42 protein-coding genes, 1 rRNA gene and 1 riboswitch (1 of these 44 running past the window's edge) are annotated in these 51,964 nt (G+C 45.7%); of the genes, 16 read left to right on the forward strand and 27 right to left on the reverse strand.

Going from position 1 to position 51,964, the window contains the following annotated elements; translation table 11 throughout:
- The 10 genes from BSHG_RS05075 to BSHG_RS05030 form a co-directional block, all read left to right on the forward strand.
- Window positions 1–1,113 carry the 3' portion of a TonB-dependent receptor gene (locus tag BSHG_RS05075; protein WP_008660619.1) on the forward strand. 1,032 nt of this gene lie to the left of the window's left edge, so the window shows 1,113 of its 2,145 coding nt (coding positions 1,033–2,145); its start codon lies beyond the left edge, outside the window; its stop codon occupies window positions 1,111–1,113.
- 84 nt (window positions 1,114–1,197) lie between these two features.
- On the forward strand, window positions 1,198–5,517 hold the full coding sequence (locus BSHG_RS05070; RefSeq protein ID WP_008660621.1) for a cobaltochelatase subunit CobN: 4,320 nt from the start codon (window positions 1,198–1,200) through the stop codon (window positions 5,515–5,517).
- Window positions 5,518–5,525: 8 nt separating this feature from the next.
- On the forward strand, window positions 5,526–6,209 hold the full coding sequence (locus BSHG_RS05065; RefSeq protein ID WP_005788365.1) for a hypothetical protein: 684 nt from the start codon (window positions 5,526–5,528) through the stop codon (window positions 6,207–6,209).
- Between the two features lie 44 nt (window positions 6,210–6,253).
- Window positions 6,254–6,856, forward strand: a complete 603-nt coding sequence (locus BSHG_RS05060) for a MotA/TolQ/ExbB proton channel family protein (RefSeq protein WP_008660624.1) — start codon at window positions 6,254–6,256, stop codon at window positions 6,854–6,856.
- Complete coding sequence (locus BSHG_RS05055) at window positions 6,853–7,179, forward strand: DUF2149 domain-containing protein (RefSeq protein WP_005778408.1); 327 nt, start codon at window positions 6,853–6,855, stop codon at window positions 7,177–7,179. Before BSHG_RS05060 ends, BSHG_RS05055 begins: the two co-directional genes overlap by 4 nt.
- Window positions 7,180–7,351: 172 nt before the next feature.
- Window positions 7,352–7,574: riboswitch (cobalamin riboswitch) on the forward strand.
- A 64-nt stretch (window positions 7,575–7,638) separates the two neighbouring features.
- Window positions 7,639–10,158, forward strand: coding sequence for a ribonucleoside-diphosphate reductase subunit alpha (locus BSHG_RS05050; protein WP_008660628.1), 2,520 nt, complete (start codon window positions 7,639–7,641; stop codon window positions 10,156–10,158).
- A gap of 25 nt (window positions 10,159–10,183) precedes the next feature.
- Entirely contained in the window at window positions 10,184–11,233 is a 1,050-nt protein-coding gene (locus BSHG_RS05045; protein WP_005788370.1) for a ribonucleotide-diphosphate reductase subunit beta, read from the forward strand.
- Window positions 11,234–11,661: 428 nt separating this feature from the next.
- A complete protein-coding gene (locus BSHG_RS05040) occupies window positions 11,662–11,910 on the forward strand; it encodes a hypothetical protein (protein ID WP_005788372.1) in 249 nt (82 codons plus the stop codon).
- Between the two features lie 9 nt (window positions 11,911–11,919).
- The gene (locus tag BSHG_RS05035) at window positions 11,920–12,693 is read left to right on the forward strand and encodes a threonine/serine exporter family protein (protein ID WP_005788374.1); all 774 of its coding nucleotides are present in this window, start codon (window positions 11,920–11,922) and stop codon (window positions 12,691–12,693) included.
- The gene (locus BSHG_RS05030) at window positions 12,690–13,214 is read left to right on the forward strand and encodes a threonine/serine exporter family protein (protein ID WP_005788377.1); all 525 of its coding nucleotides are present in this window, start codon (window positions 12,690–12,692) and stop codon (window positions 13,212–13,214) included. Before BSHG_RS05035 ends, BSHG_RS05030 begins: the two co-directional genes overlap by 4 nt.
- Window positions 13,215–13,292: 78 nt before the next feature.
- Here BSHG_RS05030 and BSHG_RS05025 read toward each other — a convergent pair whose 3' ends face one another.
- Both BSHG_RS05025 and BSHG_RS05020 read right to left on the reverse strand, forming a co-directional pair.
- Window positions 13,293–13,961 carry a bifunctional 4-hydroxy-2-oxoglutarate aldolase/2-dehydro-3-deoxy-phosphogluconate aldolase gene (locus BSHG_RS05025; RefSeq protein WP_005793316.1) on the reverse strand — a complete coding sequence of 223 codons (669 nt, stop codon included), beginning with the start codon at window positions 13,959–13,961 and terminating at the stop codon, window positions 13,293–13,295.
- A 46-nt stretch (window positions 13,962–14,007) separates the two neighbouring features.
- A complete protein-coding gene (locus tag BSHG_RS05020) occupies window positions 14,008–15,033 on the reverse strand; it encodes a sugar kinase (protein WP_005803808.1) in 1,026 nt (341 codons plus the stop codon).
- Between the two features lie 253 nt (window positions 15,034–15,286).
- Between BSHG_RS05020 and BSHG_RS05015 the strand changes: the two genes are divergently transcribed.
- Window positions 15,287–16,351, forward strand: coding sequence for a substrate-binding domain-containing protein (locus tag BSHG_RS05015; protein ID WP_005788383.1), 1,065 nt, complete (start codon window positions 15,287–15,289; stop codon window positions 16,349–16,351).
- Window positions 16,352–16,414: 63 nt separating this feature from the next.
- Here BSHG_RS05015 and BSHG_RS05010 read toward each other — a convergent pair whose 3' ends face one another.
- Both BSHG_RS05010 and BSHG_RS05005 read right to left on the reverse strand, forming a co-directional pair.
- Entirely contained in the window at window positions 16,415–16,861 is a 447-nt protein-coding gene (locus BSHG_RS05010; protein WP_008660640.1) for a GNAT family N-acetyltransferase, read from the reverse strand.
- Window positions 16,858–17,214, reverse strand: coding sequence for a winged helix-turn-helix transcriptional regulator (locus tag BSHG_RS05005; RefSeq protein ID WP_005788387.1), 357 nt, complete (start codon window positions 17,212–17,214; stop codon window positions 16,858–16,860). Before BSHG_RS05005 ends, BSHG_RS05010 begins: the two co-directional genes overlap by 4 nt.
- Before the next feature lie 348 nt (window positions 17,215–17,562).
- Here BSHG_RS05005 and BSHG_RS05000 point away from each other — a divergent pair, with 348 nt between their 5' ends.
- A complete protein-coding gene (locus BSHG_RS05000; protein WP_008660645.1) occupies window positions 17,563–20,724 on the forward strand; it encodes an ATP-binding protein in 3,162 nt (1,053 codons plus the stop codon).
- 435 nt (window positions 20,725–21,159) lie between these two features.
- Here BSHG_RS05000 and BSHG_RS04995 read toward each other — a convergent pair whose 3' ends face one another.
- From BSHG_RS04995 to BSHG_RS04980, 4 genes are read right to left on the reverse strand one after another with little or no spacing between them, the layout of a single operon-like run.
- On the reverse strand, window positions 21,160–22,272 hold the full coding sequence (locus BSHG_RS04995; protein ID WP_005788391.1) for an AAA family ATPase: 1,113 nt from the start codon (window positions 22,270–22,272) through the stop codon (window positions 21,160–21,162).
- Window positions 22,269–22,982, reverse strand: a complete 714-nt coding sequence (locus BSHG_RS04990) for an RNA ligase family protein (protein ID WP_008660650.1) — start codon at window positions 22,980–22,982, stop codon at window positions 22,269–22,271. Before BSHG_RS04990 ends, BSHG_RS04995 begins: the two co-directional genes overlap by 4 nt.
- A 25-nt stretch (window positions 22,983–23,007) precedes the next feature.
- The gene (gene prfH / locus BSHG_RS04985) at window positions 23,008–23,628 is read right to left on the reverse strand and encodes a peptide chain release factor H (RefSeq protein WP_005788396.1); all 621 of its coding nucleotides are present in this window, start codon (window positions 23,626–23,628) and stop codon (window positions 23,008–23,010) included.
- Window positions 23,629–23,632: 4 nt separating this feature from the next.
- Window positions 23,633–25,030: an RtcB family protein gene (locus BSHG_RS04980; RefSeq protein WP_008660654.1), complete on the reverse strand. Its 1,398-nt coding sequence runs from the start codon at window positions 25,028–25,030 to the stop codon at window positions 23,633–23,635.
- 599 nt (window positions 25,031–25,629) lie between these two features.
- Between BSHG_RS04980 and BSHG_RS04975 the strand changes: the two genes are divergently transcribed.
- Window positions 25,630–26,931 (forward strand): Na+/H+ antiporter NhaC family protein, encoded by a 1,302-nt coding sequence (locus tag BSHG_RS04975; RefSeq protein WP_005815375.1) that lies wholly within the window; start codon window positions 25,630–25,632, stop codon window positions 26,929–26,931.
- Window positions 26,932–26,943: 12 nt separating this feature from the next.
- Here the strand turns inward: BSHG_RS04975 and BSHG_RS04970 are convergent, their stop codons facing one another.
- A complete protein-coding gene (locus BSHG_RS04970) occupies window positions 26,944–28,800 on the reverse strand; it encodes a transcriptional regulator (protein ID WP_005788403.1) in 1,857 nt (618 codons plus the stop codon).
- Between the two features lie 314 nt (window positions 28,801–29,114).
- Between BSHG_RS04970 and BSHG_RS04965 the strand changes: the two genes are divergently transcribed.
- Both BSHG_RS04965 and BSHG_RS04960 read left to right on the forward strand, forming a co-directional pair.
- On the forward strand, window positions 29,115–29,477 hold the full coding sequence (locus tag BSHG_RS04965; RefSeq protein WP_005788404.1) for a DUF4469 domain-containing protein: 363 nt from the start codon (window positions 29,115–29,117) through the stop codon (window positions 29,475–29,477).
- Between the two features lie 152 nt (window positions 29,478–29,629).
- Complete coding sequence (locus BSHG_RS04960) at window positions 29,630–30,175, forward strand: 30S ribosomal protein S16 (protein WP_005788406.1); 546 nt, start codon at window positions 29,630–29,632, stop codon at window positions 30,173–30,175.
- Window positions 30,176–30,289: 114 nt separating this feature from the next.
- On the opposite strand, the gene BSHG_RS04955 is transcribed toward BSHG_RS04960, so the two are convergent.
- The 7 genes from BSHG_RS04955 to potA all read right to left on the reverse strand — a co-directional run bounded on the left by BSHG_RS04955 (window position 30,290) and on the right by potA (window position 37,193).
- Complete coding sequence (locus BSHG_RS04955; RefSeq protein WP_005793288.1) at window positions 30,290–30,685, reverse strand: DUF4891 domain-containing protein; 396 nt, start codon at window positions 30,683–30,685, stop codon at window positions 30,290–30,292.
- The gene (locus BSHG_RS04950; protein ID WP_005788411.1) at window positions 30,685–31,920 is read right to left on the reverse strand and encodes a 6-bladed beta-propeller; all 1,236 of its coding nucleotides are present in this window, start codon (window positions 31,918–31,920) and stop codon (window positions 30,685–30,687) included. Before BSHG_RS04950 ends, BSHG_RS04955 begins: the two co-directional genes overlap by 1 nt.
- A 204-nt stretch (window positions 31,921–32,124) precedes the next feature.
- A complete protein-coding gene (locus tag BSHG_RS04945) occupies window positions 32,125–32,493 on the reverse strand; it encodes an RNA recognition motif domain-containing protein (protein ID WP_008660659.1) in 369 nt (122 codons plus the stop codon).
- Between the two features lie 215 nt (window positions 32,494–32,708).
- Window positions 32,709–34,043, reverse strand: a complete 1,335-nt coding sequence (locus BSHG_RS04940) for an ABC transporter substrate-binding protein (RefSeq protein ID WP_005788414.1) — start codon at window positions 34,041–34,043, stop codon at window positions 32,709–32,711.
- Window positions 34,044–34,211: 168 nt separating this feature from the next.
- Window positions 34,212–35,000 carry an ABC transporter permease gene (locus tag BSHG_RS04935; protein ID WP_005788416.1) on the reverse strand — a complete coding sequence of 263 codons (789 nt, stop codon included), beginning with the start codon at window positions 34,998–35,000 and terminating at the stop codon, window positions 34,212–34,214.
- Window positions 34,994–35,782, reverse strand: coding sequence for an ABC transporter permease (locus tag BSHG_RS04930; protein ID WP_085938399.1), 789 nt, complete (start codon window positions 35,780–35,782; stop codon window positions 34,994–34,996). The genes BSHG_RS04935 and BSHG_RS04930 overlap by 7 nt, the downstream gene beginning before the upstream one ends.
- Window positions 35,783–35,807: 25 nt before the next feature.
- Window positions 35,808–37,193 carry a polyamine ABC transporter ATP-binding protein gene (potA, locus tag BSHG_RS04925; protein ID WP_008769055.1) on the reverse strand — a complete coding sequence of 462 codons (1,386 nt, stop codon included), beginning with the start codon at window positions 37,191–37,193 and terminating at the stop codon, window positions 35,808–35,810.
- Between the two features lie 137 nt (window positions 37,194–37,330).
- Between potA and BSHG_RS04920 the strand changes: the two genes are divergently transcribed.
- On the forward strand, window positions 37,331–38,434 hold the full coding sequence (locus BSHG_RS04920) for a TlpA disulfide reductase family protein (protein WP_005815367.1): 1,104 nt from the start codon (window positions 37,331–37,333) through the stop codon (window positions 38,432–38,434).
- Window positions 38,435–38,575: 141 nt separating this feature from the next.
- Here BSHG_RS04920 and BSHG_RS04915 read toward each other — a convergent pair whose 3' ends face one another.
- The 11 genes from BSHG_RS04915 to rrf all read right to left on the reverse strand — a co-directional run bounded on the left by BSHG_RS04915 (window position 38,576) and on the right by rrf (window position 51,838).
- Window positions 38,576–39,226, reverse strand: coding sequence for a hypothetical protein (locus tag BSHG_RS04915; protein WP_008660664.1), 651 nt, complete (start codon window positions 39,224–39,226; stop codon window positions 38,576–38,578).
- Between the two features lie 100 nt (window positions 39,227–39,326).
- Window positions 39,327–41,891 carry a glycosyltransferase family 1 protein gene (locus tag BSHG_RS04910; protein WP_005803825.1) on the reverse strand — a complete coding sequence of 855 codons (2,565 nt, stop codon included), beginning with the start codon at window positions 41,889–41,891 and terminating at the stop codon, window positions 39,327–39,329.
- A 33-nt stretch (window positions 41,892–41,924) separates the two neighbouring features.
- Window positions 41,925–43,586: a glycosyltransferase gene (locus tag BSHG_RS04905; RefSeq protein WP_005793275.1), complete on the reverse strand. Its 1,662-nt coding sequence runs from the start codon at window positions 43,584–43,586 to the stop codon at window positions 41,925–41,927.
- A gap of 229 nt (window positions 43,587–43,815) precedes the next feature.
- Window positions 43,816–44,277 (reverse strand): V-type ATP synthase subunit K, encoded by a 462-nt coding sequence (locus BSHG_RS04900; RefSeq protein WP_002562679.1) that lies wholly within the window; start codon window positions 44,275–44,277, stop codon window positions 43,816–43,818.
- 44 nt (window positions 44,278–44,321) lie between these two features.
- Window positions 44,322–46,139 (reverse strand): V-type ATP synthase subunit I, encoded by a 1,818-nt coding sequence (locus tag BSHG_RS04895; RefSeq protein ID WP_008660668.1) that lies wholly within the window; start codon window positions 46,137–46,139, stop codon window positions 44,322–44,324.
- Window positions 46,136–46,741, reverse strand: coding sequence for a V-type ATP synthase subunit D (locus tag BSHG_RS04890; protein WP_005788431.1), 606 nt, complete (start codon window positions 46,739–46,741; stop codon window positions 46,136–46,138). The genes BSHG_RS04895 and BSHG_RS04890 overlap by 4 nt, the downstream gene beginning before the upstream one ends.
- Window positions 46,742–46,753: 12 nt before the next feature.
- Entirely contained in the window at window positions 46,754–48,073 is a 1,320-nt protein-coding gene (locus BSHG_RS04885; protein ID WP_005788433.1) for a V-type ATP synthase subunit B, read from the reverse strand.
- Window positions 48,074–48,102: 29 nt separating this feature from the next.
- A complete protein-coding gene (locus BSHG_RS04880; protein WP_005788434.1) occupies window positions 48,103–49,860 on the reverse strand; it encodes a V-type ATP synthase subunit A in 1,758 nt (585 codons plus the stop codon).
- 36 nt (window positions 49,861–49,896) lie between these two features.
- Window positions 49,897–50,736: a DUF2764 domain-containing protein gene (locus tag BSHG_RS04875; protein WP_008660673.1), complete on the reverse strand. Its 840-nt coding sequence runs from the start codon at window positions 50,734–50,736 to the stop codon at window positions 49,897–49,899.
- Between the two features lie 11 nt (window positions 50,737–50,747).
- Entirely contained in the window at window positions 50,748–51,338 is a 591-nt protein-coding gene (locus BSHG_RS04870) for a V-type ATP synthase subunit E family protein (RefSeq protein WP_005788438.1), read from the reverse strand.
- 389 nt (window positions 51,339–51,727) lie between these two features.
- Window positions 51,728–51,838: ribosomal RNA gene (gene rrf, locus BSHG_RS04865) — 5S ribosomal RNA — on the reverse strand.
- Between the last annotated feature and the right edge of the window lie 126 nt (window positions 51,839–51,964).

Genomic DNA, 51,964 nt, shown 5'->3' on the forward strand with positions numbered 1-51,964 from the left:
TTCAACACGAAAAGTAACCTGGAACTGGCCTACACATTCGACCAGTACGACAAAAGTGACTATCTGGTATCATATAAGAATGATATCCGCGACTACAGTAATGTGCAACACAGTGTACGCGCGCTTTACAATTATACGTTCAACGATAAGAACACGCTCACCGTCGGAGGAGACTATCTACGAGATTATCTGATGTCGTATCAGTTCAAAGAAAACGCCGATTATACCATGCATTCCGCCGATGCTTTCGGACAGTTCGACTGGAATCCCACGGAACACTTCAACGTGATTGCCGGATTGAGGTTCGACTACTTCTCCGAATCGAACGTGCGCCATTTCTCACCGCATCTGGGATTGATGTACAAGATAGGAAACTGCTCGCTGAGGGGCTCTTATGCGCAGGGGTTCCGTTCGCCCACCTTGAAAGAGATGCACATGAACTTCTATATGGCAAACACCATGATGATTTATGGTAACCCGGATCTGGAGCCGGAAACCAGTCACAACTTCTCGCTCTCCGGAGAATATACCAAAAACCGTTATAATTTTACGCTGACAGGATATTATAACCTGGTGCACGACCGCATCGAGTATACCTCTTTCAGAGATACCGACGGAATGATCGCACAAAAATATATCAATACCCCACGGGTAGACATTGCCGGAATCGATGCCAATGCCTCTGCCAAATATCCTTGCGGTATAGGTGCACGTATCTCGTATACGTACATCCACGAGTTCATGCGTGACGGACAGACCAAACTCAGCTCTACCCGCCCCCATTCGGCTACGGTACGGTTGGAGTATGGCAAGACATGGGATCATTATGACTTCAATCTGTCACTCGACGGACGGGCCTTGTCACAGGTGAAAACCAATCAATATACTTCCAATGACCCGAATGCGGGAACGGAAAAGGTAACTTATCCGGGATATACCATGTGGAACCTGACGCTCACACAAAGAGTATGGAAGGGGATCAATGTGAATATGGCCGTCAATAACCTGTTCAACTACCGACCTGACTATTATTATGCCAATTCACCCTATACGACGGGAACCAACTTCTCCGTAGGGCTGTCGCTGGACATTGACCAAATGTTCAGAAAATAGCGGAAAAGGCTAAGCCAGCGGATATCTCCGATCGTCCGGCCGGCATTTAGTAAGAACGAAATAAACCAAAGAACAAAAAACAATATGAAAAAGAAACAAATCATCACCACTTGTTGTGTGGCTGCGGCAATACTCGTCGGGGTATTCGTCTGGCAAGCCTACTTCAGTGCCACGAAGATTGCCTTTGTCAATTTCCAGACCATCAACCTGGGAAATATTTCGAAGGCGAACGACAATTCATTTGTCAAACTAAGGGAGGTCTCTACCGATCACCTGGACGAACTGACGGGCTATGATATGGTGTTCGTCAACGGTATGGGATTGCGCATCGTCGAAGAACAACGCCAACAGATACAACGGGCGGCCGACAAAGGTATACCGGTGTACACCTCCATGGCTACCAATCCCGCAAACAATATCTGCAATCTCGATTCGGTACAGATGAGTCAAATACGTCAATACCTGACTAATGCGGGAAAAGTAAATTACCGGAATCTGCTTTCGTATGTCCGCAAAGAGATTGATGGTAAGCTGATCTCCGCCCCCGTACCGGAAGCACCGGTAGAAAAGCCGACCGACATTCTTTACCACGCCGGAGTGAAGAACCCGGATGATGAAATGGAATTTCTCAACGTAACCGATTATGAAAAGTTCCTTCGTGAAAACGGACTCTATCATGAAGGTGCCCGCAAGGTTGTGATCACCGGGCAGATGGCGGATGCCACAGGACTAATCCTGGCACTCGAAAAAGCCGGACACAATGTATATCCGATCTCTTCTTTCACCCGTTTCATGGAGTTCGTCCGTGAAATACGACCGGATGCTGTTATCAATATGGCACACGGACGCATGGGCGACGATATGGTGGAATATCTAAAAGAACGCAATATCCCTCTCTTTGCACCACTCACAGTCAACAGCCTGGTAGAAGAGTGGGAAAACGATCCGATGGGTATGTCGGGAGGATTTCTTTCGCAAAGCGTAGTGACACCGGAAATTGACGGTGCCATCCGTCCTTTCGCCCTCTTTGCCCAATACAAGGACGATGAAGGACTGCAACACTCTTTCGCCGTTCCGGAACGGTTGGAGACATTTGTCAACACAGTGAACAATTATCTCACCTTGAAAACAAAACCCAACAGCGAAAAGCATATAGCCATCGTCTACTACAAAGGCCCCGGACAAAATGCCCTCACAGCAAGCGGAATGGAAGTAGGCCCGTCACTCTACAACCTGCTGCTGAGAATGAAGAAAGAAGGCTACCGGGTAGAAAACCTTCCGGAGAGCGCCAAAGAGCTGGAAAAGATGATCCAGGCACAGGGAGCCGTATTCGGAATGTATGCAGAAGGCGCATTTGATGAATTTATGAAAACAGGGAATCCCGAACTGGTGACTAAAGAACAATACGAGAGCTGGGTAAAAGCATCGCTACGCCCCGGAAAATATGCTGAAGTGGTAGCCGCCAACGGTGAATTCCCCGGCCAATACATGACTACGCCGGACGGACGCCTGGGCATCGCACGATTGCAGTTTGGCAATGTGGTACTGATGCCGCAGATGGCAGCCGGTAGCGGAGACAACGCCTTTCAAGTGGTGCATGGAACCAACGCCGCACCTCCCCACACTTATATCGCTTCGTATCTTTGGTTGCAGCATGGTTTTAAGGCAGACGCAATGATCCACTTCGGTACGCACGGAAGCCTTGAGTTCACTCCGCGAAAACAGGTAGCGTTGTGTAGCGATGACTGGCCCGACCGCCTTGTAGGAGCTCTTCCACACCTTTATATATATTCTATCGGCAACGTGGGGGAAGGCATGATAGCCAAACGACGTTCGTATGCTACCTTGCAATCTTACCTTACACCTCCTTTCCTCGAAAGCAGTGTACGGGGCATCTACCGTGACCTGATGGAGAAAATCAAGATTTACAATAACACCACAGGAGCGAAAGAAAAGCAGTCGCTTGCCGTAAAAGCACTCACCGTGAAACTGGGCATCCATCGTGAACTGGGGCTGGACAGCTTGCCGCCCCGCCCATACAGCGAGGACGAAGTGGCACGTGTAGAGAACTTCGCTGAAGAACTGGCCACGGAAAAAATCACCGGACAGCTTTATACCATGGGGGTTCCCTATGAACCGGAGCGTATCACCTCTTCCGTACTTGCCATGACAACCGAACCGATCGCTTACAGCCTCTTGTCACTCGACAAACAACGTGGCAAAGCAACAGCCGATGTAGAAAAGCATCGCTCTCTCTTCACCCAACGCTATCTGAATCCGGCCCGTGCCTTAGTAGAGAAACTGATAGCCAACCCTGCTTTGGCAACAGACGAACTGATCTGCCGCACTGCCGGTGTCAGTCCCGAAGAACTGGCAAAAGCACGAGAAATAGAGACCTCACGCAATGCTCCGAAAGGAATGATGGCGATGATGATGGCTGCCGCCGCCAAAAACAAGACCGGGGATAAAACCGGCAAAACAGCCGATAAGATGCCGGAAGCCATGAAGAAGAAAATGAAAGAAATGGGCGCACATATGGATTCATCCAAAGCCATGGAAATGGCAAAAAAAATGGGTGCCGATCCGGAAGCCCTGAAGAAAATGGAAGCAAAAATGAATGCCTCAAAGGGAGATAAGCCGGAAGCGGATAAAGCTAAAGGCATGTCGGACATGATGGCCGCCATGGGGAAAAAAACGGCTCAAAAGGAATACAGCAAAGAAGAAATCAACTTTGCCCTTGCACTGACGGAGGTGGAACGCACCATCCGCAATGTAGGCAACTACCAAACGGAACTGACTGCCAGCCCAGAGAAAGAGCTTGCCAGCCTTGTCAATGCCCTCAATGGAGGATACACCGCACCTTCACCGGGTGGTGATCCGATTGCCAATCCCAACACCCTACCCACAGGACGCAACATGTATGCCATCAATGCAGAAGCCACTCCGTCAGAATCGGCCTGGGAAAAAGGAGTTGCACTTGCCAAGCAAACCATTGAAACTTACCAACGCCGCCATAATGACAGTATCCCGCGTAAGGTCAGTTACACGCTCTGGTCCGGCGAGTTTATTGAAACGGGAGGAGCTACCATCGCACAAGTATTGTATATGCTCGGTGTAGAGCCGGTTCGTGATGCATTCGGACGTGTCAGCGATCTGAAGCTGATCCCTTCTGCCGAATTAGGCCGCCCACGCATCGACGTAGTAGTACAGACATCGGGGCAACTACGCGACATTGCGGCTTCCCGCCTTTTTCTGATCAATCGTGCGGTAGAGATGGCTGCAGCTGCCAAAGACGACAAATATGAAAATCTGGTAGCGGCAAGCGTAGTAGAAGCCGAAAAGACACTGACCGAGAAAGGGGTAAGTCCGAAAGATGCCCGTGAAATGGCTGCATTCCGTGTGTTCGGCGGTGCCAACGGAATGTATGGTACGGGCATTCAGGAGATGGTTGAATCCGGTGACCGCTGGGAAGATGAATCAGAGATAGCTGCCACCTATCTTAATAACATGGGTGCTTACTATGGCAGTGAAAAGAACTGGGAAGCCTTCCGGAAATATGCCTTCGAAGCCGCACTGACCCGCACGGACGTAGTGGTTCAGCCTCGTCAAAGCAATACATGGGGCGCGTTGAGCCTCGACCATGTCTACGAGTTTATGGGAGGTATGAACCTGGCCGTACGCAACGTGACCGGCAAAGATCCCGATGCTTACCTGAGCGATTATCGCAACCGTAACCACATGCGCATGCAAGAAGTCAAAGAGGCTGTCGGTGTAGAAAGCCGTACCACCATCCTCAACCCCGCTTACATCAAAGAGAAGATGAAAGGCGGCTCTTCCTCTGCTGCGGAATTTGCCGAGACAGTCACCAATACATATGGCTGGAACGTAATGAAACCTGCCGCCATCGACAAAGAGCTTTGGGACAACATTTACAATGTATACGTAAAAGACGAATACAACCTGAACGTGAAAGAATTTTTCGAAACACAAAGTCCCGCAGCGCTTGAAGAAATGACTGCCATCATGCTCGAAAGTGCCCGTAAAGGTTTGTGGAAAGCAAGTGCCGAACAGGTTGCCGAACTGGCAAAACTGCATACGGAGACGGTAAATAAGTATCGTCCGTCGTGCTCGGGCTTTGTATGTGACAACGCCAAACTGCGCGAATACATCGCGTCCAAGTCAGACGCTCCGGCTGCCGCACAGTACAAAGAAAATATCTCTAAAATACGCGAAGCGAAAGTTTCGGGCGATGCCAAAGGAATGGTGATGAAGAAAGAAGAGATAAACCGGACACCGGAAGAGCAAAAGACAACCCTGAGCAACATTGCCGTGGGTGCAGCCGTTGTAGTGGTAATACTGGCACTCGTACTCTTTGTCCGTAAACGTCGTAAAACATCAGAATAATCAGAAGTATGGATACAGTCGTACTTGTATTAATGCTGTTAATAGCATTCAACTTTCTGCTGAAACAGACTTTCTGGAAAACGGTTGCAGTCGGCATCATAGCCACTGTTGCCGCCCTGTTTGCAGGACTGATGTGGCCGTATGCCATCGAGCAATCGAAAACACAGATTGCCGACTGGCTGGGTAACACAGCCCTGATGCTGGACACTTCCGTTTTGCTGACCATCGAAGTCAGCCTCCAGATGGCCTATGCCATGCTGGCGGTACATGTTGCCAGTGCCTATCCGGTAAAACCGCGTACACTGCTCACCTACCGCTTCCTGAGATGGTTTCCGGGACTGCTCATCTTTCCGGTACTATTCAGCGGGCTGGTCTATCTTATCTTTGCCTTCCCGGGGACACCATTCACCACCGTGGCATGGATGTATGCCGCTTGCGTGCTGATAGCCATTCCCGTAGGACGTTGGTTACTGCTTTACCTCCTTCCGGAGAAGGAGTTGCGGCTGGAACTCTTCTTCCTCACTAACGCATTGGTGGCCATTCTGGGAATTGTCGCTACCGTAAACGGACGGACCTCCGTAGCCGGAGTCAGTGAAGTAAATTGGGGAGCACTGGCCGGCGTCGGTGGAATAACCATCATCGGCAGTGCCATCGGACTCGTTTGGCGAAGGGTGAAGAAAAGAATCAATTAATCACAAAAATAATAAGTAAATCAACTCATTAAAACAGATCAACAATGAATATTATATCAGACATTTTATATTGGATTTCTACAGGACTACTCGTTCCTGACATCGTATTGCTTATCGTATTATTCGGCCGTGCACTTCTGCTGGTCGGCAGTTTCTACGGACAATATCTCTCAATACGCAAAACCGAGGTACTACTCCGTAACGAACTGAATGCACTCACTCCTGCCACCGTTATGGAACTGGCAGACAAGCTTCCGGAAAAATCATCATCATTAGTCATATCGTACATACGCCAGGTGCTCCAGGCACATGAAAGCCCGGCACAGATACAGAGACTGCTTGCCAACTTTGAGATAGCCGCCGATAAAGATCTGGCTATCTCTAAAACTCTGACAAAGCTCGGACCTATCCTCGGTTTGATGGGTACGCTTATCCCGATGGGACCTGCCCTTGCCGGACTGGCAAGCGGCGACATTGCTTCAATGGCCTATAACATGCAGATTGCTTTTGCCACGACCGTTGTCGGACTGGTAGCAGGCGCCGTAGGTTTCTTGACCCAGCAGGTGAAACAACGCTGGTATCTTCAGGACATGACCAACCTGGAATTCCTTTCTGAATTGTTGAACGAAAAACGTGCGGCCCGATGAAACGAAACCTACTCAGAAAAGAAGAAGATGCTGACCCGATCAGCGTTGTATCGAACCTGTTCGATGTAGCCATGGTTTTTGCCGTAGCCCTGATGGTAGCTCTTGTCAGCCGCTACAATATGACCGAAGTTTTCTCTCAGGAAGACTACACGATGGTGAAAAATCCGGGAAAAGAAAACATGGAAATTATTACCAAAGAGGGACAGAAAATCAACCGTTATACTCCTTCGGAAGACCAGCAGAAAAGCGGTAAAAAAGGAAAGAAAGTAGGTATCGCCTATGAACTCGATAATGGGGAAATCATCTACGTTCCGGAAGAATAATAAAGAATAGATTATCCTTAAAATGCAGACAAACGCATCTTTCATCCGCCCATCCGGCAACGAAAGATGTATTTGTCTGCATCTCTTTTACAAGTCAACAATACACCCGCTCTTTTATGAATAGTTGTTGTTTTTTAAAACACACTCTCTGCACAACCATTCCAAATTCTATTATCTTTGCTCCCTGATCGGTTCCGAATAGTCATTCCTCTATCCGGATTAAAAGGGAATCGGGTGTAAATCCCGGACAGTCCCGCTGCTGTGAAGCTCCGTCTGAATTTCCGATAACAACTGTTGCCACTGGGATACCTTTTTGTAAATAGATAAGGAGTCACCGGGAAGGCGTCGGAAACAAGGAGTCAGTCAGAAGACCTGCCGCTTATCAAAGGCTGTTTCCACTCGTGGGATTAGGGAAACGGTACGAAAAGATTCTATAAATATTTAGTTAGAACATAACTCATGGAAATAACCAAGAGGAACGGAACGACGGAACCCTATGACAGGGAGAAAATTGCCGTCGCCATACGAAAAAGTTTTGCCAGTACAGGGCAGGAAGTAAGTAACGAAATCATCTATTCGGTGGTAGAAGAGGTGGAGAATTTTGTCGGGAAAGATACCGCAAACCGTAGTGTCGAACAGATACAGGACAAAGTGGAGCAAAGCCTGATGGAACACGGCTTTTATGCCGAGGCCAAAAATTACATACTCTACCGCTGGCAACGGACTGAACGCAGAAAAGCACTCAACAGCATAATAAATGAATTAGGAGACGGAACTGTGATGGATGTCCTGAAAGAGATTCAGAAAGACTTCACCACCCACGAATACAGTCTCGTTGTACTCTATGAAAAATTTTCAGGGTTTTGCAAACAGGAAATGCCACATTCCGAACGTTTGGCAGCATTGATTAAGGCTGCCGTGGAACTGACCACTCAGGAAGCACCTGACTGGGAGTTTATCGCGGCCCGTCTACTCAATTTCCAACTATCGAAGAAACTGGAAAAGCAGGCGGCATCGGCAGGCATCCGTTCGTTTTACGACAAACTGCGCTATCTGACGGAAGAAGGACTATACGGTAGTTACATACTGGCGGCCTACTCGCAACAGGAGATTGAAGAAGCAGCCGGATTTATCTGCCCTGACAGGGACAAACTATTTAATTATTCCGGACTGGATCTGCTTGTCAAACGCTACTTGATCCGTACCCGACTCCATGAACCGGCAGAGTCCGTACAAGAAATGTATCTGGGTATCGCCCTCCATCTGGCTATGCCCGAACAGAAAGAACGGATGACTTGGGTGAAAAAATTCTACGACTTACTAAGTCGTTTGGAGGTGACAATGGCCACTCCTACCCTCTCGAATGCCCGGAAACCTTATCATCAACTTTCAAGTTGTTTCATCGATACGGTACCCGACAGTTTAGAAGGTATCTACCGCAGTATCGATAACTTTGCCATGGTAAGCAAATTTGGTGGCGGCATGGGAATGTACTTTGGCAAAGTACGTGCGGCAGGAGGAAATATACGGGGTTTTAAAGGTGTAGCAGGAGGAGTAATTCGATGGATGAAGCTTGTGAACGATACGGCTGTAGCTGTTGATCAGTTGGGTATGCGTCAAGGTGCCGTCGCTGTCTATCTGGATGTATGGCACAAAGACCTGCCGGAATTCTTACAATTGCGGACCAACAACGGAGATGACCGGATGAAAGCTCACGATATTTTTCCTTCGGTATGTTATCCGGACCTATTTTGGAAAATGGTTAAGGAAGACCTTAACCAACCATGGTACTTATTCTGCCCTAACGAGATTATGACAATCAAAGGGTATTGCCTGGAAGACTATTACGGAGAAGAATGGGAAAAGAGATACCATGACTGTGTAAACGATACCCGACTTTCCAAAAGAAGTATAAGCATTAAAGACATTGTCAGATTGGTGTTGCGATCGGCAGTCGAAACAGGTACTCCCTTCACCTTCAACCGTGACACAGTGAACCGGGCCAACCCCAATGCTCACCGGGGCATCATTTACTGTTCGAATCTTTGTACGGAAATAGCACAAAATATGGCAGCTATCGAAACGGTATCCACCGAGATACGTACGGAAGAGGGTGACACAGTAGTGGTGAAGACGGTACGGCCCGGCGACTTTGTAGTTTGCAATCTTGCCAGCCTCTCGCTGGGGCATCTCCCATTGGAGGACGAAGAACAGATAAAGGAGAAAGTAAGCACCGTAGTGCGTGCTCTCGACAATGTTATCGACCTGAATTTCTATCCACTCCCTTTTGCGCAAATCACCAACCAGCGTTACCGCAGTATCGGACTGGGAGTAAGCGGTTATCACCACGCACTTGCCATACGCAATATCCGCTGGGAAAGCGAAGAACATCTCCGGTTTGTAGACCGAGTATTCGAACAGATTAATTATGCAGCCATCGAAGCCAGTGCCGACCTGGCAAAAGAAAAAGGACGCTATGAATACTTCGAAGGAAGCGACTGGCAAACGGGAGCATACTTTGGCAAACGGGGATATACTTCCCCCGAATGGAATCGGCTGGCAGCCAGAGTAGCGGAAAACGGTATGCGAAACGCCTATCTTCTCGCTATCGCACCGACCAGTAGTACCAGTATCATCGCGGGAACCACTGCCGGTACCGATCCTGTAATGAAACGTTTCTTCCTTGAAGAGAAAAAAGGGGCCATGCTGCCACGTGTGGCACCGGCACTGTCAGACAAAACCTTCTGGTTATATAAAGATGCCTATACACTCGACCAAAAATGGAGTATCCGTGCGGCAGGCACCCGGCAGTTGCACATCGACCAGTCTCAAAGCCTGAACCTGTATATCACCAATGAATTTACCATGCGACAAGTACTCGATCTCTACTTACTGGCATGGGAATGCGGAGTAAAAACGGTATATTACGTTCGCAGTAAATCATTGGAAGTGGAAGAATGCGAAAGCTGTGCATCTTAAATAAACGAATAAACAAGAAAACGATATGGAAACAAAAAAATTAAAGAAAAATGCCCTCTTCAATCCCGAAGGTGATACAGAAACCCGTCTCAGAAAGATGATCGGAGGCAATACAACCAATCTGAATGATTTCAATAACATGCGATACAAATGGGTAAGCGACTGGTATCGTCAGGCCATGAATAACTTCTGGATACCTGAAGAAATCAATCTGACACAAGATACCAAGGACTATCCCCATCTGACCCCGGCCGAACGAACAGCGTATGATAAAATTCTGAGCTTCCTCGTCTTCCTGGATTCTTTGCAGAGTAACAATCTCCCGACACTCAGCGAATACATCACGGCAAACGAAGTCAACCTCTGCCTGCATATTCAAGCATTTCAAGAGTGTGTACACAGCCAGAGCTACAGCTATATGCTCGACTCTATCTGTAGTCCGGAGGAACGCAATGACATTTTGTATCAATGGAAAACAGACGAACATCTGCTAAGGAGAAATACGTTTATCGGCAATTGCTACAATGAATTCCAGGAAAATCGTGACGGATTTGCCTTGATGAAGACCCTAATTGCCAATTACATCCTTGAAGGTATTTACTTCTACAGCGGTTTTATGTTTTTCTACAATCTGAGCCGTAACGGAAAGATGTCCGGATCGGCTCAGGAAATCCGTTACATCAACCGGGATGAAAACACCCATCTCTGGCTATTTCGCAACATCATTCTGGAGTTGAAGAAGGAAGAACCGGAACTGTTTACGCCTGACAAGGTGAAAGTGTATGAAGAGATGATGCGTGAAGGAGTAAAACAGGAAATCGCATGGGGGCAATATGTAATAGGCGACCAAATCCAGGGGCTCAACCGACAGATGATCTCTGACTATATCCACTTTCTGGGTAATCTCCGTTGGAGTAGCCTGGGTTACACTCCTCTGTACGAAGACAACCGGAAGGAACCGGAAAGCATGCATTGGGTATCGCAATATTCAAACGCCAACATGGTAAAAACGGACTTCTTCGAAGCGAAAAGTACGGCGTATGCCAAAAGTACTGCGCTGGAAGATGATTTATAAATAGTCTATGTTTCCGGGCAATCAACGATAAACAATGGATCATTCATGTGAATCAGTTCTTGAGAGACCTATGCGGTATGAAATTCAATTACTGATTCACATTATCAATGAATACCCGAACAATGGGATATATACATGACCACATTAAAAAAATATTCATCAGCAATGGTTCCTCATCCATCATCAATCATTCAAATCCTTTCTTCATTCAAAAAACTTTTGACCCCTGATTTTTTTAATTACCTTTGTACCCCGAAAAGACGCAATTCAAGGGTGTGTCATTATTCACACATCCTCTTCCCCCACTCAAAACCTGAACCGAAATCGAAACACTGTACTGACACATTAACCACATTTCCTCCCATACGCCGGAAATGCGGAAAAGCAACATGTATGTATCACACAGATTTAAGAAAAAGTAAAAAGAAATGTTAGTAACCAACACCATGGAAGCTACAGCTTCCACTACCGACAGTTGCCAGGTCAGTGAACCTGTAACGGCAACACAGGAAACTCCCAGGACCATCGCCACTTACACCGCCACAACACCGGCCATGCACCGGAAATCATTTAAAGAGCAAGAACCGGCTATTTTTTCCATTATCGGATTCGCCGTTGCCTATATTGCTGCCCTGATTATCAACCGCATCATCAAGACGAGAAAAACTCACCATTAACCCAACCTTATGGACATCCACCAAGAACTAAAAGAACTATCTAAATTCCTGTCTGAATATTCGACCAGTCTGATGGCCGTAGGTGTACAGACATCACGAATCGTACGAAATACATCACGAATTGCTGAATCTTTCGGCTTCTTCTGTGACATGACAATCTTTCAGAAAACCATCATCATGACATTACGCGATGCCGACAATTCGCATTCATACAGTACGGTAAACAAGATCAAGCCCATGGGACTGAACTTCGCCATTAATTCAGCACTCAGCACGCTGAGTTGGGAAGCATATGACGAACATTTGTCTCTCAGCGAGCTCCAACGTCGCTATCACGAAATTGTCAGCAAACCACGTGAAAGTAAATGGCTTGTATTGATTCTGGTTGCCTTTGCCAACGCATCTTTCTGCCGCCTGTTCCAAGGTGACTTTATTTCCATGGGAATCGTATTTGTAGCCACCTTGGCCGGATTCTTTGTCCGTACCGAACTGATGGGACGTCACTGGAATCATCTGGCAATATTCATCATTTCGTCGTTCATTGCTTCCATGATCGGTAGTACGGGCTATCTGATGCACTGGGGTGACACTCCGGATATGGCTTTAGGTACCAGCGTACTTTATCTGATTCCGGGTGTACCGCTGATCAACGCCATCATGGACATCATCGACGGACATGTATTGGCCGGAACATCGAGATTTATTAACGCCTGTCTGCTTATCATCTGTATAGCGATCGGCCTTTCAATGACCCTTTTAATCACCGGAATCAGCACCTTATGATGAATATAGATTTTATAACAGCCACCGTACTCGACGGTGCATTCGCTGCCGTAGCCGCTATCGGATTTGCTATTATATCGAATCCACCACGAAAAGCCATATTGATCTCTGCTTTCCTGGCGGCTGTAGGTCACGGATTACGTTACTTTCTGATGCATGCACATCTGTTTACGATGGACATTGCTACGGCTTCATTTTTTGCAGCTGTTTCCATCGGTTTATTAGCCATCCCTTTTGCCAAAGCGATTCACTGCCCGGCAGAGGTTTTCTCGTTTCCGTCTCTCTTGCCCATGATTCCGGGAATGTTTGCTTATAAAAGTATCCTTGCACTGACAAAGTTCATGCAGACTAAAGATGAAACCGATTCACTGCGATACCTGGTAGATTTTTGCCACAATGGCAGTACCACCATCTTCGTTTTATTTGCCTTGGTCGTAGGGGCAGCCGTACCGGTATTCATCTTCCACCGCCAATCATTCACAGCTACCCGTTTACTGAAAAAGTTGGTAAAAAAAGGATGACGGTATTCATATTATAGATAAATATCTAAAATGGCGAATAGGGATCTGTTTTTACAACGTCCCTATTCGCCATTTTAATTACTTTCTTGCCTCGGCAATGTATTCTAAGGCTTCGGTACATTTCTTGGTAACATATCCCCAATCTTCGGCTGCGACCTTATCTTTCGGAAATAATTTAGATCCCATACCGACACAGAATGCACCCGCTCCAAACCATCCTGTCAGGTTCTCCCGGGTAGGCTCTACCCCACCGGTCACCATTAATTTGGACCAAGGCATCGGAGCCATCAAGCCTTTCACAAAATTTGGTCCGTACACATCTCCGGGAAATATCTTACAAAGATCACAACCGGCTTCCTGTGCAAAGCCCACTTCCGAAACCGAGCCACACCCCGGTGTATAAGCGATCAGCCGGCGATTGCATATCTTAGCAATCTCCGGATTAAACAAGGGACCTACCACAAAGTCAGCCCCCGATTGTATATACAGAGCTGCAGTAGCCGGATCAACCACTGATCCGACTCCCATAGCCATCTCCGGGCATTCACGGACAGCAAATTTTACAAGCCCGGCAAATACTTCCTGGGCAAAGTCCCCCCGATTGGTAAACTCAAAAGCACGAACTCCACCTTCATAACAAGCTTTTACCACTTTCTTCGCTATTTCCACATCTTCGTGATAAAATACAGGAACCATACCTGTCGAACCTATTTTGTTCAAGACAGCTATTTTATCAAATTTAGCCATAAGAATATATACGATTTAAAGATTGACAACCCACTATCACCCACGATTATCTTTGTACACGTCCGCTCGCATCTCCTCCGACAAGCGCTTCGACCTCCGCCACAGAAACAAGATTGAAGTCACCATTAATGGTATGCTTCAATGCCGATGCTGCCACTGCAAATTCAAGAGCCTCACCCTGGGTTCGCTTTGTAAGCAGGCCGTGTATGACACCGCCGGAGAAAGAATCCCCCCCTCCCACACGGTCAATAATCGGATCAATATCGTAATGTCTGGAAACATAGAATTCCTCACCATTATAAATCATGGCTTTCCAACCATTATGTGATGCTGAGAAAGATTCTCGCAACGTCGAGATCACATAGCTGAACCCAAACTCATCCATCATCTGCCGAAAAATTCCCTTATAGCCCTCTGCATCTGTATGTCCGCCTTCCACATCCGCATCAGGTTTAAATCCCAGACAGAGTTCCGCATCCTCTTCATTACCAATACATACGTCTACATACTTCATCAAAGGTTTCATGATGGACTGCGCCTTCTCCTTCGTCCATAGTTTTTTACGAAAGTTCAGGTCGACCGACACCGTCACTCCATGACGCTTGGCAGCCTCACAAGCAAGCCGGGTCAATTCGGCTGCTTTGTCTGAGATGGCAGGAGTAATACCAGACCAATGGAACCAGTCGGCCCCCTCCATGATCTTGTCAAAATCAAAGTCCGCTGCAACGGCCTCGGCAATGGCAGAATGGGCACGATCGTAAATCACTTTACTGGGACGCATAGCTGCACCGGTTTCCAAATAATAGATCCCTACACGTTCGCCTCCCCGCGCAATATAGTCTGTCTTTACACCGTATTTACGGAGTGCATTTACTGCCGACTGCCCGATTTCATGTTCAGGCAGTTTGGTTATAAAATAAGCGTCGTGACCATAATTGGCACAGCTCACCGCCACGTTAGCCTCACCTCCACCATATACCACATCAAAAGAGTCCGACTGGACAAAGCGGGTATTTCCCGGAGGAGACAACCGAAGCATGATTTCGCCTAATGTAACGACTTTCTTTCCCATAATTTAATATTTTAATGAAACGAGCAATTTAGATTATTCAGTTATAATTTATCGTCACCCCCTATTTTTAGCGATAATAAACTGGTAATAGGAGAAATAACAACTCATAAAACTTACACCGAACAAGTTCCGTGTGCGGACACAAAGATACGTAAATTTTCAGGATTACAAAAATTGTTATATATTTGTGTCCATAGAAATAAAACTATTAGTGTGTCCGGGCACAAAACCTCACACAAATAAAGGTGAACGCATGAATAAATTGCCAGAAAGAATCAGAATTAAGGATATTGCCCGCTTGGCAAATGTATCTGTAGGAACTGTAGACCGGGTGCTCCATGGCCGTAGCGGAGTGTCGGAAGCAAGCCGTAAGCGTGTAGAAGAAATCTTAAAGCAACTCGACTATCAGCCTAATATGTATGCCAGCGCGTTGGCTTCCAATAAGAAATATACTTTTGCCTGTCTGCTACCCAAACATCTGGAAGGCGAATATTGGACAGATGTGCAAAAAGGGATTCGGGAAGCGGTTACCACATACTCCGACTTCAATATTTCGGCAAATATCACCCATTATGACCCCTACGATTACAATTCGTTTGTGACAACCAGTCAGGCCGTTATCGAAGAACAACCGGACGGAGTAATGTTTGCTCCCACTGTACCACAATATACCAAAGGATTTACCGATGCACTAAATGAACTGGGTATACCATATATATATATTGATTCACAAATCAAAGATGCCCCTCCACTTGCCTTCTTCGGTCAAAACTCACATCAGAGCGGATACTTTGCAGCACGCATGCTGATGTTACTCGCCGTAAATGACCGGGAAATCGTAATTTTCCGCAAAATACACGAAGGAGTGATCGGCTCGAACCAGCAGGAAAGCCGCGAAATCGGATTTCGCCAATATATGCAAGAGCATCATCCCACCTGTAACATCCTTGAACTCAACCTGCACGCCGACCTGAATATTGAAGATAGCCGGATGCTGGATGACTTCTTCTGCGAACATCCGGATGTCAAGCATGGCATCACGTTCAATTCAAAAGTATACATCATCGGTGAATACCTGCAACAACGCAGGAAAAGTGATTTCAGCCTGATCGGTTACGACTTGCTCGAGCGAAACGTAACGTGCCTGAAGGAAGGCACTGTCTCTTTCCTGATTGCACAGCAACCGGAATTACAAGGATTCAATAGTATCAAAACTTTGTGTGATCATCTGATATTCAGGAAAGAAGTGACTTGTACCAACTATATGCCCATCGATCTCCTGACCAAAGAAAATATCGACTATTATCACAGTAAGTAATGTAAACACTGAAAAGAATTCAGGCTGCAAAGAAAAAAACAACATTCTTGCAGTCTGGGCTCCTTATTTTTCCTTCTTCAAATAAACCATATCCCTGAGCCGGATGCCATTCTCATAAATAGGATGATCATAATGGTCGGTGAAAAAATTCTTAATACGATGGGAAGGAACAAATCCGCAGGATTGATAGAATAAAAGCGTATGTGGAGTATCTCCGGTTCCCACAAACATGACCGAGCATCGGTCCGAATAATGGTGAAACAGATATTCAATCAGGCTTTTACCATATCCCTTACGCTGGCTATCCGGACAAGTTGCGATATTCTTTAATTCGTAAATTCCTTTCCCCTCGTTAGTAACCACACAAACCGCCCTGAGCTTGTCTTCATCATATAGAGCGAACATATCTCCACGTTCCAGATACCGGTCTATCATATCTTCCTGCTCATCTGCCAGCAAGAGCAAATCGAGGAAACGCTTCCTGTCTGAAAATACCTGTTCGACTTTCATAACCCTTTCTGTTGTTCTCTATGTTCAAAAATCATTGTCATATGATCCAGTGCCCATCCAACCAATGCTTCGACGTGTGGAATCAAACTATGTCCCATTTCCGTCAGGCAATATTCCACTCTCGGTGGTACTTCCGCATATGCTTTCCGTTCCACCAACCCGTCGGCCTCCAACGTACGGAGAGTGACAGTCAGCATCCGTTGCGAAATATCGTCTATTGTTTTATGAATGTCACCAAAGCGCATCGTTCCGTTCGCATTCAGCGTCACCAGCACCAGCATCGACCACTTGTCGCCCAGCCGGCATAATACGTCCCTGATGGGACAAGTTCCCGTAGGATGGAAGTTCTTCATTCTCTAATCGTTTCTGTCATATTAAAAACCTGCAAAGTTAATTTGATCCCCTGATATTAAGCCACATTCACATCTATCAGCACAGAATAATACACCTTTGCAGGCACAAAGATAATAAACTTACGAAAGAGAACTATTGTTTTATTTAATCAATTCACAGTCGATGTACTTGCAGAGGACGCAAAGATATTATTTGATTCATAAAAATAATCAAAGAGGGTATGTCATAACTCACCACAGATTTTACCGGATAAACTTTAAATTTAGTCTAAACAAGAGGTACAATCCATTTATTATTAATACTTTTGTACACGATCAAACAAACATAAATACTTTTTCATCAAAGATATGACCCTCTTCACAAACATCAAATCCTTCGACAAATCATTTTTGTTGAAGTTATGGCTATCTCTTATTCTCTACCAGTTGTCCGTATGCCCCGTATCTGCACAAAAAGACACGATGGATATCAAAGACTACATCTTAATCATTAATACATATACCGAATCATTCCCTTGGAGTAACCGCTTGATCTCAACAGCAACCAACTTCGTAAAAGACGACCCCAAACTGGCTGTATACACCGAACATATGAACATGATAATGATAGATAATGACAGCATTCTGGACCAATTCAAAGACAGTCTTTTCGACAGATACGGTTCCCACCGCCCACGTATGCTGCTGTTATTAGGCAACTCTTCTCTCATATTGAAAGATGATCTTAGAAAAATGTGGGGTGACATTCCAATGGTTCTCTGTGCCGGGAAAGACTATACCGGGCCTGAGCACTATTATCTGACGAAACAACCCATTCCTCTTTCCGAACGTGTACCATTGGCAGAATTGTCCCAATCCTGCAATCTCACCTACCTCTATGCCAATCTCTATATCCACGAGAATGTAGAAATGATGTTCCGTACACTCCCCCGGATGAAAAGATTCATCTACGTGGGCGACGAACGCTTTGTCAACCAAGTCAACAGTCAGGAGATTCAAGAAATTCTACGGACCAAACATCCGGATGTACACTATACCTTCCTGTCTTCCCGTGACATAAAGAAAACCAACCAACTGATTGATTCACTCAACTTTGTCGATCCCCGGACCACGGGTATTCTGTTTTCCAGCTGGTTCCACAAACGGCAGTTTGCCGGCAACATGATGTTGACAATGATCCTGCCTGAAATCGTTTCCACCGTATCCCCTCCAATATTCGCTCTCAATATGATTGAACTGAATGACAAAGAGAGTGGAATGGTGGGTGGTTACACCTACGACCAGAATCACTTCAATGAAAAGCTGTCCAACATGTTTTCGGAAATCCTCAGCGGGAAATCTCCACGGGATCTTCCACATTATCTGCCCACAGACGGTACACCACTCATCAACTATCAGGTATTGGTCCGCAAAGGTTTGTCTCCCGACGAGTGGCCCGCTCACACCCGTTTTCTGAACAAACCTATCACCTTTTGGGACAAATATAAATATTTCCTGCCGGGAACAACCGTTTGCATCGCCCTGCTCGTCTGGTTTTTCCTCTATCGTATCCGTACGCTCACGCATCTCAGACAGATCCAGTTGAAAGAAATCGAGGCTATGGCTAATTATAAAAATCTGATCGATAACATGCCTTTGCTCTACATGCAGGAGAAACTAATCGTAAACGAACAAGGTGTAGCCGACGACTTGATCTACCTGAACGTAAATCCCCATTTCGAAAAACATTTTTTCCGTAGAGAGGATGTCGTCGGTAAGCGGGCCAGTGAACTGTTTCCTGAATCTCTACCTGAATTTCTACACTTCATCCAGATCTCCCTGAAGGAGAACCGTGCCATCACATTCCCTTATTACTTCAAAAAGATAGACAGATTCTACGACATCGTATTAAAAGGTGCACATCAGGAGAATGTCATCGACATCTTCTGCGTAGACAGCACTGAACTTCATCGTGCACAGCAGAAGTTGAACGCCACAAACCATAAACTATCTATGGCGCTGGAAGTAGCCGACATCATTCCCTGGAAATGGGACTTACTCAGCAAAACCATTCTTTGCGACATCAATAAGCCCATTGAACTCAGTGCACAAGGTAATAACGTAAGCGAAGAACAGTTGGCTGTACCCGACTCACAATACTTCTCGAAAATATATAAGGAGGACCGCATACGAGTGGAACAAGCTTATAAAGACCTGATAGAAGGGCGCTTGGAAAAAGTAAAAGAAGAGTATCGGGTGATCAACATCCGGAATCACACTCACAAAATAGAGTGGGTAGAAGCCCAAGCTGCAGTGGAAACCCGCGACGAAAACGGAATTCCGGTGACACTGGTCGGTTCTTCACAGGTAATCACCGGACGTAAAAAGATGGAAATGGAACTGACTTCGGCCAAAGACCGGGCCGAAGAATCCAATCGTCTTAAATCTGCCTTTCTTGCCAACATGAGTCACGAAATCCGTACTCCGCTCAATGCCATCGTCGGATTTTCGGGAATACTGGCATCCACCGAGGAAGAAGAGGAGAAACAAGAATACGTCAGCATCATTGAAAACAACAATGCATTATTGTTACAACTCATCAGTGACATCCTCGATCTGTCGAAAATAGAAGCCGGTACACTCGAGTTCCAGTACTCCGACATCGAACTCAACACCGAGCTTAAAAAACTGGAAAGCACCCTAAAACTGAAATTAAAGTCGGACGACGTACAACTGGAATTTGTTCCCGGCCTCCCTGTGTGCCCGGTGTGTACCGAAAAGAACCGGCTCTCACAACTGATCATCAATTTGGTGACCAATGCCATCAAGTTCACTTCCCGGGGAAGTATCCGCTTCGGTTACGAACACCGTGGCAAAGAACTCTATTTCTATGTCACCGATACCGGATGTGGCATCCCTAAGGACAAACAGGAAAGCATCTTCGGACGTTTTGTCAAACTGAACAGTTTCGCACAGGGAACAGGCCTGGGACTCTCCATCTGCCGTACCCTCGTCGAGCACATGGGCGGACATATCGGTGTAGATTCGGAACAAGGCAAAGGTTCCACGTTCTGGTTCTCCCTCCCTTATAAAGCGGCAAGCACTTCCGCCGGAACAATGCAAAAAACCGAGATTCAGCCCATCTCAGTAGAAAAAGACAAACTGACTATCCTAATCGCTGAAGACAATGAAAGCAACTACCGCCTCTTCGAATCGATCCTCGGGCACGACTATCATCTGATTCATGCCTGGGACGGACGCGAAGCCGTCGAAAGATTCAAAAGAGAAAATCCACAGATTATTTTGATGGATATCAATATGCCGGTTATGGACGGATACGAAGCCACGCAGGAAATCCGTAAATACTCAGCCAAAGTTCCTATCATAGCAGTTACGGCCTTTGCCTACACTTCGGACGAGCAACGGGTGATGGAAAACGGATTCGACGGATATATGCCCAAACCGATCAATGCACGGCAATTAAAAGCACAAATCACGGAGATTATGCAAAAACGGATCATTTTGTTATGACAACAGCGCGATATACCGCCCCATTATGACAGTTTCACTCCATATTCACCTTGATGCAAACCTCCTCAATCTGTTTGCGATCAACTTATACCACAAGGGGGCGAGGCGATCGATATACAATGACGAAAACCTGAGGATGGCATTCATGTCGGATATACAAGAGATTGTAGAGATTGAAGTGCATCGAACACGGATATTGCGACCTGACTCATTTTATCAAAAGCTTCAAACGATTTACCGGAAAAGTACCGTTGCAATATTACAAACAGAATATAGGTAATGATCGAAAATAACCGGTATGTATATATCCAAAAGTTCCACAGATTACACCGAATCACACAGATTAAAAGTAAATATCCAGCTATTTATCGAAGTTTCTGTGCAAACCCGGGTAATCTGCGGTGAACCATATCCGGTCGAGATACAAATTTTCCATTATTCCTCTACGACATAAACCACCTCGTGGGCTTCTGTCAACTGAGGAACTTCCAACCTACCTAACATCTTATCCAGAACCGTTTCCGGAACTTCATATTCGCGTGTACTGTTCTGTCGCCGCCAGACTGAATAAGGTTTCTCTATATAGACAATTTTAACCCGTGCCCCATACGTAATGAACAAGTCGATCAACTGAGTACGCCTTTGACGGCTCACGTTGGTAGCATTCCAAATGAAGTCCTGTCCCTTTCGAAGATAGATCCGGGCCTGTTCTTTAGCAGTTTGTGCCACCCAGCCATTGGCCGCTTTGTCAGTGGGACTAAACTTATGTTTACACCGGATGGCATCCAAACTGACAACCGGCATATCGGCACATCGAGATTCGATATAATAGTCTTTTCCCATACCGGGCAGACCTACAAGCAATGTTACCTCACATTTAAAATCATCGTGGGGAACATAATCGATATAGGATCGGGGTGTATGAAAGTAGTGAAAACGGGCTGTGCCATTGGCAAATTCCCGTGCCTTTCCCCAACATTGCTGCTCCCGACAGAACATCTCAAAAAATTCGGTAGCCTCCAGCAACACTTCTTTGTCTGTACTGATACGTCCGCAAATATCGGCAACAGTCAATTGTTTCAGCAACGAGGTGTCCAGCCTCAGCGAAGCCTCACAAGCACGCTTTAAAGGATCTTCGCGTTCCATCAACCAAATAGGCAGACCATGATGGCGTACCAGTGAAGCTATATGCTCGCGTATATTGAAAGGAGCAGGTATATCTCTATAAAGAAGAGTACGGACAGTAGTCTCCCCACGTTTAGCATGGTTCTTAGAGGTAACCTGTCCATTACCCTCATCGACTGAAGTCGAACGTTTTTCCACATCGTGAAGTAAAGCGGCTGCCCAAAGTATTTCCCGTTCCTGTTCCGGAAGCATCAGATAGGCAGGTTGTCGCAGCAATGCTTCGAGCACCATGCGAGTATGTACAGCCACACTTCCTTCGGCATGATGCACCGTATGCTGAGGAACTTGGTTCATATCCCGTACCCACCCAAACTGTTGTTCCAACGAGTTCCAGTCTTTCCGTTCGCTCAATTTCCAAATCATCGATTACCTCCTTTCTCTTGTTTCAACTCCCATACCAGACGGGCACGTTTCCAATGACGTGTCCAATGCTCCCCTGTTTGTACATGACCTTTACGGACATACTTAAACACATTGTGAGCAAAATCGGCAGTAGCATATTCACCGATATTCCGGGTAACCACTCCTTCCCGGGTACAGTCCAGACCGGTCTGTGCATCACAGGAGCCGAAGACACTCGGCTCCTGCGCCAAACAGACAACATGCTGTTCCAAAGATGCTACTGTTAATCCGTCCACGCACTCCGTGCACAATTCAGGCACGGTTGGCAAATCGAACAGTGCAGCATAAAATTTCACTTCATCCCATGACAGCCATTTGTCCAGGCAACGGACAGCAAATACATAAAAATGTGTTTCCAGCCGCTTATACTCAATGGAATGAACGGCATACAGATTTTCACCGAACAGTTCAATATCTCCCAGATCGTTTTTCAGCAACTCCCAGCGTTGACGCAACTGGCTTGTCCATGGCGAAGTGGTAGGTGCGACATGCGAACGGGCAAAGACTCCATATCTGCTCAAACAATTATTCTCTCCATCCAGCTTTTCGGTATGCACCAAGGTGCTTATCTGCCGGATATCTTCCCAATATGTATGATTGATCCGGTCGTCACTCGTCGTCCCGGGAGAGAACGGATAGTGATAGGTACGACCATATTTTTCTGATAACATAGTTTTTTCTTTTAATCGTTAATACTTAAAACCGGAGTTCTTCCTGAATGATCTTCACCGGGTTTCCCCTTTGAAGGCTGTTGTGATTGCTCCAATTGGTCTGTGCCTGAATCATCGCTTGCTCTATGTTCCAAGCGGTCAGCTTGACCAACAATCGTTCAGTAGCCAGTTTTTTATTCTGCCATTGCGAACGCTGGTCGGATGCCACTACACTGATTCCGCTGGGGATATGAACAGCTCTTACGGCAGATTCTGTCTTGTTGACATGTTGCCCTCCGGGTCCGGACGCCCGTAAGGTTTCATACCGGATATCATCTTCGGTAGCCTCACGACTTTCGGACAGGAGGAAAGTCTGCACACCGACAAACCAGTTCTTCCGCCTGTGATGAATCCGATACGGGCTACGGGCAATCCACAGCACAGTCCCTTCCCATTCGTCAGCCAATACATCGCAACCTGCACCTTCGAGTGCAACGACTACCGACAACAAAGTGCGATTGACAGGACCAGTCTCTTTTTCCAGGATTTCTACTCTCAATTTCCGTTTCTGTGCTTCTCTCAATATTTTTTCGAGTACTAAAGCCACTACACGGCAACACTCTACAGGACCACGCCCTGAAGTGATTTGTAAATACGTCTTTTCCATTATCCTATTCTTTATTCATTCGTACGATGCAGGGCATGAAGGTACCTTGGACTTCAACCAGTTCCTCCTGGGTCTTCATCACCCGGTCAATATCCTTGTAAGCCAACGGCATTTCTTCGACACTGCCACCAATCAGCGTGACTCCGGCCTGAGAAAGATACTTTCTCAATGCCGACCGGGTAAAGTTGTCTTTTGCCTTTTGGCGGGACATAGCTCGTCCCGCTCCATGCGAGGCAGAACAAAGGGCCTCACTTATCCCTTTACCACATACCAAATAACCGGGCGTTGCCATACTTCCGGGGATCAGTCCCGGTTGGCCTTTCTGTGCAGGTGTTGCTCCTTTACGATGCACAATGGCTGTCTGTCCGGGAGCGATTTCCTCTTTCCATGCAAAATTGTGGTGATTGTTCACATTGGCCAAAGGTTTCAGCCCCAAAGCTTTTGACAAATTCAGATGAATCCGCTCATGGCAGGCACGAGCATAATCACCCGCTAAATTCATACTAAGCCAGTATTCCTGTCCTTCTTCCGTATCCAACCCCAGCCAGGCAAAGTGCTGAGCCTCGCGAGGCAGGCGGCAGAGGTCGCGTGCCAGCAGACTATAGTGTTTGGCAATGGCAGCACCCAAACCACGCGAACCGGAATGGGACAGCAAAGCCACGTAGTTTCCTTCCGGAACGCCCAAGACATTACCGGCCTGTAAGCTCATCTTACCAAATTCCACAAAATGATTTCCACCACCGGAGCTACCTAATTGCCGTACCGCCTTGCCATGAAGTCCTCTCAACAATTCGGTCATTCGGAACTCTTCTCTGTCAAGCACCTCATGCTCTTGTGCAAAAGACAATCCGCCATCCATGCCAAAATGAGTAAACTCCTTCAGCGCTTCTTTAATATGGTGCGAATAGCGTTTCAGAAAATCCTCCCCGGCATCAAACAGGGTGAGATTCATCCGACAACCGATATCAACCCCCACAGCATACGGGATAACCGCATGATCTGTAGCCAATACTCCCCCTATCGGTAACCCGTAACCGGCATGTGCATCGGGCATCAATGCTCCGGCAAGAGTAATCGGCAGCCGCATGGCGAGATTCATCTGCTGTTTGGCTAATGTTTCAATGTACTTGCTTCCATATGTTTTATAACCCAAGGGCTCATCAAGTAAATCATACGGCGTCAATCTTTTTTCGATAAATACAGGAGAAAGATGTTCGGCCAGTTTACTCCATATCTCACTGTTTTTATATACCTCGGGATTCTTGAGAATATCGCCCAAGGCGGCTAATATCTGCTCTTTTGTTTCGTGTTTACAATATTTGCCAACGAGAGCAACAGCCAGACTACGAGCTACATTATCTCTATATCCCAGTTTACTTAAATCTTTTAAACGTATTCCCATACTGTTGTTTCCATTCGCATACAAGGCACCGGTTGCCTGCCATTGGACAGACAAAGGACAATATGCGAGATACCAATACTTTAGAAAAGGATATAACCACTCCTCTTCACAGCATTGAGGTGAATAATAAATAAATTAAATGTGATTGTGGAACTAATCAACTTGCATCGCCAGCAGCAGAATTGCGACGCATACTAAAAGATATAGTTATAAAGACCCATCCTCCCGATGGGGCAACTTAGTTCCGATACTGAAGATATTATTTCTCTGACATAATTAAAAAACCCTTTCCATATTTAAAGGGTGAATACTCTGTTTATCGGCGGCAAAAGTAATGGTTCTTTTGATTTTCACAAAACGAAAAGACATTTTTTTTCAGGCACAGTAGTGATATTTATAGAAAAACGGCACGAATCACTTCGCACCGCTCCTATTGCTAACTCGCGCCAAAGGTTCCCGCCTCACAGCGTCCGCCTCCGGAGATTTATTTTTAAATGCATGAAGCGGTTAGCGTTAATCTTTATATTGTCGATGCAAAATTACCGTTTTTCTCCCTATCATTCACTATCTTTGCACCTCAAAATTTTAAGAACTATTCAATGATAAACGAAGAAAAGATACATAAAAGCACTTCCGGATGGTGGGCACTCAGCCCTTTATTTGTATTCTTGTGTCTCTATTTGGTCACTTCTATCCTGGTGAACGATTTCTACAAAGTACCTATAACGGTAGCCTTCCTGATTTCATCATGCTACGCCATTGCCATCACGCGGGGACTGAATCTGGAACAACGGGTCTATCAATTTTCAGTAGGAGCTTCCAATAAAAACATCATGCTGATGGTGTGGATATTCATCCTGGCAGGAGCCTTTGCACAAAGTGCCAAGCAAATGGGAGCCATTGACGCTACGGTAAACCTGACACTCCATATTTTGCCGGATAATCTTTTATTGGCAGGCATCTTTCTGGCCTCTTGCTTCATTTCGCTATCCATCGGTACCAGTGTAGGCACTATCGTGGCTCTGACTCCTGTCGCTATCGGGTTGGCAGAGAAAACCGGAATCGATCTGCCCTTCATGGTAGCAGTGGTAGTGGGCGGCTCCTTTTTCGGTGACAATCTATCGTTTATCTCCGATACAACCATTGCTTCGACCAAGACTCAAGGATGCGTCATGCGCGATAAGTTTCGGGTCAACTCCATGATTGTGGTACCTGCCGCACTGGTCGTATTGGGTATCTATATCTTTCAGGGGCTTTCAGTCTCTGCCCCGCCACTGGTGCAGGAGATTGAATGGGTCAAAGTGATCCCCTACCTTATCGTATTGGGAACGGCCATAGCCGGAATGAATGTTATGCTGGTTTTGATAATAGGTATCTTTACCAGCGGTGTTATCGGTATTGCTACAGGCAGCCTCGGATTCTTCGACTGGTTTGGTGCTATGGGGACGGGGATCACCGGAATGGGCGAACTGATTATTATTACCTTACTGGCAGGCGGAATGCTTGAGACGATCCGTTACAATGGAGGAATAGATTTCATTATCCGCAAATTGACCCGCCACGTAAACGGAAAGCGGGGAGCGGAACTCAGTATTGCCGCTTTGGTAAGCATCGCCAATCTTTGTACGGCTAATAATACGATTGCCATCATCACTACCGGACCGATTGCCAAAGATATTGCAAAAAAATTTCAATTGGACCGGAGAAAAACGGCAAGTATCCTCGACACATTCTCGTGCCTGATACAAGGCATCATCCCTTATGGAGCACAAATGCTGATTGCTGCCGGACTGGCACAGATTTCCCCGCTCAGCATCATCGGGAATCTGTATTATCCGTTTACAATGGGTATTTGCGCACTATTGGCCATCCTATTCCGGTATCCGAGAAAGTATTCCTGAATAAAGCCCAACCTACTTTTTGATATTTTGCAAATAGGCTTCAAGAGATTCATCTTTGCCCAATCCCAGTTTCTTGCGTATCCGGCTACGGCCGGAATTCACGCTGGCACGCGAAATCCCCAGAGCGAGAGCTATTTCATCAGTGCTCTGATTCAACCGGATCAACATACAAAGCAATTCGTCATTACGGGTCAACTCGGGACATTGACAACGCAAAACAGGTAAATAGTGGGGATAAAGTGCTGCGAACGACTGACGGAACCGTATCTCGTCATCCCCACTCAGCAGCATCGGGTTCAGTTTCTGGCGCACATTATCAATCACGTCCGCATGTGCCACCTTCTCTAATTCGTTATTGAGAGATTCGTAGCGCCCGTTCAGTTCCTGATGGATGGAAATCAGACGGGAAAGCCGTTCTCTATGGAGATGTGCTTCACGCCGGTAATGGCGGCGGCGTTGTAACATATATACCACTACCAGTCCCAACAACATGAAAAGCAATACAACCACAATTCCAATGTAGGTCAACGTACGCTCCTTCAATTCGACCTCAGCCATCAATGCACGGTATTCCTGCTCTTTTCGTCCGGTATCGTAACGCACATTGGCCGCAGCGGTATAGCGCAACTTGTCTTTTTCATTCAGCGAATCTTGCAAAGCGGCATATCGGGGATAAAACTCCAACATCCTCGAACCCAAATGGCGTGAAGCATAGATTCCCAAAAGTCCTTTTGCCGCAAAGGCTTCCATTTCATCCCAGTCCATATAGGCAAATTCACGATGCGCCTGTTCCATCATGGCAAGACCACGCTCTTCCTGTCCGTCTCTTACCAGAGCCAATCCCAGCCAGTATCGGGTGCCTGAATGGGTGGCAGGACGTACACCGGCACTGTCGGCAAAAATAGCTTCCATATCACGCAGTGCCGCCGCATTGGAGTCGGGACACATCTGTAACCAATATTTAGCCCGGTCTCTGCGCCACGTCTTTAAACTTCTCTCTCCCATCCGTTGCGCCACTTCTCTCTCTTTACCCAGATAAAAAGCAGCCGAATCAACCTGTTCCAGATCCATAAAAAAAGAAGAACGCACACGATAGGCCCCGCACAGCGCCATGCTGTCTTCACGGGCAGCCATCCGAATCACTCTCGCATTGATCTCCAAAGCTTTCTCGGTGAGGGCGAGGGTAGAATATAAGGCAGCAAGATCGGCATAGGCTCGTATCATGCCATCCGTAGCAATACCGGGATGTTTATCATACCATTCAACAGCTGCGAGGGACAGATCAACAGCTTTTACATATCGCCCTTCGCGCCTGTAATAGTATCCCAACCGTGCCAATATGGCTCCCACATCTTGGGTTTCCCCACCCCGCCGATAAGCCTCTACAGCCCGTTCCTGCATCCGGCACGCTACATTCGGGCGAGCACTGCTGAAGTGGTAAGCCCACGAAACCATGTGGCAACACAGCATGACGACCGACTGATCGTCCGGTGGCAATAGCACGGCAAAAGAATCGGCCAATGCCTCTGTGCGTCTATTATCATCCGTCATCAAACTGTTCTGCGCTTCGAAAGCCCAAAGAGGATAAGCACAATATCCCGTCAGAAACGGGTGTCCGGAAAGACGAATACTGTCGAGCAACTGTACGGCAGCTTCATAAGCTCCTGTTTTTGATAAAACTTGATTGTACAACGGCATGATACGCAATAATTGTCTGCGAAGTGTATCCGGATTACCATCCGGATCGGAAGGCATATAGAGAAACATCCCGCTGTAAATGTCCGTGAGCATATCATAACGTCCCGCTTCGAAAAGCGAATCGTGCAGCCCCATATAATGTTCGATACACTCCCCGGGATGATGGGTCATCCACTCTTTAAAAGAAAGTGGTGTCACTGTGGATGATTGTTTACATCCGACAGGCAAAAAAAAGAGTAGAATAAACCCAAATATCAAAATACAATATCGCATATAAGAAGTACAATAAATGAATGACAGCAAATATATGCTATTTGTGCGAGAAGAGAACCAACCTCAAAGCGGGAAAGTCCGTATATAGCCTCAAATAACGTGTTTTAAACCAATAATCTATTAAACCATCTATCGTCTTTTCTACCGGACAACTCTCTTTATGTGTACTTTTGCCCCCATAATCAAGCCCCTTAAAAACTACAAGCAAAACAATGATTAAAGAAAAAGCAACTCCGCATATCGGTCTGGTAACCGATCTGACAACAGGACAAATAGACGGAAAAATCACTCCGGGTGGAATGGTTTTAGTTACCGGATGTAATATTAAAATAGAGAACGGAAACAAACCTGTCTGTGAAGCAATCCAACTCTCCCACCAAAATGGAGAAGTTATCTGCATCGACCCACCGTTCGAAATGAACGAACCGCATATCCTCAAATTCAAGATACCGGATTCACTGCCCACCGGAGAATATACGCTAACCATCAAGACTCGTTTCGCAGGTAAGGATAAACGGCTTCTGACCCAAGAACAGACTTTGGTGTACATGCTAAAATTAATCAGAGAAGAATAATCGGACAGAGTGAAAAAGCTCCGAACATCCCGATAATTATAAAAAAGAACCGGAAGTCTTTGTCAATCAAAACAAAACCCTTATCTTTGCACCCGCTATTACGAGTTAGTAGCATTAATTCAAATCATTCATTAAAAAAACATTTATTTAAAATGGCAACAAGAATTAGATTGCAAAGACATGGACGTAAAAGCTACGCTTTCTACTCTATCGTTATTGCAGACAGCAGAGCACCACGTGATGGTAAATTTACAGAGAAGATTGGTACTTACAACCCTAACACCAATCCTGCTACAGTAGATTTGAATTTCGAACGTGCCTTGCACTGGGTGCTGGTAGGTGCACAACCTTCAGACACAGTTCGCAACATCCTTTCACGTGAAGGCGTTTACATGAAGAAACACCTCCTCGGCGGTGTAGCTAAAGGCGCATTTGGTGAAGCTGAAGCTGAAGCTAAATTCGAAGCTTGGAAGAACAACAAACAGTCAGGTCTGTCTGCTCTGAAAGCTAAAGAAGAGGAAGCTAAGAAAGCTGAAGCAAAAGCACGTCTGGAAGCTGAAAAGAAAGTAAACGAAGTAAAAGCAAAAGCATTGGCTGAAAAGAAAGCTGCTGAAGAAGCTGCTAAGGCTGCTGCTGAAGCTCCCGCAGAAGAAGCTGCTCCGGCAGAAGAAGCTGCAACTGAAGCTGCTGCTGAATAATCGGCAGTATCTATCATTCGTAAATAGGATTAAAACAATAAAATCCTCTCCGGTCCGCCGGGGAGGATTTTTTATTGGATCATCCCGGCTACGGAATGGCCCACAGAGAACGCTCTACTTCAGCACGACATAACGCAGAAAGACCACCTGATCGCCGACCTTAACTCTTCCATCTGCCAAAGCCTCCTTGTCTACCCTGAAAGTTTTCAAGTATTTTTTTAAACTTTTCGTTACCGTATAGGGCTGTTCTTTTTCATACCCGAGAATCTTTATACTACCATCCTCGTTGATCGTCACTTTACATTTTATATTGAAAGTCAACCCGCGCAATTTTTTGGCTTCCGTTTTGTTTATCCAAAAGATATAGGTTGCCTTCCCGATATTATTCTTTTTCTCTACCTTCTTCTCCTTAGAGTATTCATCGTACACTTTAAATGAAGGTTCACTTTTATCGCCACACGAAGTGCAAACGAATAAAACCAACAATAATATTCCAAATACTTTTTTCATTACTGAACTCCTTTCTGTTTAGCGTATATCACATAACTATTATCTTCCTCACCGATCGACTCACACAATTCCTGTAACTTTTTCCTATTCTTCCCCTTCCTACCATCTGTCGAGGAGAGATAAGACTCTATTTCCGCTTTCAGCACTCCCGGTTCCACCAGCCTTATATATTGTTTGTTACGGAGTGACCAAGGGGTCCACAACCGATCCGGCATCCCTCCCGCAAAGTCATTGATCACCCGGAAAAAAGTTCCGCGCAACGATGCCTTATCCACTATAAAGTTCGAAGGTGATTTCGTCTCCCACATTCCATCACCCACTTGTTCCTCTACCATCAATCTGCCTACATAGGCCTGAGGCAACTCATAGAATGTGGTTATCGAACGTTTCCTGTCTCCAATGTTGAGTGTGAAGCGGGGCTTCAGCCTGCTTTCCGAACGGATATAATGATAAAGCGTATCGGGACGCAGTTCAAAGAAGGTGCTGATATAAAGATCGAATACTTCCGTATTGGCACCGTACATCACCTCATTGCTATAATCGGGAAGAACAGACAGATGCCTGGCAGCAGGAACCGAATCGAGCAGATGTCCTTCAAAATCCTGTACCCATGCCACAAAAGGGTATCCGGTAAAGGGAAGTGCCCCCACCGTAAGTTCACGTTTATCGGCATCGACCTTGAATACAGCCTTGGAGACCGACTGATGTAACGGAATGGAACGCAACGGTTTCCCAGCCAGATCATAGACATAGATGGCATTGCTGTTATCGAAAGGCATCAGATAGATACAATTATGTTTTTCGTCAATCTCCGCTTTGTATACGGCACGATACTCTCCCGGCCCTTGCCCGATAGCACCTATATTGGTAACAAACTCTCCTTTTTTAGTAAATAACCGGCAGGGATGGAGTTCATAAACAGAACCGTAGACAAGGATGTAATTTTCGGAAACACACAGATTGTTTTCTCCGACCATCGCTTCATCACGGTTATCGAGCTTGATGATTTGAAAGTCTTTCAAAAAGAAACTGAACGGTAAGTCAACCGTATCTTTCAGCAAGCTGAGGTCACATACCACAACCGAGTCTTGACCGGCCCATTGATAGGAAGCGACCACCGGCCATTGCTCCGAAAGATTTTTCTCTTCGGCCTTGGGAACGACCGAACAGGAAGAAAATAAAAATACTCCCCCCAGAATTGAACTTAGGAGATGAAATTGCCTGATATTCTTCATAAACTCTCCATTTCTATATCATGCAAAGATAAAAATAAAAACGAATAATCTACGAATACTCCGTAGTTTTTTTTGATTCGTTTCAGAATTTATCTATATACACGGAAAGGGAGTAGCGACAAAAATCATAAAAAAAGATGCCCGGAACAAATCCCGGGCATCTCCTCTATAAGTCTGTTTTGACAAACAGGTAATCTTGTTCGATTAATATCTGTCACGACCGCCGCCATAGCCGCCGCCACGATTACCACCACCGTAACCACCACCACGGTTGTTACCATAGCCGCCACGATTACCACCACCGTAATTGCTGTTACGACGCGGGCCTTCTTCTCTCGGACGTGCAACTGATACGGCAAGTGTCTTTCCGTCTATTTCTTTTTCGTGCAGTGCTGCGATGGCAGCATTTCCCTCTTCGTCATTAGGCATTTCTACAAAACCGAATCCTTTAGAACGGCCAGTTTCTCTGTCCATAACGATTTTGGCTGAAATAACTTCTCCAAACTCTTCGAATAATTCTCCTAAATCAGCATTGCTAAGATTATAGCTGATACCTGCAATAAAAATGTTCATTGAAAAAATAATTAATACAATTAATAAAATTTGTTATCTTAGAGAAGTCTTAATAAGGAGATAAATTACTCTACAAGTACCTTGGAAATAAAACACATCCTATCAGAAATCTTTAATACGCGGTAAATATAGACATTTACAACAGACTGAGAAACAAAATCATCATTTTCTTTTATTTTTTTTATTAAAATTGAGATTTTGACGATGCTTTAGTCTCACCTCTGTTTCTTCCGCCTACGGCTCCGGCGCCTCTGCATCTTCTTGTGTTTATAGCGCTGTATCCGTTTATAAATCATCCAGCCGCTCATCAAACCTACTACTACGAAGATCAGGATCGTAATGCCCACTCCCAGATTGTCTCCCTTAATGCGCGACCAGATTTCAAGAACATCTTTCGTCTTATCGCCGAAATCACGAATCATGGCACAACGTTCTACCACCTTACGGTCCGGGTACTGTATCTTGTCAATCTGCAGGCTGTCTGCTCCCGGTCCGAAGAAATAGCTCAAATCCGAATAATAAGTCAGGGTGGTGTCTGTCTTCGCCTCCATGATTTCAGGCGAAGCCACAGCACTCACATAACCGCTCGCTTCCATATTCCGCAAAGCAATGTCGGGACGGCACATAAAGTTGATGAAATAGCTGGCAGCTTCCGGATTACCGGCATACTTAGGAATCACCCAGCCGTCATACCAGATGTTGCTTCCTTCCCGAGGCACTACATAGTCCAGGTCCACTCCTACCGCATCCGCTTCTTCGATGGCCCATTTGGCATCTCCGCTCCAGGTCATATTGAGCCATGCTTTATTTTTGGTCATCATCTCTTTACCGAAGTCTGCCTCCCAACCGGCTATATTGGGTTTCATCGCCTTGAGGTATTTTTCGGCAATCTCCATTGCACGGGGAGAATAGTCGTTCATCAGATCCTCTACTGTCACCTTGCCTCCGGCCAGATCACGGGCATGTGCGTAAATGATGGCCGTCCCGTACGCATCGCGGTAACTGTCTTTCATCAATATCTTGCCGGCATATTTCCGATCCCAAAGGCAACTCCAACTTTCGGCATCCGCATCGGGAACAAAAGCCTTGTTATACAGTATCCCAGCCGTTCCCCACATGTAACACACGGCATAATGACTGGCAACGCGTCCGGGTTGACTCAACTTATCGATCTGTTCCCGGATATAAGGAGACACGTCATTCATGTAGTCGGGCGAATGGGGAAAAACGGTGTCGATGGGCAACAGCAAGTCTTTCTTCAACATCCGCTCGATGATGTATTCCGAAGGGCATACCACATCAAAATCTTCGTGCCCTTTTTCGATCTTGGTCAACATGATTTCGTTGATATCGAAAGTTTGATAGACAATACGAATATCCTCGCCTGTCTGCTCCTTATAATATGCCTGGAAATCTTCCAGCACTCCGTCGCCGATGTAATCGGCCCAGTTATAAATTTTCAATACCTTTTCGCGGGGCTCACCGGAATTGTAACAACCGGAAAGCATAAACGACGCTGCAAGGCAAAGAGTTATTAACAGCTTATTCATTAACACTTTATACTATTTCTTGATTCTCGTAAATTCTCTTCTATTTTGGTTTAAAACCCAAAGGACGTGGGTTTCAAACCAACGGACACTATCTTTAAAAGCAATGACAGTTGGGGTTTAAACCGGCGGTCTCTCGCTTTAAACGGCGAGGCCGACCAACGTCAGGTATCACTTTTTCTCTTTTCCGGCACGCCGGTTAATGACAATCAGCAAGGCCAGCACCACCACGAAAATAATGGTCGAAAGCGGACGCAGTTCCGGAGTCAGCCCTCCTTTGCGGGCATCGGCATAGATATAGGTGGAAAGTGTCTCAAGACCTTCGTTACCGATCGTAAATACCGTTACTGCAAAATCATCGATAGAAAGTGTCAGCGCAAGCATGAAACCGCTAATCATTCCCGGACGAATCTCCGGAACAATCACTTTGCGGAGTGCCTGCATCGGAGTCGCTCCCAGATCGAGGGCGGCTTCGTAAATATTAGGATTCATCTGCTTGAGACGGGGCAACACGCTGAGTACCACATAAGGAGTACAGAAAGTGATGTGTGCCAGTACAACGGTCGTATATCCCTGCGATATCCCCAGCGACACAAACAACAGAAACAGTGAAATACCGGTAATAATATCCCCATTCAGGATAGGAATGCTGTTCACAAAGCTGATGGCCTTCCGCGAACGTGCCTTCAGGTTGAAGATGCCGATAGCAGTGATACTCCCCAGCAGGGTGGAAGCCGTAGCTGCAATCAAAGCAATGGTCACGGTATTGATCAGCGCATTCATCAGCGAATGGTGAGTGCCGGTAGTGAACAGTGACGAATACAGTTTTGTGGAGAATCCGGTCCAGTTGCCCAGCACTTTTGCCTCGGTAAAAGAGTAGATCATTATAATCACGATAGGCGAATAGAGCAGCAAAAGCAGAATCCACAAATAGGTCTGAGCGAAAATCTTCTTTACCATAGCCCACCTCCTTCGTTCGTATTATCTTTGTCGTCGGTGCTGAACAGAGAGGTCGCGGCAATCAGCAGCAACATAATCAGCGACAGGGCCGCGCCATAGTTCCACATACTGTTATTGATATTCTCCTGGATTGTGGTACCAAACAGTTTGATATTGTTCATCGTCAACAACTCGGCAATGGCAAAGGTTGAGATAGTAGGCATGAAAACCATCATGATGCCACTCATCACCCCCGGCATGGAAAGCGGAAGCACGGCCTTAAAAAAGACCTGAACGGGATTGGCACCCAGATCCTGCGCAGCCTCAATATAACTGTGATCCATCTTTTGCAAAGTGTTGTAGATGGGGTAAATCATAAATGGTATGAAGTTATAGACCATACCGAATATCAGGGCACCCTCACCGAGCGGAACACTGAAGAAGTCGAACAAGGCTACCGTAGCCAACGTACGTACCAGAATGTTGACCCACATGGGAAGAATAAACAGTACGACCATTGTTTTCGACCGGTTCAGTTTTGCGTTGCTCAGTATCCATGCTGCCGGATAGCCCAGCAGGATACAGACAATGGTAGTAATAATGGCAATACCGATGGAATAGACAAAGGTATTGATAGCTTCGTGGTGCTGAAAAAACTTCGCAAAGTTTTCCAAAGTCAGATGTCCGCTGTCATCGGTGAAAGCATAAACCACGATAAGGAGTAGCGGAATAACGACGAAGATCGCCGAAAAGATAATGTAAGGGAGTGTCCAACTCTTACGTGATGAAAAAAGACCGATAATCTTTTCACTCTTAACTCTTATTTTATTAGTTCTTAATTACTCTGATACCGTCCGGGGGGATGGTGATACCTACACGGTCGCCATCGTCCCATACGTCGTTCGTATCTACAAACACATTCTCGTCCCAATCCGAAAGCACAGTCAGATGATAATGGTCACCCTTATAAAGGATAAACTTCACCTCTCCGGTCAGTGCACCGTCTTCTTCGTTGTCCTGAAGAATCACGTTGTCGAAACCGACTTCCACCTTCACCTCGCTGCCTGCTTCGATCCCCGTGACAGGAGCACACTCGAAGTTGCATCCCAAAAACTCCACATGGGTTTCGTCGATCAGCTTGCCTTCAAAAGTATTGCACACACGCTCTTTCTTCATAATATGAATATCGAACGGTTTCACCAGCAACCCGACGAGAGCCCCGACTTCAAAATGATGATAGTCTTGTACCAGAAATTCATAGCCATTGCAGAGAACCGTCATTTCGTAATGTACGCCTTTAAAGACAGACGATTGCACCACACCGGTCAGTTGCGCCGCTTCCGAAACCGGAAAGATGTAAAGGTCTTCCGGACGGATCACTACGTCCACGGGCATGTTCTCGCCAAAACCTTCGTCTACACACTCGAATTCGGTATTACAGAAACGTACCAGTTTGTCGTGGATCATCACTCCGTTCAGGATATTACTTTCTCCGATGAAATCGGCTACAAACGAATTGATAGGCTCGTTATATATATCGATCGGAGTACCAATCTGCTGGATGCGTCCCTCGCTCATGACTACAATCGTATCGCTTAGCGTCAGTGCTTCTTCCTGATCGTGAGTGACATACACAAAAGTGATCCCCAGAGATTTGTGCATCTCCTTCAACTCCATCTGCATGTCTTTACGCATTTTCAGGTCGAGAGCTGCCAAAGGCTCGTCAAGCAGCAACACTTCCGGTTCGTTGACGATGGCACGGGCAATGGCCACACGCTGCTGCTGTCCGCCGGACAGCGAATCTACATCACGATATTCGTAATCGGTCATCCCCACCATCTTCAAAGCGGCTTTTACCTTCTTCTCAATGGTCTGCTTGGGCATTTTCTTCAGTTTCAGCCCAAAAGCGATATTATCATATACATTCAGATGCGGGAACAGAGCGTATTTCTGGAATACCGTGTTTACCGGACGTTTGTGTGGAGGAGTTTGTGTGATTTCTTTCCCCGATATTTTTATCTCGCCTTCCGAAGCTGTCTGGAAGCCGGCGATAAGGCGCAACAAAGTAGTCTTGCCACATCCCGAAGGCCCCAGAATGGTGACGAACTCACCTTTCTTTACATTCAGGGTCACATGATCCAAGGCAGTCTTCTCACCGAAGAATTTAGACACACCGTTCACCTCAATAATGGATTTGCTTTCTTGCATATTCATACTAATTTGGGGTGCAAAGGTACACATTTATCCGATTCGTACATACATGTTAATCTAATATAACAGAGAAATTCTATCCGGAATTAAAAAAACACCTATCTTTGCATAAATATTTATTCACTAAACATACTAAAGCAATGAAAAAGTTAACTTATCTGGCTGTTGCAGCAGTTGCTCTCGGAGTGGCATCTTGTAACACCAACAAACCCGGTTATGTAATAACAGGTACTGTGGAAGGCGCTGCCGACGGAGATACTGTATTTATCCAGGAACGTGTGAACAGACAGTTCAACAAACTGGACACAGCTATCATCGCTAACGGAACATTTACATTCGAAGGCGCACAGGATTCCGTAGTGAACCGCTACATCACTTATTCTAAAGACGGCGACGGAGTCTATGTGGATTTCTTCCTCGAAAACGGTAAAATCAAGGTAAACCTGTCTAAAGACGATAAATCGGCAACCGGTACTCCGAACAACGATGCTTATCAGGAGATACGGAACAAGATAAATGCAATCGACCAGAAACAAGCCGCTATCTATCAGGCTATGGGCGACAGCACATTGACCGATGACCAGAAGATGGCTAAACAAAAAGAATTTTCAGAACTGGAAGAGGCGTACAGCCAGGCTATCAAAGAAGGCGTACAGAAGAATATCACCAATCCGGTAGGTATCATGTTGTTCAAACAAAGCTTCTATGAAAACTCTACCGAGGATAACGATGCTCTGCTGAAACAAATTCCCGCCAACTATCAGAATGACGAAACGATTGTGAAAATCAAGGATATCACTGAAAAGCAGAAAGCTACTGCCGCCGGACAGAAATTCATCGACTTCGAAATGCTGACACCTGACGGAAAACCGGTAAAACTGTCTGACTATGTAGGCAAAGGCAAAGTGGTATTGGTTGACTTCTGGGCAAGCTGGTGTGGCCCATGCCGCCGCGAAATGCCTAACATTGTAGAAGCTTATGCTAAATATAAAGGCAAAAACTTCGAAATCGTAGGTGTATCTCTGGATCAGGATGCCGATAAATGGAAAGATGCCATCAAGAAGCTGAACATCACATGGCCTCAGATGTCCGACCTGAAAGGCTGGCAAAATGAAGGTGCACAGTTGTATGCTGTAAACAGTATCCCCCACACCATGTTGGTGGACGCCGACGGAACGATCCTGGCACGCGGCCTGCACGGCGAAAAGCTTCAGACCAAACTGGAAGAAGTGCTGAATAAGTAATCAGCGGAATACCATATCATAATTCACCACAGATTACACAGATTCACACAGAATAGCTTTAATCTACTGACAACCCATCCTATTTATCTGTGTAAATCTGTGTAATCTGTGGTGAATATGAATCAGATACGGGCTTTCGATTTATTTCAGTGAATCGGCATAAGCACAGAGCTTCACAATCTGATCCACATCTTCAAAATTCACCTTATTATCTTCAATATACTTCTCCACCTCCGCACGATGTTTTGAGTAGATTTTGGCAAGTTGCTTAAAGTTACGGAACTGCTTCATTTTATCATCCTTCTCCACCCAATAGACATGGTGCCGATTGCTGACAATAATTTTTTCACCTTCCAGCTTGTAAGACTGTCCGTTGCTCGTTATGGTGCCATAGCTCTGAACTGCCGTTGTTTCCGAACGGGTACCATAAGCCCCCATGGGAGCTTCCTTACGGGCGGTAGCTTTATACTGAACGTAAACCACCGGTTTGGTCGGCAACATTTCTATACCGGCTCCGTTGGATTCGGGATAAAATGTACGTCCCGCTATCTTGATCAGCAGAATATCTCCCGGATTGGCAAGCTCTTTCACCTGCTTATCCTGAGGGTCTATAAAATAAAACTTATTGACTACTATACTGTAGTTCATTTTAGACTTCAATTCGCCTCCGGTTCTCAGGAGCACTTGAGCATCTTCATACTTATCAAACAGGAACGAAGCCGTATCAGCCTGAGCTCTCAATTGCCACAAACTGCACAGTGCAAAAGCAATAAAAATAAAAATCCTTCTCATAATACATCGACTTTAAGCAATAAAGGGCTGTCTTGACAGTATACACTTCAAAACAGCCCTTCAAAATAAATCTGGTAAATCTCTCTTTACTCTACATCAATCAGACGAACCAACGTACGTAGCAGAAGTCTTGACGGTGAGGCAGATCCTGATTTTTCGGGAACATACGGTATGCCACTTTAAAGCTTCCTGCATTCGACAAGCTGTGCTTAGCCTGGAATGTATACAGGTCGCCTTCTTTCTTGATCACACTGAATGGTTCTACCGAATATACATGCTGCTTGCCTTCCGGAGTCGTATAAGTTGTAACCAACTCCAGTCCCACTGCATCGTTCAATCCTTTCTCGTCAACGACAACTGTAATGGTATACTCTTTGCCGCTTTCGATATCGCCTTGTGCAATGTCTGCTTCCCTCTCTTTTGAAACGATCTCAATAGAGTCCCACTTAGCAACGACTTCTTCTTTCCAGGCTGCTATCTCTTTTGCCTTTGCATTGTCATTGGCAGACAGTTCTTTGAAACGTTTAGCTTCCTTGCAGTAGAACTTACTGTAGTAATCGTCGAGCTGACGCTTCATGGTATAGTGAGGAGCGATCTGGGCGATCGAGTTTTTCACACTCTTAATCCAGCCTTCAGAATATCCCTTCTTGTTGCGTGCATAATACAGCGGCAGGATTTCTGTTTCGAGGATACTGTAGATAGTAGCTGCGTCGAGCTGATCCTGATGTTCCTGGTTCTGATAAGTACGTTTTTCGGTCAATGCCCAACCTGCACCTTCGCGGTAACCTTCAAGCCACCATCCGTCGAGTACAGAGAAGTTCAATACACCATTCATCAACGCTTTCTCACCCGATGTACCGGATGCTTCGAGCGGACGAGTCGGAGTATTCAACCAGATATCAACTCCGGTCACCAGACGACGGGCCAACTGCATATCGTAGTTTTCAAGGAAGATGATCTTACCCAGGAATTCCGGACGCTGAGAGATCTCAACGATTCTCTTGATCAGTCCCTGGCCTGCACCATCGTGCGGGTGAGCCTTACCTGTGAAGAGGAACTGTACCGGATAATCGGGATTGTTAACGATCTTAGACAAGCGTTCCAGATCGGTGAACAACAAGTGAGCACGTTTGTAAGTGGCAAAACGGCGGCCGAAACCGATCAGCAATGCATTCGGATTGATCTTGTCCAACAGCGATACAATGCGTGAAGGATCTCCCTGGTTCTTCAACCACGTTTCACGGAACTGCTTACGGATATAATCCACCAGCTTGTTCTTCATCGTCACGCGAGTCTTCCAGATCTCTTCATCGGGCACATTATAGATAGCTTCCCAGATCTTCGGATTTGATTGATCGTACAGGAAGTTTTCGTTGAAGTATTTAGCATAAAGCTGTTTCCATTCGGTAGCGCTCCAGGTGGGGAAGTGTACACCATTGGTTACATAACCCACATGGCTCTCTTCGGGGAAGTATCCCTTCCAGATAGAAGAGAACATCTCCTGAGAAACTTTTCCGTGCAGCCAGCTTACACCGTTCACTTCCTGAGAAGTGTTGCAAGCAAATACAGACATACAGAAACGTTCGCCCTTATCACCCGGATTGTTACGTCCAAGGTCCATCAGGTCGTCCCAGCTGATACCCATCTTAACGGGATATCCGCCCATATATTTACCGAACAAGCCTTCGTCAAAGTAGTCGTGACCGGCAGGCACCGGAGTGTGAACCGTATACAGTGAAGATGCACGAACCAACTCGATAGCCTGGTTGAAAGTCAGGCCGGTAGCTACATAATCGCAGATACGCTGAACATTGATCAGGGCGGCGTGTCCTTCGTTACAGTGATAAATATCTTTTTTGATACCCAATGCCTTCAGTGTCAGCATACCGCCGATACCCAGCAGGATCTCTTGTTTCAAACGGTTTTCCCAGTCACCTCCGTACAGCTGGTGAGTGATAGGACGGTCAAACTCGCTGTTCATTTCATTGTCTGTATCGAGCAGATACAAAGAAACGCGTCCTACGTTCACTCTCCATACATTTGCATGTACGTAGTAATCCATATAAGGCACATCTACTACCAACGGTTTGCCGTCTGCATCCGTCACGCGGTCAATAGGGAGTTGTCCGAAGTTCTGTGCCTCGTAATTGGCAATCTGCTGTCCGTCCATCGACAGGGTTTGTGTAAAGTAACCATAGCGATACAGGAAACCTACTGCACACAGATCTACATTACTGTCCGAAGCTTCTTTCAGATAGTCACCGGCCAATACACCCAGACCACCGGAATATATTTTAAGAACATGATTCAAACCATATTCCATGCTAAAGTAAGCCACTGACGGACGTTTGTTATCGGGCGTCACATCCATGTAGTCTCTAAATTTAGCATATACGTCGTTCATGCGTTTCAGGATTACTTTATCTTTTGATAAAGCTTCCAGTTTTTCGTAACTCATACGTTCAAGCAAAAGCACAGGATTCTGACCGGCTTCTTTCCAGAGAGTCGGATCCAAGTCTCTGAAGAGTTCAGTAGCTTCATAATTCCACGCCCACCAAATGTTGCGTGCCAGTTCAGATAGTTTCTCTAATTCCGCAGGAACACGTGACTTTACAGTTACCTCCTTCCAATTCGGAGTATTCACATTACTTACTTTAATTTTCATAATGTTATTGTTTACTTGTTGATGAATAAATACTTAGTTTAGTTGACGTTTCATGGCATTACGCAAGGCGATGTCATAAGCCTCGTAATAATATTTGATGAAATGCTTCCATAGAGCCTGTTCGGCCACAGCCGCAGCTTGTTTGCGGATCTCTTTCACCTCATTATCTGTTTTACCCGAGAACAGTGCGATCGTATCTTTGATACCGTCGGCTACCTCTGAGTAATTATAGTCCGAACGGTGTAACACCTCTACCCCATTATCGATGCCATGCTGATTTTTCAGGCTGTTCACCCAAAGGCCGAAGCCTGCCAGGTCTGTTGTAATAGTAGGTACGCGGAATGCCACACTCTCAAGCGGAGTGTATCCCCAAGGTTCGTAATAAGAAGGATAGACACTCAAGTCTTCTCCCAATATCAGATCATAATATTCTTTGTTCAGGATTCCATCTTTTCCATCCAGATAGCACGGAACGAAAATCACCTTCACTTTATCTTCCGGACGATTTCCCATACCAAGATATTTGAGCATATCCAGAACCTGGTCGTGGGTCATGTTATGCAGCCAATGGGTAATGAAAGGTACTTCGAGCGGAGTATCGAATTTTTCTTTGCTTTTCAGCCGTGTCTGCAAATCCTCGCGGGGCTCTCCCACCCAACCCGGTACATTGACAAATGCCAGCACGTTCTTCTGCAGGTCCTTGTCCCGGTTCAAACGGTTCAATGATTCCAGAAACACGTCGATCCCTTTGTTCTTAAACTCGTAACGGCCACTGGTGCCGATAATTAATGTGTCATCGTCCATATGGGTACCCAGAAGCTTATTGGCCACATTCAACATCAATGCACGCGCACGTTTGCGCTTACCGGTGAAAGCGCTTCCCTGAGGAACGAAATCGTCCTCGAAACCGTTCATCAATACTACATCGGCGGCTTTATCAAGCAGTTCCTTACACTCGTTGTTGGTGATTTCGCTCACCGTCGTAAAGCAGTCAACGTGATGCGCAGTCTGCTTTTCAATCGAGTGCTTCGACTGCATATTCAGCTCCTGTGCCATCTGATCGCCGTTATAAGCAAACAGATAGTCATATAAAGGTTTATCGTTTCCGGCAATGCTACGGCCGATAGAAGTGGCATGGGTGGTGAAGATGGTTCCTATTTCGGGAACAGCCAATTGCAGATACAGTGCTCCCAGGCCGGTCATCCATTCATGTGCCTGATAAATGACCTTATCATTTTCGGTCAGGTTGTAGCGATAGAAGCTTTCCACCACTTTTCCGGCAGCATACGAAAACATGGATGCTTCGTCATAATCGCCGTAAGCATGCAATGAATCGACTTGAAAGTGATTCCACATTTCAGTATAGATTTCATTCTTTTTCTCAAAAAAAGGCTGAAAGTCAACGAGAATAACAATGGGTTCACCCGGAATATTCCAACGTCCGACACGGACAGAAAGGTCATCTTTCTTGAGGGCATGTTCTTTCCATGCCGCACAAAGATTGTCAGATTCTATAAACAAGGGATTGTCCTTTCCTTGCCATACATCCGGCCCTATAAAAAATAATTTGTCACGGAAGTTAGTTTGCAACGTATTTGCCCTTGTAGACAAAACAGTATAAATTCCTCCTACCTTGTTGCACACTTCCCAACTGGCTTCGAAGATATAATCGGGGGTTAATAAATCTTTTACCATATAAATGTTTAAAACTCTTTTTATTACGCAGGTGCAAAAGTACGCATTATTTATTGAAAAATAATGCTTTATGCAAAAAATATAAGCAAAATAGCACAAACAAGCGTTTACAACGAGATTTCAGAGCATAAAAAAAGACTTAAGTGTTTTCGGAAAACGCTTAAGTCTTTTCAGAAAACACTTAAACGTTCTGTCGAAAACGCTTAAGTGTTTTTTATAAATCATTAGTTTATGCAAGCGCACTACCGATAAGGAAGGTAGCAGCCAATGCCACGATAGCATAAAGTTCGGGGAACACAGCAAGAATCAATGTGTTGCTGAATACATTGTGGCCTTGTCCGATGGCTGCAATACCATTGGCGCAAACCTGTCCCTGACGGATAGCGGAAAACAGAGCCACCAATCCGAGAGCAATACCCGCACCCAAAACGGCAGAAGCCTGAATGGCGGTAATCTGCGGAGTAAGGATGCCGAAAATAGTCTGGAACATAAAGTAACCTGCGAAACCATACAATCCCTGTGTACCCGGAAGAGCTGTCAGTACGAGGAAGTTACCGAATGCACTATCGTTTTTCTTCAATGCGCCGATAGCAGCGTTACCTGCAATAGTCACTCCGTAAGCACTTCCGATGCCTGACAAACCAACCATAACCGCGATGCCAATGTAAGCAATAAACAAATTCATTTCCATAATCTTAATTTTATTTTTTAATTTATTATTCTATTAATTTCTTTTTATTTTCTGAATGGTTTGTACTCTTTGCCACCACCTTCGTAACCGGAATTCTTGAAAAACTCCACGAAGGTCAGACGCATAGGATGAACCATGGCTCCGAGCACATTCATAAAGATATTGATGGCATGGCCGATTACAAAAATCAATACCATCACAATGGGGCCGGCAATCACATTGTCCGGACTCATGCCCACTGCCAAACTATTGAATACGCCGGCAAGGATACCTCCCGACAATCCCAGAGCGAACAAACGGACGTATGACAGAACGTCGCCCAACAGACCTGTCGCCATGTTATAAGAATCCCATAAGCCCAGCCCGATATTCAGGAAGATGTTCTTCCCCGGACTGTTGAACAGGAAAATCATAACGCCGGCAATACCCATGATGATCAAATGAACCGTACTTCCCATCGGCATCACTTTCGGCAACAGTGCCGAGAAGGCTAACGATAGCAAGAGGATGATCCATCCGATTGTAGCAATGGCATACTTGAAGCCAAACTGGATAGTCTGATTGACAGCTTTCAGTACCATGCCGAACAGGATCTGTACCGCACCCAGAATCAGTGAGAGCTGGAACATGTCATTATTGTCCATGAAAACGGCACTCTTCAGGCGCTGGATGAACGGCCAGGGCAGATCGTAAATATTGGCTCCGAAAAAAGTCCCGGTCAGCAATCCGCAGAAGAAAGTGGAAGTTGCCAGTATCTGAATCAGCGAAATGATCGATTTAGCCGACTGACTCAGTTTTTTCGCCAATAGACGATAAGCCGTAGCCCCTACAAACAGGAATAATCCATAACCGGAATCTCCCAGGCAGAGCCCGAAAAAGATCATAAAGAACGGGGCAAAGAACGGGGTCAGGTCCAGTTCATTATACTTGGGCAACATGTAGAGTTTGCAAATGGGCTCGAACCAGGCAAAGAAACCTTTGTTATTCAGTTCGATCGGCACGTTGTCTTCCGGTGTCGGATCTGTGATCTCATAATAAATGTGTGCATCGTTCAGATAGGCCTCTATCTCTACCTTGCTGGTAGCAGGGGCCCATCCTTCGAGCAACATCAATTTGTCACCCGCAGTCTGCTCTGTACTCAATACGACTTTTGAAAATTCTATTTCAGTCTGCACCTGTTTCAAAGCCTCCTTCAGCGAAGGGATATCGGTTTCGGACAAAGCGACCAACTTCTTTTCATTCTCTTCAAGTGCGGTCTCTGTATTCGCATACTGCGCCTCGAGCTGGGCCAGTGACTGCGATGGCAGTTTAGCTTGCTCTACATCCAGATCGACTTCCTCCCCGTCCTTGGTCACGGTGATGAAAAAGACTTTTGAGGATATGCGGCAGATGATCATAGCGTTGTATTCCGCTTCCCATTCTTCCTTGTAGTTACCTTCGGAGCAGGTATAGAAGCCGACTACATAACCGGCATCTTTCAAACGCTGTATGCCTTCCGGCTCAAAGTTGCCCCAAGCCTCCAAAGCGTCTTTCTCCTTGCCACAGGTTTGCTGCTGTTGCAACAGTTTACTGTGTTCGGCCTGCAAGCCATCTATTTCATCGAGCACCTGCAAACCACGTTCGGCGCTACCGCCATTGGCAGCAATGACCGCATCCTTCTCGTGCTTCTGGTTCTGAAGCAACTTCAATGCGGCGGCCAAACGGGCAGAAAGACGAATATTATCTTGCAGTTCGGCATTCTCCGCCGCTCCCTGCTGCTTCTCTACAATATGGACCACTCCGAGTTCACGAAGACTGTTCAGGAAATCTTCGTACTCCTTATGATAAACCAGGAACGTGAGTTTCTTCATTTTCGTAATCATGCTTCTGCCTCCTTCCTTTTTTCCTGCTGTGACTTCAGAATCTTTTGCGACGACTTAGACAAATTTTCTTCATCTTCCATGAATCGTTTGATCTTGCGCAAAGCATCCTGATACCCCGGTATCTGAACCTTCTCAAAAAGATTCACTTTCTGAGTGGTCTTTTTCCTCGCATGTTCTAACAAGCCCAACTTGGCCAGCGTAAACTCACGCTCTATAGCGGTATGTGCCAACTCCTTAAGCAGGTGTATACCGTCGGCATACCACTTAGGAGCATTAAACAGACTGTACGGACGGATCTCGAAATCCACATTTTCGAGCAAAGGCACCCGTACACCGGCTATCTTCTTGACACCAAGATGAACATCATTTACTTTTATCAATGAGGTGTCAAACTCATTCCAAAGTGCGAACATGGCTTCATAAGCCTGGATTTGTTTTTCCAGCCTTTCCTCCAGATCGGCAGCTTCGCTTTTACAGCGCTTCACTTCCATGCGAAGGGCACTCTCCTTGTTTTTGATAATCGGGAGAGTACGTACCCGCACTTTCAGTTGCTTCTCAAGTTGCTGAAGGGAGGTTTTGTTATATTGAAACTTTATAGCCATCTCGTTTATTTACTATTTTTTCCAATACTGATCTACCAGTTCCTTCTTGATATTTACTTCTTCCGGACGGAAGTATTTGCCGAACAGTCCCCAGGCTACATCGAGCATTTCGGTCGTATCCAGATTGACGTCGATGGCCAGCAACTGATTGGAGTAATCTTTGGCAAAAGCTAAAGTACGTTCGTCATAGTTGGTCAGGTCGAAACCATTTTCCAATTTAGTCTTGGCATTAGCGGCATCGGCATACAAACGCACGGCAGCATTCATCACCTGCGGATGGTCTTTACGGGTTTTCTTACCGGTTACCAACTGTTTCAGACGGGACAATGAACGGAACGGATCGACAATAACCTTACCGATGTCACTGTCACGGCGCAGGAACAACTGTCCTTCGGTGATGTAGCCTGTATTATCCGGCACAGCATGCGTAATATCACCACCGGACAATGTAGTCACGGCAATAATCGTGATGGAGCCGCCATCGGGGAACTGTACAGCCTTTTCGTAGATCTTGGCAAGATCCGAATAGAGCGAACCCGGCATAGAATCTTTCGAAGGAATCTGGTCCATACGGTTTGACACGATAGCCAAAGCATCGGCATACGAAGTCATATCGGTCAGCAGAACCAATACTTTCTGATTGTGCTGTACTGCGAAATATTCAGCCGCAGTCAAAGCCATATCCGGTACCAGCAAACGTTCTACCGGAGGGTTCTCCGTGGTATTTACGAAACTGACGATACGGTCGAGCGCACCGGCATTGGAAAATACATTCTTGAAATACAGGTAGTCATCGTTTGTCATACCCATACCGCCCAGAATAATCTTATCTGTTTCTGCACGTAACGCCACGTTAGCCATCACCTGGTTGAACGGTTGGTCGGGATCGGCGAAGAACGGAATCTTCTGACCGGAAACCAGTGTATTGTTCAAGTCGATACCTGCGATACCGGTTGCAATCAGCTCGGAAGGCTGTTTACGCCGTACCGGGTTTACAGACGGCCCTCCGATCGGTACCTCCTGCCCTTCGATCTCCGGTCCTCCGTCGATAGGATCACCGAAAGCGTTGAAAAAACGTCCGGCCAGTTGCTCGCTCACTTTCAGCGTAGGCGATTTACCCAGAAATACAACTTCGGCATTGGTCGGGATACCTTCCGTACCCTCAAACACCTGCAAAGTCACTTCGTCACCGGCAATCTTTACAACCTGAGCCAGTTTACCATTCACAGTGGCCAACTCATCATATCCTACCCCTGTAGCTTTCAGCGAACAGGTGGCCTTGGTAATCTGAGTAATCTTAGTATATATTTTTTGAAATGCTTTTGTAGCCATGTTATTATTTACAATTTAGTTTCAATCTACTATTTGACACTTCTCTCGGCAACCAACTCCTCCAATTGCTTCTGGAAACCTTCATATTGTTCCGACTTGAACTTCGAATAGTTCATTTGCTTGCAGATGTTAATCATCTTCTTGAAGTAATCCATAACCTCATTAAAGTTATCAAACTCAAATTCCGTATGACAGATGTCTATCACCATATTCAAGATAGCCTCCTGACGCTCCATCGGAGTCACGGCATCAATCTCGTCGAACGCATCCTGCTGCAAGATAACGAAGTCTATCAACTCGGACTTCCAGAAGATTACGTGATACTCTACCGGTACACCGTCATCACCCAGGATATTGATCTGCTCGGCAATCTCCTTACCGCGTTGCAAGCGAGTTTTGATTTCGTTCACCTTACCGATCCACTCATCATTGATATGCTCGGCAATGTATGCTTCAAATTCAGGATATTCGATATACTTGGAATAAGAATCGATCGGATTTACAGCCGGATAACGCTTCTTATCGGCACGATCCTGCTCCAGAGCATAGAAACAACGGGCTACCTTCTTGGTGTTCTCTGTCACCGGCTCCTTCAAGTTACCACCGGCAGGTGATACTGTACCGATAAAGGTAATAGAACCGCTCTCGCCGTTATTCAGTTTCACGTAGCCTGCACGGCCATAGAAGTTAGAAATGATTGAGGACAAGTCCATCGGGAATGCATCCGGTCCGGGCAACTCCTCCATACGGTTCGACATCTCACGCAATGCCTGCGCCCAACGGGAAGTGGAGTCTGCCATCAGCAGGACTTTCAATCCCATGGCACGATAGTATTCGGCAATCGTCATGGCCGTATACACAGAAGCTTCACGCGCTGCTACCGGCATGTTCGATGTATTTGCGATAATAATGGTACGCTCCATCAGCTTACGTCCCGTGTGCGGGTCCACCAATTCCGGAAATTCGGTAAAGATTTCCACAACTTCATTTGCACGCTCCCCACAAGCAGCGATAATCACGATATCGGCTTCGGCCTGTTTTGAAATGGCATGCTGAAGTACCGTCTTACCCGTACCGAACGGACCGGGAATAAATCCGGTACCGCCTTCCACTATCGGATTGACAGTATCGATCACACGCACACCGGTTTCAAGCAACTTGAACGGACGCGGTTTTTCTTTATAATTCGTCATAGCCCGCTTCACCGGCCATTTCTGGATCATATTCACTTCAACGGTATTTCCTTCTTCGTCCACCAAAACGGCAACCACATCTTCAATCTTGTAATCGCCTTCGGGAACAATCGACTTCACCGTGCAAACACCTTTCTGAGTGAAAGGCACCATAATCTTCAATGGCTGGAAGTTCTCGTCCACCTGTCCTAACCAAGCAGATGCTTCCACTTTATCCCCCACACTGACAAGGGGAACAAAATGCCATACACTTCCTTTATCCAACGGATAAGTATATTGTCCTCTCTTCAGAAATACTCCATCCATCTTATCAAGGTCGTTTTGCAGACCATCATAATTCTTTGATAACATACCGGGACCTAAAGTCACTTCAAGCATGTGTCCGGTAAATTCCGCCTCGGCTCCCACTTTCAGTCCACGAGTACTTTCGAACACCTGGACATATACATGTGTACCTACGACCTTAATCACCTCCGCCATTAATTTGTCTCCGCCGGTTGAGATATAACAGATCTCATTCTGAGCTACCGGCCCATCAACGACGAGGGTCACCATGTTGGCAATAACGCCACTAACAGTTCCTTTTGTTGCCATATATTTTTTTAGTTTATTTATCCGAGTTTGGCAGTATTACCTGAATTCAGCAGGAATCTGCACTTCATTCTTCAGTGACTCTATGATACTTCGGAACAATTGATTGCCTCTTTCCTTATCCAGAGAGATCCAACGTTCAATCATTTCCAGTTTCAACAGAAAAGCAAAAATACGTTCGATAGTGAAATAATCGAAGAAGATAGCATCTTCCATCCAGTTCCACCGCAAAGCATCCAGCTTTTTCTCACGTTCCACCAGTTCTGTTATTTCGCTGATTTTCACCAACTGGTCAAGAAAGTCCACTTCGCCCGACAGTCCGAAATCTCTGGCTCCGGAAGTCCGCAATGCCTCACAGATCTCCGTATCACCCACAATATTGCAGGCAACATCCCATTTATATTTACGCGCAGTCAATGCTACGAGAATATTGTTAATAGTGAGATTAAATTCGAACCAGGAAGCCACAAACTTATTTCCACACTTCATCGCATAATCATAATAAAGTGCAGCCAGATGATCTTCCAATAAAACAGCATTCTCTGCCGGAGTATTAAAATAAGCGGAAATGAAAGTAGCAAGATAAGCGGGAAACTCCTTGGCACTGACTTCTCCTCCCTCTTTAAGGGTAGAAATATATTCCGCCAGTTCTTCCGCGGAAAAATTTCCCCGAGTATCAATAGCGGCTTCCTTATCTTTCAAGAGCTTCAGCACATTGGCATTGTCAAACTTCAAATAAAACAGATCAATCAATCTCTGATCTGAAACTGACAAGCCCGTGTAAATTTCCGTTTTAAAATCAGCTACTGTATAGCTCTGCTTGCTGTCCTCAAGTGTGAGTTCCGGCAAACCGGCTACCAAGTAATAATATTTACTCATAACGCATCCCTTTAGAATAACATTTCTACCAACTGAGGACGCAGGAATGCTTTAAAGTAATTCATAAATTCCTCTTCTCCGAAATTCACTTTATATGAACCGTCTGCAGGAGATACGGAAAACAATGCCTTTATGCCATTCACTTGTTCTATGGTAACACCTTTATCTAACAATGCTTTAGCATTGGCAGCAAAATACTTTTTCAAAGACTCCGCATCAGAAGTTGAGATGATAATCGGTTCGTCTACACTCCATTTAGAAGCCAGAGCTACGATAAATGCATTCAGAAAATCTTTATTTTGTGCAAACTCCTTTACCGGTGCAGTCACAATCTTGTCAGTCACCATAGTGGCTATTTCCGATTTTAAAGCATTCACAGCCTGACCGGCAAAAAGTTTCAGTTCTGATTTGGTGTTTTCTGTCAGTTCGTCGGCAGATTTACGAGAGGAGGCAATAATTGATTCAGCTTCTTTATGGGCATCTTCAACAATTTTTTTAGCTTCTTCCTGAGCATTCGCAATAAGACGGCGGGCCTCTTCATTACCTTTTTCCACGCCTTCACGATAAATCTTATCGGTCAACTCTTGAATTTTGTTTTCCATATTCACGGACTATTTAGAAGTTTATATTATAATATCTAAGTGTTTCTTATCAGATTCTCGCCAAAAGTACAAAATTCAATCTGATAATAAAAGAGAAAAGAGCAAGAAAACTGTTCATTATCAAGAAAAGAATCGTCAAAAAGTAAAGGATATGACGATACGGACACATTTATCTTCACGTTTCATCTTTTAAGGCAACGGCAAAGATAAGGAGCCTGATAATACATCAAAGACATAATTATGATAAAGCCGGAAAACTGAAGGTTGAATCTGGAATATATCGGATGAACCAAGAAAGAGGTGGTCGGGAATCCTTGTTAAACAGGGTATGGCATAAAACAAGTCATCCCCTCCGGTCTTTCGACCGAAAGGGATGAACCATCTGAAAAAAACGGCGACTACCTACTCTCCCACTGTTACGCAGTACCATCGGCGTGATCAGGCTTAACTTCTCTGTTCGGAATGGGAAGAGGTGGAACCCTGATGCTATAGTCACCTGAATAAGGCAGACATAATGTACAAAAGTAAATTCAGCGGTCTATTATATAAATAGTGAAGCTAAACGGATATATAAACCATTGAAGGCGGATAAAAGAAAGTCATCGGGCAATTAGTAACGCTCGGCT

The organism is Bacteroides sp. 3_2_5, from assembly GCF_000159855.2.
Classification (GTDB): Bacteria; Bacteroidota; Bacteroidia; order Bacteroidales; family Bacteroidaceae; genus Bacteroides; species Bacteroides fragilis.

Coding starts and splice junctions, on each gene's coding strand:
- BSHG_RS05070 (WP_008660621.1), top strand. CDS start 1,198: ATGAAAAAGAAACAAATCATCACCACTTGTTGTGTGGCTGCGGCAATA.
- BSHG_RS05065 (WP_005788365.1), top strand. CDS start 5,526: ATGGATACAGTCGTACTTGTATTAATGCTGTTAATAGCATTCAACTTT.
- BSHG_RS05060 (WP_008660624.1), top strand. CDS start 6,254: ATGAATATTATATCAGACATTTTATATTGGATTTCTACAGGACTACTC.
- BSHG_RS05055 (WP_005778408.1), top strand. CDS start 6,853: ATGAAACGAAACCTACTCAGAAAAGAAGAAGATGCTGACCCGATCAGC.
- BSHG_RS05050 (WP_008660628.1), top strand. CDS start 7,639: ATGGAAATAACCAAGAGGAACGGAACGACGGAACCCTATGACAGGGAG.
- BSHG_RS05045 (WP_005788370.1), top strand. CDS start 10,184: ATGGAAACAAAAAAATTAAAGAAAAATGCCCTCTTCAATCCCGAAGGT.
- BSHG_RS05040 (WP_005788372.1), top strand. CDS start 11,662: ATGTTAGTAACCAACACCATGGAAGCTACAGCTTCCACTACCGACAGT.
- BSHG_RS05035 (WP_005788374.1), top strand. CDS start 11,920: ATGGACATCCACCAAGAACTAAAAGAACTATCTAAATTCCTGTCTGAA.
- BSHG_RS05030 (WP_005788377.1), top strand. CDS start 12,690: ATGATGAATATAGATTTTATAACAGCCACCGTACTCGACGGTGCATTC.
- BSHG_RS05025 (WP_005793316.1), bottom strand. CDS start 13,961: ATGGCTAAATTTGATAAAATAGCTGTCTTGAACAAAATAGGTTCGACA.
- BSHG_RS05020 (WP_005803808.1), bottom strand. CDS start 15,033: ATGGGAAAGAAAGTCGTTACATTAGGCGAAATCATGCTTCGGTTGTCT.
- BSHG_RS05015 (WP_005788383.1), top strand. CDS start 15,287: ATGAATAAATTGCCAGAAAGAATCAGAATTAAGGATATTGCCCGCTTG.
- BSHG_RS05010 (WP_008660640.1), bottom strand. CDS start 16,861: ATGAAAGTCGAACAGGTATTTTCAGACAGGAAGCGTTTCCTCGATTTG.
- BSHG_RS05005 (WP_005788387.1), bottom strand. CDS start 17,214: ATGAAGAACTTCCATCCTACGGGAACTTGTCCCATCAGGGACGTATTA.
- BSHG_RS05000 (WP_008660645.1), top strand. CDS start 17,563: ATGACCCTCTTCACAAACATCAAATCCTTCGACAAATCATTTTTGTTG.
- BSHG_RS04995 (WP_005788391.1), bottom strand. CDS start 22,272: ATGATTTGGAAATTGAGCGAACGGAAAGACTGGAACTCGTTGGAACAA.
- BSHG_RS04990 (WP_008660650.1), bottom strand. CDS start 22,982: ATGTTATCAGAAAAATATGGTCGTACCTATCACTATCCGTTCTCTCCC.
- prfH (WP_005788396.1), bottom strand. CDS start 23,628: ATGGAAAAGACGTATTTACAAATCACTTCAGGGCGTGGTCCTGTAGAG.
- BSHG_RS04980 (WP_008660654.1), bottom strand. CDS start 25,030: ATGGGAATACGTTTAAAAGATTTAAGTAAACTGGGATATAGAGATAAT.
- BSHG_RS04975 (WP_005815375.1), top strand. CDS start 25,630: ATGATAAACGAAGAAAAGATACATAAAAGCACTTCCGGATGGTGGGCA.
- BSHG_RS04970 (WP_005788403.1), bottom strand. CDS start 28,800: ATGACCCATCATCCCGGGGAGTGTATCGAACATTATATGGGGCTGCAC.
- BSHG_RS04965 (WP_005788404.1), top strand. CDS start 29,115: ATGATTAAAGAAAAAGCAACTCCGCATATCGGTCTGGTAACCGATCTG.
- BSHG_RS04960 (WP_005788406.1), top strand. CDS start 29,630: ATGGCAACAAGAATTAGATTGCAAAGACATGGACGTAAAAGCTACGCT.
- BSHG_RS04955 (WP_005793288.1), bottom strand. CDS start 30,685: ATGAAAAAAGTATTTGGAATATTATTGTTGGTTTTATTCGTTTGCACT.
- BSHG_RS04950 (WP_005788411.1), bottom strand. CDS start 31,920: ATGAAGAATATCAGGCAATTTCATCTCCTAAGTTCAATTCTGGGGGGA.
- BSHG_RS04945 (WP_008660659.1), bottom strand. CDS start 32,493: ATGAACATTTTTATTGCAGGTATCAGCTATAATCTTAGCAATGCTGAT.
- BSHG_RS04940 (WP_005788414.1), bottom strand. CDS start 34,043: ATGAATAAGCTGTTAATAACTCTTTGCCTTGCAGCGTCGTTTATGCTT.
- BSHG_RS04935 (WP_005788416.1), bottom strand. CDS start 35,000: ATGGTAAAGAAGATTTTCGCTCAGACCTATTTGTGGATTCTGCTTTTG.
- potA (WP_008769055.1), bottom strand. CDS start 37,193: ATGAATATGCAAGAAAGCAAATCCATTATTGAGGTGAACGGTGTGTCT.
- BSHG_RS04920 (WP_005815367.1), top strand. CDS start 37,331: ATGAAAAAGTTAACTTATCTGGCTGTTGCAGCAGTTGCTCTCGGAGTG.
- BSHG_RS04915 (WP_008660664.1), bottom strand. CDS start 39,226: ATGAGAAGGATTTTTATTTTTATTGCTTTTGCACTGTGCAGTTTGTGG.
- BSHG_RS04910 (WP_005803825.1), bottom strand. CDS start 41,891: ATGAAAATTAAAGTAAGTAATGTGAATACTCCGAATTGGAAGGAGGTA.
- BSHG_RS04905 (WP_005793275.1), bottom strand. CDS start 43,586: ATGGTAAAAGATTTATTAACCCCCGATTATATCTTCGAAGCCAGTTGG.
- BSHG_RS04900 (WP_002562679.1), bottom strand. CDS start 44,277: ATGGAAATGAATTTGTTTATTGCTTACATTGGCATCGCGGTTATGGTT.
- BSHG_RS04895 (WP_008660668.1), bottom strand. CDS start 46,139: ATGATTACGAAAATGAAGAAACTCACGTTCCTGGTTTATCATAAGGAG.
- BSHG_RS04890 (WP_005788431.1), bottom strand. CDS start 46,741: ATGGCTATAAAGTTTCAATATAACAAAACCTCCCTTCAGCAACTTGAG.
- BSHG_RS04885 (WP_005788433.1), bottom strand. CDS start 48,073: ATGGCTACAAAAGCATTTCAAAAAATATATACTAAGATTACTCAGATT.
- BSHG_RS04880 (WP_005788434.1), bottom strand. CDS start 49,860: ATGGCAACAAAAGGAACTGTTAGTGGCGTTATTGCCAACATGGTGACC.
- BSHG_RS04875 (WP_008660673.1), bottom strand. CDS start 50,736: ATGAGTAAATATTATTACTTGGTAGCCGGTTTGCCGGAACTCACACTT.
- BSHG_RS04870 (WP_005788438.1), bottom strand. CDS start 51,338: ATGGAAAACAAAATTCAAGAGTTGACCGATAAGATTTATCGTGAAGGC.